The sequence below is a fragment of the Thermoleptolyngbya sp. C42_A2020_037 genome (genome assembly GCF_015272455.1).
GTDB lineage: Bacteria > Cyanobacteriota > Cyanobacteriia > Elainellales > Elainellaceae > Thermoleptolyngbya.
This window is the reverse complement of record NZ_JACYLP010000040.1, coordinates 57,672-105,214: the sequence shown is the minus strand read 5'-3', so window position 1 is coordinate 105,214 and position 47,543 is coordinate 57,672. Positions and strand designations below refer to the sequence as shown.

45 protein-coding genes and 1 pseudogene (1 of these 46 only partly in view) are annotated in these 47,543 nt (G+C 56.6%); 26 read left to right on the top strand and 20 right to left on the bottom strand.

All coding sequences use genetic code 11. From position 1 onward, the window contains the following. Nucleotides 1-177: 177 nt before the first annotated feature. Nucleotides 178-966, bottom strand: a complete 789-nt coding sequence (locus tag IGS16_RS13115) for a TIGR00297 family protein (RefSeq protein WP_297086086.1) — start codon at nucleotides 964-966, stop codon at nucleotides 178-180. 189 nt (nucleotides 967-1,155) lie between these two features. Further along, a complete protein-coding gene (locus IGS16_RS13110) occupies nucleotides 1,156-1,818 on the bottom strand; it encodes a class I SAM-dependent methyltransferase (protein ID WP_297086085.1) in 663 nt (220 codons plus the stop codon). Nucleotides 1,819-2,046: 228 nt separating this feature from the next. On the opposite strand from IGS16_RS13110, the gene IGS16_RS13105 reads away from it, so the two are divergent. Both IGS16_RS13105 and IGS16_RS13100 read left to right on the top strand, forming a co-directional pair. Next, entirely contained in the window at nucleotides 2,047-2,466 is a 420-nt protein-coding gene (locus IGS16_RS13105; protein WP_297086083.1) for a hypothetical protein, read from the top strand. Nucleotides 2,467-2,560: 94 nt separating this feature from the next. Beyond that, nucleotides 2,561-3,910 (top strand): tetratricopeptide repeat protein, encoded by a 1,350-nt coding sequence (locus tag IGS16_RS13100; protein WP_297086082.1) that lies wholly within the window; start codon nucleotides 2,561-2,563, stop codon nucleotides 3,908-3,910. 37 nt (nucleotides 3,911-3,947) lie between these two features. Here the strand turns inward: IGS16_RS13100 and IGS16_RS13095 are convergent, their stop codons facing one another. Continuing rightward, nucleotides 3,948-4,550 carry a hypothetical protein gene (locus tag IGS16_RS13095; protein WP_297086081.1) on the bottom strand — a complete coding sequence of 201 codons (603 nt, stop codon included), beginning with the start codon at nucleotides 4,548-4,550 and terminating at the stop codon, nucleotides 3,948-3,950. A gap of 322 nt (nucleotides 4,551-4,872) precedes the next feature. On the opposite strand from IGS16_RS13095, the gene trxB reads away from it, so the two are divergent. Next, entirely contained in the window at nucleotides 4,873-6,267 is a 1,395-nt protein-coding gene (gene trxB, locus IGS16_RS13090) for a thioredoxin-disulfide reductase (RefSeq protein ID WP_297086080.1), read from the top strand. Between the two features lie 77 nt (nucleotides 6,268-6,344). Here trxB and tadA read toward each other — a convergent pair whose 3' ends face one another. From tadA to IGS16_RS13070, 4 genes are all read right to left on the bottom strand, one after another. Then, the gene (tadA, locus tag IGS16_RS13085; protein WP_297086079.1) at nucleotides 6,345-6,845 is read right to left on the bottom strand and encodes a tRNA adenosine(34) deaminase TadA; all 501 of its coding nucleotides are present in this window, start codon (nucleotides 6,843-6,845) and stop codon (nucleotides 6,345-6,347) included. 5 nt (nucleotides 6,846-6,850) lie between these two features. Further along, the gene (locus IGS16_RS13080) at nucleotides 6,851-9,094 is read right to left on the bottom strand and encodes a GAF domain-containing protein (RefSeq protein WP_297086077.1); all 2,244 of its coding nucleotides are present in this window, start codon (nucleotides 9,092-9,094) and stop codon (nucleotides 6,851-6,853) included. 1,032 nt (nucleotides 9,095-10,126) lie between these two features. After that, entirely contained in the window at nucleotides 10,127-10,615 is a 489-nt protein-coding gene (locus IGS16_RS13075; protein WP_297086075.1) for a response regulator, read from the bottom strand. A 677-nt stretch (nucleotides 10,616-11,292) separates the two neighbouring features. Further along, nucleotides 11,293-13,092 (bottom strand): iron uptake porin, encoded by a 1,800-nt coding sequence (locus IGS16_RS13070; protein ID WP_297086074.1) that lies wholly within the window; start codon nucleotides 13,090-13,092, stop codon nucleotides 11,293-11,295. A 605-nt stretch (nucleotides 13,093-13,697) separates the two neighbouring features. On the opposite strand from IGS16_RS13070, the gene IGS16_RS13065 reads away from it, so the two are divergent. From IGS16_RS13065 to IGS16_RS13050, 4 genes are all read left to right on the top strand, one after another. Continuing rightward, a complete protein-coding gene (locus IGS16_RS13065) occupies nucleotides 13,698-14,969 on the top strand; it encodes a nucleoside transporter C-terminal domain-containing protein (protein ID WP_297086073.1) in 1,272 nt (423 codons plus the stop codon). Nucleotides 14,970-15,081: 112 nt separating this feature from the next. Continuing rightward, entirely contained in the window at nucleotides 15,082-15,621 is a 540-nt protein-coding gene (locus IGS16_RS13060; protein ID WP_297086071.1) for a nucleoside 2-deoxyribosyltransferase, read from the top strand. Between the two features lie 39 nt (nucleotides 15,622-15,660). Continuing rightward, nucleotides 15,661-17,325: a PAS domain S-box protein gene (locus tag IGS16_RS13055; protein WP_297086069.1), complete on the top strand. Its 1,665-nt coding sequence runs from the start codon at nucleotides 15,661-15,663 to the stop codon at nucleotides 17,323-17,325. 180 nt (nucleotides 17,326-17,505) lie between these two features. Next, nucleotides 17,506-18,165, top strand: a complete 660-nt coding sequence (locus IGS16_RS13050) for a hypothetical protein (protein ID WP_297086067.1) — start codon at nucleotides 17,506-17,508, stop codon at nucleotides 18,163-18,165. An 18-nt stretch (nucleotides 18,166-18,183) separates the two neighbouring features. On the opposite strand, the gene IGS16_RS13045 is transcribed toward IGS16_RS13050, so the two are convergent. The 3 genes from IGS16_RS13045 to IGS16_RS13035 all read right to left on the bottom strand — a co-directional run bounded on the left by IGS16_RS13045 (nucleotide 18,184) and on the right by IGS16_RS13035 (nucleotide 20,330). Continuing rightward, the gene (locus IGS16_RS13045; protein ID WP_297086065.1) at nucleotides 18,184-18,780 is read right to left on the bottom strand and encodes a Crp/Fnr family transcriptional regulator; all 597 of its coding nucleotides are present in this window, start codon (nucleotides 18,778-18,780) and stop codon (nucleotides 18,184-18,186) included. A 528-nt stretch (nucleotides 18,781-19,308) separates the two neighbouring features. After that, nucleotides 19,309-19,956 (bottom strand): PD-(D/E)XK nuclease family protein, encoded by a 648-nt coding sequence (locus IGS16_RS13040; RefSeq protein ID WP_297086064.1) that lies wholly within the window; start codon nucleotides 19,954-19,956, stop codon nucleotides 19,309-19,311. Between the two features lie 215 nt (nucleotides 19,957-20,171). Further along, the gene (locus IGS16_RS13035; RefSeq protein WP_297086062.1) at nucleotides 20,172-20,330 is read right to left on the bottom strand and encodes a hypothetical protein; all 159 of its coding nucleotides are present in this window, start codon (nucleotides 20,328-20,330) and stop codon (nucleotides 20,172-20,174) included. A 203-nt stretch (nucleotides 20,331-20,533) separates the two neighbouring features. On the opposite strand from IGS16_RS13035, the gene IGS16_RS13030 reads away from it, so the two are divergent. Together IGS16_RS13030 and IGS16_RS13025 are read left to right on the top strand one after the other, a co-directional pair. Then, nucleotides 20,534-20,776 carry a helix-turn-helix transcriptional regulator gene (locus tag IGS16_RS13030; protein ID WP_068507293.1) on the top strand — a complete coding sequence of 81 codons (243 nt, stop codon included), beginning with the start codon at nucleotides 20,534-20,536 and terminating at the stop codon, nucleotides 20,774-20,776. Between the two features lie 12 nt (nucleotides 20,777-20,788). After that, the gene (locus tag IGS16_RS13025) at nucleotides 20,789-21,031 is read left to right on the top strand and encodes a helix-turn-helix transcriptional regulator (protein WP_068507292.1); all 243 of its coding nucleotides are present in this window, start codon (nucleotides 20,789-20,791) and stop codon (nucleotides 21,029-21,031) included. 109 nt (nucleotides 21,032-21,140) lie between these two features. Here the strand turns inward: IGS16_RS13025 and thrC are convergent, their stop codons facing one another. Then, entirely contained in the window at nucleotides 21,141-22,241 is a 1,101-nt protein-coding gene (gene thrC, locus IGS16_RS13020) for a threonine synthase (RefSeq protein ID WP_068515801.1), read from the bottom strand. Between the two features lie 735 nt (nucleotides 22,242-22,976). On the opposite strand from thrC, the gene IGS16_RS13015 reads away from it, so the two are divergent. Next, complete coding sequence (locus IGS16_RS13015; RefSeq protein ID WP_068507289.1) at nucleotides 22,977-23,165, top strand: hypothetical protein; 189 nt, start codon at nucleotides 22,977-22,979, stop codon at nucleotides 23,163-23,165. Nucleotides 23,166-23,472: 307 nt separating this feature from the next. Here IGS16_RS13015 and IGS16_RS13010 read toward each other — a convergent pair whose 3' ends face one another. The 3 genes from IGS16_RS13010 to IGS16_RS13000 form a co-directional block, all read right to left on the bottom strand. Continuing rightward, complete coding sequence (locus tag IGS16_RS13010; protein ID WP_297086058.1) at nucleotides 23,473-24,792, bottom strand: ABC transporter substrate-binding protein; 1,320 nt, start codon at nucleotides 24,790-24,792, stop codon at nucleotides 23,473-23,475. A gap of 428 nt (nucleotides 24,793-25,220) precedes the next feature. Next, complete coding sequence (locus tag IGS16_RS13005; RefSeq protein ID WP_297086057.1) at nucleotides 25,221-27,788, bottom strand: tetratricopeptide repeat protein; 2,568 nt, start codon at nucleotides 27,786-27,788, stop codon at nucleotides 25,221-25,223. A 190-nt stretch (nucleotides 27,789-27,978) separates the two neighbouring features. Next, nucleotides 27,979-28,161 (bottom strand): hypothetical protein, encoded by a 183-nt coding sequence (locus IGS16_RS13000; RefSeq protein WP_297086055.1) that lies wholly within the window; start codon nucleotides 28,159-28,161, stop codon nucleotides 27,979-27,981. A 284-nt stretch (nucleotides 28,162-28,445) separates the two neighbouring features. Here IGS16_RS13000 and mgtE point away from each other — a divergent pair, with 284 nt between their 5' ends. The 10 genes from mgtE to IGS16_RS12950 all read left to right on the top strand — a co-directional run bounded on the left by mgtE (nucleotide 28,446) and on the right by IGS16_RS12950 (nucleotide 35,014). Further along, on the top strand, nucleotides 28,446-29,846 hold the full coding sequence (gene mgtE / locus IGS16_RS12995) for a magnesium transporter (protein ID WP_297086053.1): 1,401 nt from the start codon (nucleotides 28,446-28,448) through the stop codon (nucleotides 29,844-29,846). 210 nt (nucleotides 29,847-30,056) lie between these two features. Continuing rightward, entirely contained in the window at nucleotides 30,057-31,037 is a 981-nt protein-coding gene (locus tag IGS16_RS12990) for a ribonuclease Z (RefSeq protein ID WP_297086051.1), read from the top strand. 179 nt (nucleotides 31,038-31,216) lie between these two features. Next, complete coding sequence (locus tag IGS16_RS12985) at nucleotides 31,217-31,801, top strand: biotin transporter BioY (RefSeq protein ID WP_367185791.1); 585 nt, start codon at nucleotides 31,217-31,219, stop codon at nucleotides 31,799-31,801. 84 nt (nucleotides 31,802-31,885) lie between these two features. Further along, nucleotides 31,886-32,365, top strand: coding sequence for a signal peptidase II (lspA, locus tag IGS16_RS12980; protein ID WP_297086047.1), 480 nt, complete (start codon nucleotides 31,886-31,888; stop codon nucleotides 32,363-32,365). 274 nt (nucleotides 32,366-32,639) lie between these two features. Continuing rightward, nucleotides 32,640-32,990, top strand: coding sequence for a rubredoxin (locus IGS16_RS12975; RefSeq protein WP_297086045.1), 351 nt, complete (start codon nucleotides 32,640-32,642; stop codon nucleotides 32,988-32,990). A 130-nt stretch (nucleotides 32,991-33,120) separates the two neighbouring features. Continuing rightward, complete coding sequence (locus IGS16_RS12970; RefSeq protein ID WP_297086043.1) at nucleotides 33,121-34,131, top strand: photosynthesis system II assembly factor Ycf48; 1,011 nt, start codon at nucleotides 33,121-33,123, stop codon at nucleotides 34,129-34,131. A gap of 116 nt (nucleotides 34,132-34,247) precedes the next feature. Further along, nucleotides 34,248-34,493, top strand: coding sequence for a cytochrome b559 subunit alpha (gene psbE, locus IGS16_RS12965; protein ID WP_297086041.1), 246 nt, complete (start codon nucleotides 34,248-34,250; stop codon nucleotides 34,491-34,493). 16 nt (nucleotides 34,494-34,509) lie between these two features. Then, nucleotides 34,510-34,644, top strand: a complete 135-nt coding sequence (psbF, locus tag IGS16_RS12960; protein ID WP_068507271.1) for a cytochrome b559 subunit beta — start codon at nucleotides 34,510-34,512, stop codon at nucleotides 34,642-34,644. Nucleotides 34,645-34,653: 9 nt separating this feature from the next. After that, nucleotides 34,654-34,773, top strand: coding sequence for a photosystem II reaction center protein L (locus IGS16_RS12955; RefSeq protein WP_172799618.1), 120 nt, complete (start codon nucleotides 34,654-34,656; stop codon nucleotides 34,771-34,773). Nucleotides 34,774-34,894: 121 nt separating this feature from the next. After that, entirely contained in the window at nucleotides 34,895-35,014 is a 120-nt protein-coding gene (locus IGS16_RS12950; RefSeq protein ID WP_068507269.1) for a photosystem II reaction center protein J, read from the top strand. Between the two features lie 321 nt (nucleotides 35,015-35,335). On the opposite strand, the pseudogene IGS16_RS12945 reads toward IGS16_RS12950, so the two are convergent. Both IGS16_RS12945 and IGS16_RS12940 read right to left on the bottom strand, forming a co-directional pair. Beyond that, nucleotides 35,336-35,555 (bottom strand): annotated as a pseudogene (locus IGS16_RS12945) (transposase); the annotation flags it as partial. A gap of 48 nt (nucleotides 35,556-35,603) precedes the next feature. Then, nucleotides 35,604-37,445 carry a glycosyltransferase family 39 protein gene (locus IGS16_RS12940; protein ID WP_297086038.1) on the bottom strand — a complete coding sequence of 614 codons (1,842 nt, stop codon included), beginning with the start codon at nucleotides 37,443-37,445 and terminating at the stop codon, nucleotides 35,604-35,606. Nucleotides 37,446-37,655: 210 nt separating this feature from the next. On the opposite strand from IGS16_RS12940, the gene IGS16_RS12935 reads away from it, so the two are divergent. After that, nucleotides 37,656-38,501, top strand: a complete 846-nt coding sequence (locus IGS16_RS12935) for a DUF2993 domain-containing protein (RefSeq protein WP_297086036.1) — start codon at nucleotides 37,656-37,658, stop codon at nucleotides 38,499-38,501. Nucleotides 38,502-38,551: 50 nt separating this feature from the next. Here the strand turns inward: IGS16_RS12935 and IGS16_RS12930 are convergent, their stop codons facing one another. Further along, nucleotides 38,552-38,941 carry a DUF1823 family protein gene (locus IGS16_RS12930; protein WP_297080051.1) on the bottom strand — a complete coding sequence of 130 codons (390 nt, stop codon included), beginning with the start codon at nucleotides 38,939-38,941 and terminating at the stop codon, nucleotides 38,552-38,554. Nucleotides 38,942-39,118: 177 nt separating this feature from the next. On the opposite strand from IGS16_RS12930, the gene IGS16_RS12925 reads away from it, so the two are divergent. Together IGS16_RS12925 and aroB are read left to right on the top strand one after the other, a co-directional pair. Then, nucleotides 39,119-40,408: a hypothetical protein gene (locus IGS16_RS12925; RefSeq protein WP_297086034.1), complete on the top strand. Its 1,290-nt coding sequence runs from the start codon at nucleotides 39,119-39,121 to the stop codon at nucleotides 40,406-40,408. Further along, nucleotides 40,408-41,508, top strand: a complete 1,101-nt coding sequence (gene aroB / locus IGS16_RS12920; RefSeq protein ID WP_297086032.1) for a 3-dehydroquinate synthase — start codon at nucleotides 40,408-40,410, stop codon at nucleotides 41,506-41,508. The genes IGS16_RS12925 and aroB overlap by 1 nt, the downstream gene beginning before the upstream one ends. 179 nt (nucleotides 41,509-41,687) lie before the next feature. On the opposite strand, the gene IGS16_RS12915 is transcribed toward aroB, so the two are convergent. Then, on the bottom strand, nucleotides 41,688-42,047 hold the full coding sequence (locus IGS16_RS12915) for a thioredoxin domain-containing protein (protein WP_297086030.1): 360 nt from the start codon (nucleotides 42,045-42,047) through the stop codon (nucleotides 41,688-41,690). 58 nt (nucleotides 42,048-42,105) lie between these two features. Continuing rightward, the gene (locus tag IGS16_RS12910) at nucleotides 42,106-42,780 is read right to left on the bottom strand and encodes an NnrU family protein (RefSeq protein ID WP_297086028.1); all 675 of its coding nucleotides are present in this window, start codon (nucleotides 42,778-42,780) and stop codon (nucleotides 42,106-42,108) included. Nucleotides 42,781-43,237: 457 nt separating this feature from the next. Here IGS16_RS12910 and IGS16_RS12905 point away from each other — a divergent pair, with 457 nt between their 5' ends. The 3 genes from IGS16_RS12905 to IGS16_RS12895 all read left to right on the top strand — a co-directional run bounded on the left by IGS16_RS12905 (nucleotide 43,238) and on the right by IGS16_RS12895 (nucleotide 46,334). Further along, nucleotides 43,238-43,906 (top strand): DUF4129 domain-containing protein, encoded by a 669-nt coding sequence (locus tag IGS16_RS12905; protein WP_297086025.1) that lies wholly within the window; start codon nucleotides 43,238-43,240, stop codon nucleotides 43,904-43,906. Nucleotides 43,907-43,948: 42 nt separating this feature from the next. After that, a complete protein-coding gene (locus IGS16_RS12900) occupies nucleotides 43,949-45,160 on the top strand; it encodes a DUF4350 domain-containing protein (RefSeq protein WP_297086023.1) in 1,212 nt (403 codons plus the stop codon). Between the two features lie 232 nt (nucleotides 45,161-45,392). Beyond that, complete coding sequence (locus tag IGS16_RS12895) at nucleotides 45,393-46,334, top strand: MoxR family ATPase (protein ID WP_297086020.1); 942 nt, start codon at nucleotides 45,393-45,395, stop codon at nucleotides 46,332-46,334. 308 nt (nucleotides 46,335-46,642) lie between these two features. On the opposite strand, the gene IGS16_RS12890 is transcribed toward IGS16_RS12895, so the two are convergent. Beyond that, a protein-coding gene (locus IGS16_RS12890) for a CAAX protease (RefSeq protein WP_297086019.1) crosses the window boundary here: on the bottom strand, nucleotides 46,643-47,543 show its final stretch. It continues 2,876 nt past the right edge of the window; only the last 901 of its 3,777 coding nucleotides appear in the window; its start codon lies beyond the right edge, outside the window; it ends in the stop codon at nucleotides 46,643-46,645.

Sequence of the window (47,543 nt, the reverse complement as noted above, 5' to 3'; positions counted from 1 at the left end):
AGAACGAAGAGGGAAGAACGAAGAGGGAAGAACGAAGAGGGAAGAACGAAGAGGGTTGGATGGGCGGGGACAGGGCTGACTGTAGTCAGTGGTGGGAATGACAGGCTTGGAGATGGTGGGCCGAAAGTGGGCTGACACAATATTTACGCATATTTGCGCTTCAGGTCTGTTTGCGCTTTAGGCAAGCTGGTGGGCAAGGAAGTAGTAGGCTCCAGCGATCGCAATGGCGGCGATCGCCCCCAAAAATGTATTCACAATATTTACCATCTCGTTGGTGAGCCAGCGGTATTTTGATTGCAGCGTTGCGCCGATCAGGCTTTCCAGATTCGTGGCGATAAATGCAGCGGCAATGCACATGGGAATTTCAATCGGGGCAATCAGGCGCACGCCCCAGCCCAGCGTGGCAATCAGCGCTGCCCCCAGTAGCCCCGCTAGCGTTCCCTCCAGGCTCACTGCGCCCTCGGTTCCCGCCGGAACGGGTTGGAAGTTGGTAATTAAAAACGTGCGGCGGCCGTAGGCTTTGCCGATTTCCGTGGCGGTGGTGTCGGCTAGTTTGGTGGCGATGCTGGCCACATAACCCAGTGCCAGCAGCACGATAATCACCTTCGTCGTTGCCGTGCCAGCGCTGCCCAGAGCGTAAATGCCCAGCGCACAGAGCGTCGCCGTCAGCGCCGACCCCCAGACGTTTTCGGGCCCCCGTGCCCCAGAGCGCTTCTCGGCAATGCCTGCTTCTTCTTTGCGCTGCTTGCCGATGCGAGTGACCGCTGACCCCACCAGGAAGTACGCCACCATGACGACATAGCCGCGCCAGCCCAGCGTGCCAAACAGAATCACCCCCAGGGCCCAGGCGTGAAAAATGCCCGCTGGAGTCAGCAGTTTCTTGGGCAAAACCCAGGCGATCGCCGCCAGCAGGCTATTCAGCCCCAACCCCACCAGCCAGGGCATCCATTCGCTAGAGATGGGCATCGCACCTTCCTCCCAGACGCGGTTTTGTAAGGGGACTCTGGTTTTAGGGTAAGCGATGATTTGAGAAGAGTCATGGAAAAAACGAAAAATGAAGAACGAAGAACGAAAAACAGAACATCCTTCCTTCTTCGTTCTTCCTTCTTCCTTCTTCCCTCTTCCTTCTTCGTTCTTCCCTCTTCCCTCTTCCCTCTATCGCTTCCTGGCCAGCGTCAGCCCGTCCGATACGGGAATCATGCTGAGGGAGACGCGGTTGTCCTGGTGAATTTTGTGGTTAAACTCGCGAATGGCGAGGGTGTTGGGGGATTGGTTGTCGGGGTTGATGACCTCGCCGCCCCAGAGGACGTTATCGACGGCGATCAGCCCGCCGGGGCGCAGGAGTTGGAGCGATCGCTCGTAATAGTTCCAGTAGTTGCCCTTGTCTGCGTCGATAAAGGCAAAGTCGAACGTGCCCGCCTGTCCCTCTGTCAGCAGGCGATCGAGCGTTTCCAGCGCAGGCGCAATATGCAGCGTGATCTTGTGGACCACGCCGGCCTGCTGCCAATAGCGACGGGCGATCGCCGTATAGTCTTCGCTCACGTCGCAGGCGATGACTTGCCCCGCATCAGGTAGCGCCAGCGCCACTGCCAGAGAACTGTAGCCCGTAAACACGCCAATTTCCAGTGTTTTCGTTGCGCCAATGAGCTGCACCAGCAGCGCCAAAAACTGCCCCTGATCGGGCGTGGTCTGCATGAGGCGCTCTGGATGGCGGGCCGTTTCCTCTCGAAGCGATCGCAGCACCTCTGGCTCTCGCAGCGACACCGACAGCAGGTAATCGTGCAGCGGTTCCGACAGTCCCAAGCTTTTGCCTGTCATGGTCTTCAACGGTAGAAGGGCAATTGGATCATAAGATGTTCTGAGAAGGGAGGGGGAAGAGGGAAGAACGAAGAGAGAAGAACGAAGAGAGAAGAACGAAGAGAGAAGAGGCTTCGTTTTTCGTTCTTCATTTTTCATTCTTCGTTTTTCATTCTTCGTTCTTCGTTCTTTAACTTCCCCCCGCCTCCTTCCCTCCCGTTGTGCTTTATTCCTTCAATTAACCTAAAAATGCTCCGTCCCCTCCTTGCGCTCTTCCTTACGTTCCTCCTGACTGCCTGTAGCTCTGTCTCTGGGCCGGGTCGAGATGTGGTGGAGCGGGCGATCGCCCTCCAGTTCAGCCAGACGCAGGAAGACCTGATCCAACTGCTGAATCCTCAGGACCCGACCTTTCCCCCGTTTACCATCAGCAATGTCAAAATCACTGATGAGCAGGGATTGCAAATCGGCAACCTGCGGGGGTTTCGGGTGCGGGGAACTTATGATGTGACGCTGGAGTTTCCGGGGCGAACGGTGACGCAAAAGGCTAACCCGTTTGAGATTTATCTCCAGCGGCAAATTGAGGGCAAAACCTGGCGCTTGGCGCGGCGGCAGGCCAATCCCAAAAATCAGACCGATACGGAAAGTTGGGTGACGCAGTTGGTGTTATAAACAGCCCCGGCGGCTGTCAGTGGCGGCCCTGGCGGGTGAAGGATTCGCCTCAGAATACTGCTCCTGTAAACCTTTGCCTTGTGGAGAAGCGCCCGTGGAACAGCCCGCTCTGGAACAGCCCGCTCTGGAACAGTCTCCTCTGGAACAGTCCGCTCTGGAACAGCCCGCTCTGGAACAGCCCGCTCTGGAACAGCCGCCTCTGAGTTCCGCTGCTCCGCTGGGATCGTCTGACCATCCCGTGCTTCAGCGCTATGGAGTGGCTCTGGAAACCCTAGAAGCCCACGCCGAGCGGCCCAGTGAAGATGTGATTTTGCAGGCGTTGACGGCGCGAGACGCGGTGCAAGCTGCGCTGGATAAAGCACCTGCTGATCCGACAATTCGGGCTGAAATCTATCGGCTGGATCAGCGCTTGAGACAGCAGAGCGGGGCGATCGCCCGTCATCTCGATCTGGCGACCTGGCGCGACAGCCTCAATCCGCCTGCAAGCGCCTGGTGGTGGAATTTTCCCAAGCCGCCCGACCCGCGCGATCGCCTCGACTGGCTCTGGGACGCGCTGACGATTACCACGCTGGCGGCCAGCTTCAGCTTGGTGATGGATATTTCCAGCAAGTTTTTGACGGGGGGCACTGACCTCCTTGGCTCCTTTGTCATCGTGGGACAGAGCGTGCTGACGCTGCTGACTGGGAAAACAGCGCTCACCCAGGCAGGGCAAGAAGCCACCGAACGCAGCCTGGAGCGGCTGGGCGTGCCCTCTCACTATCACCACGAGGCAAAGCTGGGACTCTCGACGGGGCTGCTGCTACTGTTGTTGGGGCTGCACGCCAATCTGCCCCGCATCGCCAGCCTCTACGCCGCTTGGGGCAACGACAATCAAGCTCAGGGCGAAATGACCCGCGCTGAGGAAAACCTGCGGCGATCGCTCGCGCTTAATCCCGACAATCCCCAAACGCGCTATGACCTGGGCACGGTGTATGAAGACGGGCAGAATCCCGAAAAGGCGATCGCCCAATATCGCCTTGCGCTCCAGGGTGGCTTGTCTCAGGCCAGCATCCCGCTCTCTCGGCTGTATATTCTCGATGGGCAATACGACATGGCCGCCAGCGTGCTGATGCAGGGCGAACAAACTGCGTCTGCTGGGGCGACCCCAGAAGGGTCAGATGCGCTTCCCAGTCCAGACTTTACCTACGGCTATCACACGAATCTGGGATGGATTGCGTTCAAACAGGGCCGTCTCGATGAAGCGGCTGCCCATCTGCAAGCGGCGACTCAGCTTGACCCCCAGCGGGCCGCTGCTCACTGCCTGCTGGCTCAGGTGTGGACGGCTCAGGGCAAACCTGCGGTGGCAGAATGGCAAGCCTGTGCTAGCACCGCAGACCGCACGATTCCCGAAGAAAACACCTGGTATATGCAGGCCCAGTCCGCCCTACAGCGGCGAGGTTCCTGAGGTTCAAGCAAGTAGAAAACACCAGCTTAGAGCGGTGTTAGAGCGGTTGCTTCATGGCCTCTAGCAGGGCAGAGAGCGCCTGATCCTCTGAGGCGGTAACCCGGCGATCGAGCATCGACAGGCTGACGGCTTTGGGCAGGGCGATCGCCGCCAAGTCAGCATCCAGCCCCTCCGTCAGTACCTCCAGCGATTGTGGAATCTTTAGCGCTGCGCGAATCCCCAACAGCATGTCTTCTTCGTAGCCTAGCCCGCGCAACTGCGGCAGCACATCCTCCCACACCACCTTGCTATCGGGGCTACCCGCCTGAATCACGTAGGCCAAAAGCCGCTGCAACTTGCCCTGCTGCTGGGGAGTCAGCACGATCGGCTCGGCTGGTTCTGCACCACTGGCCCGCTCGCTCTCCTCCAAATTTTTCAAAATTTGCTCCCAGTCGTGGCTATCACAGGCATCGGGCTTGCCCACCACCAGCGACACTTGAATCTTGTCCGAGGCGGCATCAATCTCTGTAACCCGTGCCTCCACGCCCAAAAAGCCCAACCACTGGGCGATCGTATTCACCAGCGTAGCGCGAGTAGACTGGCTGCTGGCCAAAAGCCGCAGTTGCGTGCGAACCATCGGGCGCACAATCTGTGTCAGCATAGCCTCGATCTCTGGGGAATGAAGAATGAGTGTTGTGAGTAGGATAGCGCAGATCCCATCCGGCAAATGGTGGCCAAGATTCCAGTCCGACGGGGAAACCTAATTTAAAGAACGAAAAACGAAAAACGAAAAACGAAAAACGAAAAATGGAAATTTCCAGGTACCTACCCAACCCTGACCAGATTCTCTTCCCTCTTCGTTCTTCCCTCTTCGTTCTTCGTTCTTCGTTCTTCGTTCTTCCCTCTTCCCCTCAACATCTCTTTACACTCCCAGTATCCTGTGATAAGCTAAGCGTAGTCGTTATGAGTTTATCTATTTCCCTATGGCGAACCCAGCGGTAGAAAATGCGGTAGAGAATGTGGTCATTATTGGCTCCGGCCCAGCGGGCTATACGGCTGCGATCTATGCAGCGCGGGCAAATTTGAAGCCGTTTATGTTTGAAGGGTTTCAGGCCGGCGGGCTGCCCGGTGGACAACTCATGACCACCACCGAAGTCGAGAATTTCCCCGGTTTTCCCAACGGCATCACCGGCCCCAACCTGATGGACAACATGAAGGCGCAGGCGGTGCGCTGGGGTGCGGAATTGGTGACTGAAGACGTGACCTCTGTAGATTTTAGCCAGCGTCCTTTTGTGATTCGCTCAGAGGAGCGCGAAGTGCGGGCCCACACGGTCATCATCTGCACGGGCGCAACCGCAAAGCGGCTCAACCTGCCAGGAGAGAAGGAATATTGGTCACGGGGTATTTCGGCCTGCGCGATCTGTGACGGCGCAACGCCGATTTTCCGAAATGCGGAACTGGTGGTGATCGGCGGCGGCGACTCGGCCGCCGAAGAAGCGGTCTATCTGACCAAGTACGGTTCCCACGTTCACCTGCTGGTGCGCGGCGACAAGATGCGGGCCAGCAAGGCTATGCAAGATCGCGTGCTGCGAAATCCCAAGATTACTGTGCATTGGAACACATCGGCGACTGAAGTGTTTGGCGATGGCAATCTGATGACGGGGATTAAGACTATCAACAACCACACGGGCGAAACGGGCGAAATTGCCGCGAAGGGTCTGTTTTATGCCATTGGTCACACGCCAAATACGTCGCTATTTCGGGGGCAGATTGACCTGGATGGCGTGGGCTACATCGTCACCCATGAAGACGTGAAAACGAATGTGGAAGGCGTGTTTGCGGCGGGCGACGTGCAGGATCACGAATATCGTCAGGCGATTACGGCGGCGGGGACGGGCTGTATGGCGGCGCTGCTGGCGGAGCGCTATCTCTCGGCAAACTCGCTGATTCAGGAGTTCCACCAAACGGAAGCGTCGGAGCGTCCCCACGAAGCCCCTGCCCACAAAACCGAAGAGCAACAGGCTTCGGAATTTGACCTGGCAAATACCCGGCACGAGGGCGGCTACGCGCTGCGGAAGCTGTATCACGAGAGCGATCGCCTGATTGTGGTGATCTACACCTCGCCCACTTGCGGCCCCTGCCACACGTTGAAGCCGATTCTCAGCAAGGTGATCGACGAGTTTGCTGACCAGGTTCACTATGTCATCATTGACATCGAGCAAGACCCTGAAATCGCCGCTAACGCAGGCGTAACGGGAACTCCAACGGTACAGTTTTTCAAAGACAAAGCGCTAGTGGGGCAGATGCTCGGCGTGAAGCAAAAGAGCCAGTATCGGGAAATGATCCAAAAGAATCTGGCGGCTGTGCCCGTGGGGTAGAGGAAGAGGGGAAGAACGAAGAGGGAAGAGCGAAAAGGGAAGAGGGAAGGTTGGAGTTAACTAATCCCTCTCCGTGGCTACCCATTTCCCCTCCGCTTGGCAAACCACTGCTGCAATTGTGTCCGACATGCTGCTTCTAAAACTCCTGGCAGTATCTTGGGACGATGGTTTGAAGCAGCGCTGTCGGGAATGTTGAGGACGGTGCGGATGGCTCCGGCTTTGGGGTCGTCTGCGCCGTAGACCAGCATTTCCAGGCGGGAGAGGGCGATCGCCCCAGCACACATGGGGCACGGCTCTAGGGTAACGTAGAGGGTGCAGTCTTCCAGTCGCCAAGTGCCAAGGCGTTGCCCTGCCTGACGCAGCGCCAGAACTTCGGCGTGGGCAGTGGGGTCATGGTCGCGTTCGCGGCGATTTTCACCCGTGGCGATCAGGGTATCGTCTGGGGCGACGACGACCGCGCCGACAGGCACTTCTCCGGCCTGTCCGGCGACGGCGGCTAGGGCGATCGCCTGCTGCATCCAGCGACAGTGGCGATCGTAGATTGACTCAAACGGTTCAGACGGTGCGGATATGCCCATCGTGGCTAGGTGGATGGAATTTGCTCTGGCAGAATCACTGTAAAGCAACTGCCTTTTCCCAGTTCCGACGATACCGTGATCTGGCCGCCGTGCAGTCGAGCCAGCTTGCTCGATAGCACCAGCCCTAGCCCTGTGCCTTCATACCTCCGGTTCAGCCCTCCGTTGAGCTGCTGAAAAGCCTGAAACAGGCGGTTTTGGTCGGACGGGGCAATGCCGATGCCCGTGTCGATTACGGCAAAGTGCAACGCTTTTGCCTGTTGCCATACCTTCAGCGTCACCGAGCCTTCATCGGTAAATTTAACCGCGTTAGCTAGCAGGTTCGACAGGATTTGCTTGAGGCGGCGCTTGTCGGCTGTGCAAACGGTAACATCTTGAGCAATGTCAAGAATTAACTGTAGTCCTCGCTTTTGGGCAACTTCTTGCACCATGCTCATGCAGGCATCGCAGACTTCCTGAACCAGAACGGGTTCAAAAAACAATTCCTCGCGTCCGGCTTCGATTTTAGACAAATCCAGCAGGTCGTTGATTAGCTCCAGCAGATGGTCGCCACAAGAGCGAATGCCCTCCACATATTGCCGCTGGAGGCTGCTGAGGGGGCCGTGGAGTTGGCGACTCAATACGTCAGCAAAGCCCAAAATGCCCGTGAGCGGGGTTCGCAGTTCGTGGCTCATATGAGTCAGGAATTCGCTCTTGGCGCGGTTGGCGGCTTCTGAAATTCGCTTCTCTTGTTCTAATTCCTGCGTGCGCTCTTGAACCAGCTTTTCCAGCCGTTCATAGCTCTGGGCATTGAAAAGGGCGATCGCCGTTGCGTCTGCCAGCCGTTGCACAAGCTGAATCTCCTCGACTGTAAAGGTGCGGCGGGTTTGGGTGCAATCGAGCACCAGTTCACCATAGTGCTGCCCGCGCACGAGAATTGGCGTGCTGAGCATGGACTGGATGTGCTTGCGTTGGCCCCGCAAGCGGGCGCTGGGAATCTTTTGCACCCACGGGTCTTCGAGAAATGCGGGCGCGTGCCAGACCTTCTGCGTCAGGTAGTCTCCATCGGGTCGGAAAAAGTCCTGCCATTCGTGCATGGGCAGCGGCAAATCCAAGCTGGGGATTACTGTATCCGAGGCTCGCCACTCTGTCTGGGGCACAATCCACTCCGCCTCATGCCGCAGCAGCACCACGCGGTCTACGTCGAAATATTCCCCCGCTAGCCGCACCAGTTCTTGCAAGATAAAATCCAGGTCCAGGCTGGAATTGAGGGTTTGCCCCAGTTGGTTGAGAAACTGCTCTCGCTGGGCCTGTTGCTGTACTTGTTCAAAAAGCTGGGCCTGATGAATTGCTAGGGCAAACTGGCCGGCGATCGCCTCTACCAAATCCACCTCTTCACGACTCCAATCCCGCTGACGCTGGCACTGATGCAGCGCAATCGATCCCAAATAGGTCTGCTGACATAGCATCGGCACAATCAGCGTGGACTGAATACTCCAGGATTGAGAAATAGACAGAATATCCACTGGGGAGTCGATCGGAATGGTAGGCAAGACAATCGACTGACCCTGCAACAGGCGATCGCCATAGTAGCGCTGAAACCCGCATTCAAATTTTCTACCCAATAGGCGATCGCGCTCTGGGGTAGCTTGGCTCACGCAGCGGGCAATTACGGTTTGCAACTTCGACTGCTGAGCTACATCCTCTTGCATTAACAGCGCACAGATATCCACATCCAGCACCCGATGCAAGAGATCCATCGTAGACTGCATCAAATCATCCAATACCAGCGTTTCGCGCATTTTGCGTAACACTTGGTTCATGATGGCGACCTGGCGCGTCTGCTGCCGAAGCCGCTGGTCAGCAGCCAGCTTTTGACGGCGCAGGGCATATTCCTGGAGCGATCGCCTCAGCACCATCGGCAGCCGAAACAGCCGATCTTTCATCACATAGTCCGTCATGCCCGCCTTGATGCAGTCCACCGCGGCCTCTTCGCCCAAGCTCCCGGTCACCAAAATCAGCGGCACATCTCGCCCAGCAGACTGCAACGCCGCCAGTGCCTCGTAGGCTGTAAACCCTGGCAGGCGATAGTCAGCCAATATAGCGTCGTAGTCATGCTCTTTCACGCACTGTTGATAGGTCGATAACGAGTCCACAATGTCACAGGTAAACGGCACGCCGTTCTCTTCTAGAGTCAGCGCAACCAGTTCAGCATCCATTGCAGAATCTTCGACCAGCAGCAGTTTGAGCGGCAGTTCGGGGGATGACGGCACTGTAGATGCTCTCTCCGATAGGGTTCAACTTCCAAAATTGCGTGCCCGCCTAAATTCGTAGACGGGATGAAAGCCAAAGGTGCTGCTAAATAAGCCCAGTCTGGCTGAAGCCAACTGATCAAACCCGATCAATCGCACCTGCCAAACGCAGGCAGATCCGGGTTAATAAAAGGCTGAAAAGTTTTGGAAGAATTGAGCCACTCAATCGCACCTTTTCTAAGGCAAGTTGAGCGGGGTTGTGAAATAAAACATCTGAGACACAACCTTAGACAATCACTCCGAGAGACACATTCTCAGGAGAAAAACTCTCTAATTAAAAAAGCATTGAAGTGATTTCAAAACTGATTTGAATTGCAAATCTGTCTGGATTAGCTTTCTAGATTTAGTCTTCCAGAAAAAGCCCTGACAGACAATTCCTGCATCGCTTCTAAATCGGTCACCTCAACGGTTTGCACGCTAGGCTACTCTAGCCAGTCGCGCTGCGCTTGCTTGCAGGTCGCCACCTGCTGCACCCGGCACGATATCCAGCAGTTGATAACCTATCAGTGAGATTTTTACTAAAGCAGCGTACCTGCTAAAGCATCTTCGGCAGAACATTCTAGTAGAAAACTTCTTCAGCCAAAGTCTATCTCGCGCCGGAGATTTTGCCCAAGTGCTGTGCGACGTTCTCGCTTCAATCTGAATTCGATCTGAACTTGACACCCTGAATAGTTCCCTTCCCGGCAACGAGCAATGCAACCGTCGAAGCGGAAGCTTTTGCAAAAACCGGCTCGATCCCATCTCGCTTGCCACCTAGAGTAGCAGACTCAGCAGTATGGCAGCCGCTTTTCGGCAACCCGTTCATCGCTTGAATCCATCGCAAAAATAGGAATCAGATTCAAGCAGAACTCGCCCCTTCAATGGTTTCATCTGGCTGTGCTGGTAAAGCGAATAACTCAGTATATCGGGATTCTAGATTTAATGCATCTCCCTAGACAACCATTGGCGGGATGGGGCGAGATGGTGGGGGTTTGCCCCCCTACTACTGAGAAGTCAAGAGGGCAGAGGAGTGGGTAGCGGCGGATAATTCAACTGCATCCAGTAGTGACTGATGTGCTGAACCACATCTGAAAATTGCTCGAAGTCCTGGGGCTTCACGATGTAACTATTGACACCCAGGTCATAGCAGGCGTTGAGATCTTGGTCTTCTTGGGAAGAGGACATGACTACGATGACCAAGCGACGAGTGCGGGGGTGCGATCGCAGCCTTTGCAAAAGCTGAATCCCGTTGATGCGGGGGAGTTTCAGATCCAGCAGCACAAAGCGGGGCAGCGGACGGGCCGCGGCGGATTGGGAAGCGTCATCTAATGAATTGTCCAGAGCCTCGCCGAGTAAATAGTTCAAGGCTGCTTCTCCATCGTTGACTACATCCATTGGGGCTGCCAGCCCGCCAGTCTCCAGAGCAAGGCGGATCAGTTCAACATCATTGGGATCATCTTCGACTAAAAGTAAACGTGACGATTCGATTTCAGGAGGATTCATACGCGCAGTGCAACGAAATTGATCAACAGAGAAGAGACGCACCCGCGATCGCAGATAAAGCGAGAACACCAACTAGAGCAGATTGAGTCAGTCACCCCGCGTTAGATGCAGCGTTCAGATCTTGACCCTTTCCTAAGTGTAAATCCTTAAATTAAGGTATTAATATTTACACTTGTCAATCCAATTTAATTCAGTATTCATTCCAAAGCACAGACTTTACAGGAACTTTTAATCCCTTCTTTAATAAAAGTTGAAGTTTCAGAAAGCACATGGCTCTGTTGCGATTTTTCTAAATTGGGCTTTGTTGATCAAGGACGATTGATTAGGGCGATTGGCACACCAAACGAATGCCTAATCGACTACTTGGACAAGGGCGATCGCCCCAAAACCCACCTGCTAACTCATCTGTTATTCATTGTTCAAAAATAGTCAAAAATAGACCCAAAAAAAGAACCTTTTCGTGAATCTTGCTGAACAAGATCCTCAAAAAGGCCCTTTATGATACGCACAGATTTTTGCTAACAGCCGATGCTGCAAACGCTCTGAACGAATCGTTGAACGAGTTGTTGAACGAGTTGCCTAGGTCTGCACGAATACAGCAGGAATGAAACTATCACCTCAACTCTGAGCCAGACAATTTGCAGAGTGAGAATCAGAGCGGTCAACTTGCGAACGGACTAGAAATAGAACGTCGTGCGAAGCACACCCAGAAAAGTGTCGCTATTGTCGTTGTTGTTGCCGGGGTCAGCCGTCCAGATGATGCCCGGAGTCAGCGAGATATTGTCGCTAAAGCTAATGCGGTACGAAAGCTCTGCCGAAAACGCAGCATCGTCAATAAACGCGCCGATGCGAGTGCTGCCGATCTCGTAATCAGAAATGCGAGGCGGCACCCCTGCTGCCAGAACAAGCTGGTTATTGGGCCCGCCCAAGTCATTAATCGCCAGATAGCCCGCATAGGCCACCGAGCGATAATCCGCCGTTCCAATCAGGATGCCGTCTTCATAGTTAAACCAAGCTCCGATGTTGAAGGTATCCGACAGCGCGTAGTTGATGGTAATGCCGTATTGGTTGGTCACGGCGGCGGGCAAACCGCTCGACTCCAGGTTGTTATACCCGTTGAGATAGATCAGACCAATCGACAGGGGCCCCGGCCGGAAGGTGAGTTGTCCAAACAGAGAATAGCCCCCATTGAACAGCCCAAAGCCAGGAGACGGATTGCCCTGACCAAAGCCAGTCAGGTAACCCACCCCAATCTGGAAGGTGTCGCTAAAGTCGTAGGTTAAACCAATACCAGAACTGGGCGCACCCGCATCGTAGATGGGGTTATAGGCCAGGAAACTAATGGAGCCGTAGCCACCTGCATCGATGGGGCTAATGCTGGAGACGATATCGGTAATGCCTGTGCCCGTAGCTGCCAGCGTGACGCGCAGGTTCCCCACCAGAAAAGCATAGAACAGGCGGGTTACGTCGAAGTTGTTAGTGCCAAAGAAATAGTAGGGCGAAGTTTGCCGCAAGTAGGGGTTGGGAAACGTCGCCATCGGCACAACATTGCCAGCTGTGAAACTGTCGGGCAGTTCGTTGTCTCCAAGGTTAAAAAACTCCAGGTTGGAGAACTGGAGGCGGGTATTCAGCAGATCCTGACCTGTGAAGCTAGTGTTGAAGTTGAGGCGGACGCGGGCCTGGAAGACAGTGCTATTGGCATCGTCTACGTTGCTGCCAAAAATGTCGGCAATGGAGAAGATGGTTTCACCAAAGAGGGTGGTAGTGGTGGAGAACTGGTTGGCTTGCAGTTCTTCGACAGCGGCTTCGAGGGCATCGACCCGGCCGCGCAGGACAGCGAGTTCAGATGCAAACTCCCGCTGGAGCGCTTCGATGCGGGCCAGGGCTTCGGGATCGAGGCTTTCCAGTCGCCCCACGACTGCATCCAGACAGGAAGCTAGACCTGCGGCGAATTCGTAGCGGGTCATGGCTCGTCCGCCCAGGTAGGTGCCGTTGGGGTAGCCCTCCAGACAGTCCAAACCACCCTGGCTCTCAGAATTTGCGAGATAGGCGAGGGCTTCGTAGGCCCAGTCGCCAGGGCTAACGTCGGAAAACTCGGTGACAGACGTGACCTGGGCCATGTTGCCGTCGCCTCGGTTTTCGCCGCCATATTCCGAAAGCTGGTCGAGTGTGGTCAAGCGGACGGCACCTGCCGGAGTGTCCAGGCTGTATTCGGACAGATTGGTTCCAGCGAGTTCGCTTGCTGGGAGTTCGGAGACTGGAAGTTCGGAGGCGTTGGGGATATTGCTCTGCGAGGCTAGCGCCAACGCCCCCAACCCTTGCCACACTATGCCCCCAGCCATCAGCGCCACACCCAGTATCAGCGCTTGCCAGAGGGACTGAGGTGGCAATGGCTGGATTTGCGACCGATGTCCTCTGGTTTGCTTAACCTTTGCTGCAAAATGATTCAACTTAAACTTTTCAAACTTTGATCTCATGCTCTCCTCACAACCAAACGGAACAACCAGACGTAGAAACGCCCAAAGAAACGCCCAAATCGCAAAATCCGAATGCCTTGCGGCTTGCCGTCGCTAAGCATAACTTCAACAGCAATGCCCAACTCTGGAGCCGCAATAGCACAGGACAGACGGATTTTTAATTCCCTAAAATATTTGGGATATTGCAGGATTATTCAGGGTTCTACCGATGTCCGTCGTAGCGCTCAATACACACACATGGGTAGTTCAGATAACGATAACATTCTGCACGTCTGTCTCCAGCGTGATCCCAATGAATTGGTCCCAATGTATTGATCCCACCGTCGGCCCATGCCGCTATCTGAATGACTTTCCTCTCCGGCACGACTTTCTATAGAAAAGCTTTGGTTTATACACTCCGGGTCCAGTCAACCTGATACTTTTGGGCGTACTCCTCATGCAGACAGCGCCAGGTCATATGCAGCACAAAGCGTCGTGCGTATGCCGCAGAGATGCTATGCAGCATGCACTTAGCACTTGGTTTTTCGTTTAGTAAAGCTCGTTTTTTTGTATTTGCGAGAGGTGCCGCTATTGGTTCTCTCAGAAAAGCTTGATAGGGAGTGTCCATGGAACGCGCGATTTCACTGATTGGGATTCTTATATTTTTTGGTTTAGCGTATCTGTTTTCTGTCAATCGTCGGGCTATTAACTGGCGAACTGTTGCGATTGGTTTTTTGCTTCAGTTTTTGATGGGTTTGTTTGTGCTGAAGCTGCCAATTGGCTATCAAATTTTCAAGTTTATTGGCGATTTGGTTACGGGATTTCTAAACTTTGCAGATGCGGGTGCGGAGTTCGTTTTTGGGGCTGATTTTCGGGAGCATTTCTTTGCCTTTAAGGTGATGCCCACGGTGATCTTTTTCTCTGGGGTGATTGGGCTTTTGTATTACCTGGGTGTCATGCAGAAAGTTGTGGGGGCGATCGCCGGATTGATGCGTCGCACCATGCGAACTTCTGGCCCTGAAACAACGTCTTGCGCTGCCAATATTTTCATCGGGCAAACCGAAGCGCCGCTGATGATTAAGCCCTTTGTGGGGCGCGTCACGCTGTCGGAACTGCACGCTATTATGACGGGCGGCTTTGCGACGGTGGCGGGCGGTGTGCTGGCTGCTTATATTTCGTTTGGTATTAATCCAGAGCAGTTGATTGCTGCTTCGGTGATGAATGCGCCGGGTGCTTTGGCGATGTCAAAGGTGTTTTTTCCACAGACTGGAAAATTTTCCTATGATTCCGTTTTAGATGAGGAGCTAAAGGAAGACGAAATTGCTCGTAAAGAAGCAGGCGAAGAAGAGGTGCTCATTCCGCCCGAAGCTGCTTCTACAGCAAAAGATCCGATTGGGGCGATCGCCGATGGGGCGATTCAGGGCATCCAGTTGGTATTAGCCATTATGGCGATTTTGATTGCGTTTCTAGCGCTGATTGCTGCCATAAATGCCTTCTTGGGCTGGCTCGGTGGGCTGATTGGTGTGCCCCAGCTTTCGATGGAATTTTTGCTGTCTTATCTGCTGTTTCCATTGGCATTTATCATGGGTGTACCGATTGCCGACTGTGCCAATGTCGCCGTGTTTTTGGGCAAGAAAATTATTCTGAATGAATTCATTGCCTACACCGATCTGGCAGAGGCTATCAAAAACAGCGCTATCGGGGCCCGCGCAGCGACAATCGCCACTTTTGCCCTCTGCGGCTTTGCCAACCTGGGGTCTATCGGTCAGCAAATTGGCGTGATTGGCGGTATGGTGCCCAGTCGCCGCGACGACGTGGCCCGTCTGGGCGTTCGCGCCATGGTCGCAGGCTCGTTTACCAACTTTGTCAGCGCGGCGATCGCCGGCCTATTGACCTGATGCTAGCGTGACGGGGCGATGGGGGGATGGACTGACCGAATCTCCTCATCTCATCGCCCGACTTGCATGATGCTTCATGTTCCTTCCACCCCCGAGACCCCAACTCTGTTCTATGAACGTCTACCTCGCTGGGCCCGATGTTTTCTTGCCAGAACCACTGGAAGCAGCGCGAGCCAAGAAAGAAATTTGTGCAAAGTATGGCTTTGTCGGTCAGTTTCCGTTTGACAATGCGCTGGATTTATCGGGGTTGACCCCCGTTGAAGCGGGGCTGGCGATTTACAAAAGCAACATTCAACTGATGGATCGCTGTGACCTGATCGTGGCCAACATGACCCCGTTTCGGGGCCCCAGCATGGACGTGGGCACGGCGTTTGAAATGGGCTATATGGCGGCCCAGGGCAAGCCTGTGTTTGGCTATAGCAATGACGGGCGGCTGTATGGCGATCGCGTGCCTCAGCCCACGCCCGAACGCGACGAAAACAACCTGTTTGTCGAACAGTTTGGAATGCACGACAACCTGATGCTGGAGGGAGCAATCTATACTAGCAATGGGAACTTTCAGGGCAAACTGGTGGATGCAGCGAGCTATTACACCGACCTGAGTGTGTTTGAAGCCGTGATTCAGCTAGCCGCAGCAAAGCTTTTGAGTTAGCTTTGAGGGTATGGGTTTCGCCGATTCTTTGTGGCATCTATGGATCTTGAACATGGCGATCGCCCGCAGGATCGGCCTGCGCCTCATCCCTCTCGGGCCACGCCCGAACAGCAGCTTGGTGCCCTCGAAGCAACGATTTACGGAATTGCCATTTTTCGCCGCAACGGGCACATTCTCTACGCCAATCCTGCCTGCGCTGACCTTTATGGATACCACGACTGCGAAGACTTGATTGGGCAACGCTGGCCCCTCCTCTATACTCCAGAAGACCAGCAGCGGCTTGAGCAAGAGATTTTGCCGCAGTGCCTTCAGGCAGGCAGTTGGATTGGCGAGGCGATCGCCCAGCGGCGAGACAGCACAACCTATCCGCAAGCCCTTGCCCTATCGCAGATGACCGATGGTAATATCGTCTGCATCGCCCAAGACATCACCGAACGCAAGCTTGCGGAAGACTCTCTGCGCCGCAGCGAAGCCGACAAATGGGCTATTCTTCGGGCGATTCCCGATTTTCTGATGCATTTCCGAGGTGATGGCACTCATTTAGACATTGCCAACAGCGATGGCTACTCGGTTCTAGAGCTAGATGCGCTAGTTGCTGGAAATGCCAGCGTTTATGACCTTATGCCCTACGAGCTAGCCGAGCAGCGGATGCACTACATTCGTCAGGCGCTCCAGACGGGACAGATTCAATTCTATGAGCAGGACATCGAAGTTAACGGGCAGCTCCAGTCTGAAGAGGTGCGCCTGATTGCAACCGGGCCGGACGAGGTGCTGGTCATTATTCGCAACATCACCGAGCGCAAACGCTCCGAAGCCGCCCTGCGCCAAAGTGAAGCGAAAAACCGAGCGCTGATTGAGGCAATTCCCGATTTGCTGATCCGGATGCGGGGAGACGGCACCCATCTGGAACTGGCCAATGGCGATCGCTACCCAGTGCTGAACAAAGACAAAATGGTTCCGGGCAAAAGCACTGTGTATGAACTCATGCCCCCTGATTTGGCAGAGTTGCGGATGCGCTACATTCGACTGGCCCTCCAAACGGGTAAGTACCAGTTTTATGAACAGCAGATCGAGATCAATGGGAAGCTAGAGTTTGAAGAAGTGCGGGTAGTGGTAACGGGCCCAGACGAAGTGCTGGTCATTATTCGCAACATCACCGAGCGCAAGCGCCAGGAAGAAGCCCTGCGAATTGCCGAAGAGAACTATCGCAGCATTTTTGAAAACGCGCTAGAAGGCATCTTTCAGTCCACGCCAGAGGGGCGACTCATCAACATCAACCCGGCAATGGCGAGAATTTATGGCTACGATTCGCCCGCTGACATGATCGCTAGCATTACCAACATTGGCGAACAGATGTATGTTGAGCCGTCCCTCCGTCTGCAAGTGAAGGCGGTGCTGGCAACCCAGGGCTTTTTAAAAGGCTTTGAGTTTCGTAGCTATTGCAAAGACGGCAGCATCATCTGGACGGCAATGGATGCTCGTGCCGTTTATGACAGCGGCGGCACCCTGCTCTATTACGAAGGGATCGTGCAAGACGTGACTGAGCGCAAGCGCAAGGAAGAGGAACTGAAACGCCAGCTAGAGCAGCTCGAAATTCAAATCGACCAGTCTAGGCGTGCCCAGGAAGTCGCAGAGATCGTCCAAACCGATTATTTTCAAAAGATTTTGGAAGAGGCTGAGTCTTTGCGCTATTTGGATGATTGATATCACGATTGATCTCACCAAGAAATTGATATAGCGGGACTTTGCGATCGCCCCAGACTTGGTGAAAGTCTAGCCCCAATCCGCTCCTTGACGATGCCCTAAACTTTTTTCGGTTGGGGAACCTCCCCCTGCCAGGACAAGTCAACTCTATCCGACGGACTCGTTTCGAGGAATCGGGCAATGCTTAAGCACTATCAATACCGCTCAAAAGCTGCGCTGCTACTGGCAGTTGGCATGACCGCAACTTCGCTGCTGCCTGTGTGGACTTCGCAGCGTGCGATGGCTCAGCCGATTCAGCTTGCTCAGGTCTTTTCTAATCCAGCGCGGGTGGGGCTGCCTGCGGGCACGGTGCTTCCGGTGGCCTACAGCGGTGCAGAGAGAGTGGTGGTGCTGCCAACGGAAACTGCGCCCTTAACGCTGACCTTGACCAGCGACGTGCGAACCCCTAGCGGCACGGTGATGCTGCGGGCGGGCAGCGAAATTAAGGGCGAACTGCGCCCGGTGGACGGAGGGACTCAGTTCTTTGCTCGCTCAGTCATTCCGGCCGGAAGCACCCGCGAAATCCCGCTAGACGCGACTTCCAACCGAATCACAAAGCGAGAAACCATTACTCGCCGCAATCGCCCTGATGTATTGCGGGGTGCAGCGATTGGTGCAGCGGCGGCGGCGGTGCTGGCGGAAGTGTTTGGCAGTGTGCAGGTCGTAGAGGTGCTGGCAGGCGCAGGCATTGGTGCGGCGGCTGAACTGCTGATTCGCCGGAATCGCCGGGTCGAGGTGCTGGTGGTGGAACCCCGCACAGATCTGAGCCTGACGGTGCAATCTCCGTTTTCTCTGCAATAGCCCTGGGATTCAGTTCCTTTAGGAGTTGGGCGCTAATAGCGTCAAGTTGCGCTGCGATCGCTCGATTTTGCCCTCTTGCTCTAGCTGGCTCAGCAGGCGAGTCACGGTGACGCGGGTGGTGCTGATGGTTTCTGCGAGTTCTTGATGGGTCAGCAGCACATCGAGCGATCGCCCACCGGGTACAGGTTGCCCGAAATGGGTCGCTAGCCACTCCAAGAGCTGCAACAGTCGCATCACCACAGAGGGCTGATGCACAATCGTCAGCAGCTCTTCGCTCTTGCGGGCGCGGCGGATCAGCCCTTCTTGGAGATGCCGACTATCGAGCGACAGTTTCGCCACTTTGACCGGGGTAACACATTCGGCCTGGTAGGGCGAAATCGGCGAGAGTGGCAAACCCAGCACATCCCCTTGTCCCCAAAAACCCAGCCCAATCGTGCGCCCTTCCTCATCCCAAGTCAGCGTTCGCACAATCCCTTGCTCAATCGACCAAACACTATCCGGCTCAAGCGGGAGCAGATCTTTGCGCTGAAACGAGCGAACTGATGAAACAAGCTGGAGCGCGGGTTCCCCTATCGAGGGAGCGTTGTGAGTGGAAACAGTTACATTTTGAATCATTGTTCACCACAGCTATGAGGTCATAAATTTACTTTTTGAAAAGCTTTACCATCGGCTCAAACAATACTACGCTTCAACTCTCAATCGGCAAATGCCCCCCACCCCCTTTTGCATAGATTGACCTCTCTACATGGCTCTGCTCAGTATGCGCTAGAAAAAGTTCGCAAATCGGCACAAAAAAAGGAGAAAATTAAAAAAACATAAGCTTTTGAAGAAAATAGACCTAAAGAGGTCTAATACCAAACCTTTTGGGCGATCGCTCCTCCCTGGAGTATATCCGCAATTTCGCGGATTCGCCATTCTCTTCTAATTGAGAATAGTCTCAATACTGAGCAGAAAAGTGAAATTTGTCTAGCAAAATATCAACTTGAAGTAATCCTGTCTCAAGGTCTTTCCGTAAATTTTCGGTTGGCAGGTGTACACACTGATCTATTCAAGTGTTCAACACTTAAGCAATTAGATAAAGTGCTGGCGAGTACATCATTAATTCATGCTCTTTGCGGAAGGGCGATCGCCGCTATTTTTCGGCTATCTCGACCCCATGCGCCGATAGTATTCCCCTACGCGCCGCTGCCATTGGCCCCAGTATTGGGCGATCGCCCCCGGTTCAAACCGAAACACTTCGGCGGGCTGGTGGGGAATGGCCACCACCAGCATGGCTTCGCGGATGTAAATCTTCTCGGCTTCGCAGTAATGGTTCACCGCGCCGCAGTAGGCCGCCAGTTGCAGCGGCCCGTCATACAGCCGCTCGATACTGCCCTTGGGGCGATCGCCCGTCTTCCAGTCCAGCACGCAGGGCACGCCGCGATAGCTGGCGACGCAGTCCACTTTGCCCGCATAGCCCAGGTCATAGTGAAACACGGGCGCTTCTAGCAGCCGCACGTTCTGGATTTCTGCCACAATCGGCTCCAGGCTTTCCCAGTAGGGGCGCACTGCGTCGGGACAGGTGGGATGTTCGCCTGCCAGATAGCGGCGGATGTGGGCGTGGGTCTGGCTACCCCGGCGGCTGGCGGCGATGGCAATGCGTCCTGCCTCCTCTGCCCCTAGGCGATCGCGCCATTTTGCCAGCGCCTCTCTTGCCTCTGGCGGCTTGGTGGCGTTGAGGATCGTGCTGACACTGGGCAGCGATCGCCCCGCCGCATCGACCAGATAGCCCCGCCTCGTCCGCTTTGCCACGACAGAATTCTTGTAAACGCCGTTCGTCAAATTGCCCGTCGAACCGATCTTAGCCCGTCTAAACCCTGAAGCTGGGCAGGAGCGCGATCGCCCTTAAACCGGAACCTTAACGATTCAGGAGCGGCAAATAGCGGCAAATATCTGGGGCGGCAATTATCCAGGGCGGCAAATATCCGGGGCGATCGCACGGTCTTCCTTTCGCTGCACAGTTGCCTTTAGTCACTCATGCGGCGCAGTCTTTGCAAAAGGCTCATCACTTCACCTGGATGTTGCGTAGGCACTAAACGGCTCCAGTCCTGGACATGGGCAATGCCAGCGCTGTGCAGGCGGGCGATCGTGCCACTCACCCAGTCCGGTGCGCCAACCAAAATCATCCTGTTGTAAAGCGGTTTTGAGGGTTGCGATCCGATGTTTTCGGACTGCTTCAGGGATTCTTCAGCATTAAAAAGCGGTTTGCTTATGCGGTTAGTTCCTTCTCGTGCTTTGCAGAGTGTTTGTAAACACAAATATCATCTTACTCCAAATGTTTGTATTTACAAACATTTACTCCGTCATGTCCCTCTGACACGATGAGGGCATGGGCAAAGCAGGCAAAGCGCTCCGGCAAGTTTTAGAAACCTACAGCATTAGCCAAAATAAGCTGGCGGTGACAATGGGACTGAATCGTTCCACGGTGTATCAGTGGTTCCATGAAGTGACCGATCCTTCAGCAGAGTCCCTGCTAGACATTGTGGCGGCGTTGGACACGCTCAATCCGGCGGCAGCACGGGACTTTTTGCGGCTGTATCTGGACGAATATTGGGCCAAGCGATTGGATTAACCCGCTGAGGGCATGGGTAAAGCAGGCAACGCGCTAAGAACTGTTCTAACCACCTATGGCATTAGCCAAAATCGCCTAGCCGTAACGATGGGCATTAGTCGTGGCACGGTCAACAATTGGTTTAACGAAACGCGAGATCCCACCGCAGAATCAATTCCTGCGATTGTGGCGGCGTTGGACACGCTCAATCCGGCGGCAGCGCAGGACTTTTTGCGGCTATATCTGGACGAATACTGGGCCAAGCGATTGGATTAACCCGCTGAGGGCATGGGTAAACCGTCGAGTTCTCCTGCGTGGTGAGAAGGAGAACAAGCGTCGCTTAAAGTTCCTCACTGCAAATCCAAAATCGCGATCGATTAAATTCCTAAAATCCCATTGCCTGCGCGACGGCCTCCAACTCTGGCGCAATGCCGCCTTTGAACTGGTTTTCGCAGTGTTTAATGGCGGTGTCGGGGTCTTTTAGCCCATTTCCTGTGAGGACGCAGACGACGGTAGCTTCCGCAGGCACGCGATCTTTCACCTTGAGCAGGCCCGCCACAGAAGAGGCGCTGGCGGGTTCGCAGAAAATACCCTCGCGGCTGGCCAGCAGGCGGTACGCAGCCAGAATTTCTTCGTCGGTGACGGCGTTGAACTCGCCCTGGCTGGCATCGCGGACGGCGATCGCCTTTTCCCAGCTTGCGGGGTTGCCAATGCGAATTGCGGTGGCCAGCGTTTCGGGATGGGGAACCGGGGCCCCGCTGACCAGGGGCGACGCGCCCGCCGCCTGAAAGCCCATCATCCGGGGCAGGCGATCGCACTTGCCTTCTTGGTGATATTGGCAAAAGCCCATCCAGTAAGCAGTGATGTTACCCGCGTTGCCAACGGGAATGCAGAGCCAGTCGGGCGCAGTGCCCAGCACGTCCACAATTTCAAAGGCGGCGGTCTTTTGCCCCTCCAGGCGGTAGGGATTGACCGAGTTCACCAGCGTAATCGGGTAATGCTCCGCCATGTCGCGCACAATTTGCAGCGCCCGGTCAAAGTTGCCCTGAATCGCCAGCACCTCTGCGCCATAGAGGAGCGCCTGGGCCAGCTTGCCCACCGCCACATAGCCATCGGGAATTAGCACAAAGGGACGCAGCCCTCCCCGTCTGGCGTAGGCGGCGGCCGCAGCGGAGGTATTGCCTGTGCTGGCACAGATCACCGCTTCTGCTCCGGCTTCCTTGGCTTTGGAAATGGCCATGGTCATGCCCCGGTCTTTGAAACTGCCCGTCGGGTTCAGCCCGTCGTATTTGACAAACACCTGCACGCCGCGACCAATCTCTTGGGCAATCGCTGGCGCGGGGATCAGCGGCGTGTTGCCCTCTAGCAGCGTCACCACGGGCGTTTGCGCCGTCACGGGCAGATAGCGGCGATAGGTTTCGATCAGCCCGCCCCAAGCAGCCGCGCTGCTGGCAGAACTCGCAGGTCGATCAACAGGTTGAACCAGATGAGAATCAGAAGTCAGGGTCACGGCAATATCACTGAGCGTAAGTTTGAAAAGCAATTCTGCTAAAAAATGGCTTTGGTTTCAGGCAACTAATTGGGCAAAACAGGAGTCTCTTAAGTGGAAGGTCGATTTGAAGATTTCAGTTTAAGATTCAGAATTTCAGTCTCAACCCCGCTCCAAAAAGCTCAGACTGCTGAATCTAGACGCTGTGTTCAAAAGGCTATCTCCAAAGGGTGCTATAAAACTCATTTCAAGACTCCCATTTTCGCCTATAGTGGCTGAGGCTTCGTCAGACTCAGACTCGATTTAACTCGATTTATTTAATTCGACTTAAAGTGTGCAGTTTGAGGAAGGCGAGTTCCGCAAGCGGGCGATCGCACAAATGGAGTGAGAATGAGGGACGGAGCGAAATGCAGGGATGGATCTCAAGTCTACCCGCAGAGGGCTTGCCGCGTAACCCGTGAGAACAGGCGCGACTGAGTGCGATCGCGCTGCCGTTTAGTCAGGACGCTGGCCAGTGCCCAAACTGCCACATTCTGCGGTGGGTGCATCAATTATTTGACTAGGATCGATCTTTAGCACTAAGTTAAGATTACTTAATGGTGTGAGTGAGTACAAATGACTAGCGCAACTTTGCATCTGTCTTTAGATCAGGTTTCTACTGGTCAGGCAATGAATGCCCCTGTGAATGCGTCTGTTTCTTCTGTTGTTTTTGGTGACGTTGGTGACCGAGCTATGCTAGATAACCCCGCAGTTGAGAGCGATCGCAGTCTTGTTTCAGCCGCCCCCGCCCCAGAGCTAAACAAGCTTCCCTACGACAAAGCCCATCAGCTTGAGCTGTTGCACCTCCGCGCCGAGGCTGAAGCCCTGCTTCAGCAGCTCCAAATTGAAAAGCAGCGCAAGCTGGTTTCCGCAGGCAGCTAAATTTTAGCCTCCAGGTTTTAACTGGCATTCGAGGATTTCAAAGCATCCCAGACCTGTCAGTGTGTGCGGGTTCGGGTTTGCTGCACCTCTTTTGAGAAAGGCTGCTGGACTTGTTCCACCCTGGATCGACCCTGGCTCTACGTCTTGGGCTAAGGATCTTCAGCCAAGCCTTCAGCATTCCAAATACTGGCAATTGAGGCTTTGCCTGAACCCTCCATGCCTTCTTCTCTGCATTGGGTTCAGGCAAAGTCCTTTTTGGGGTGAAACGAAGTCGTCAGGCGCTACTTGGCGACGCTACCCGCCAATTTTATCCGCCGACGTTAATCGTGGACTTCACCTCAATTTTTCCGGCATCATTAACCGTCCAAACGTCGTAGCTGCCCACCACGTCCCCCTGCTCGTCAAAGTCCAGGCTGCCGCTTGCTCCCTGAAAGTCTATATCCTTGCCTTCCCGAACAAGGGACAGTGCTGTGCAGATGTCAGTCGTTTGTTCACCCGGTGGGTTGGATACACTGCGGATGCTGTCTTTGATGGCGGGGCCGCTGCCACTCTTGGCGGCCTCTGCTGCCAGAACAAGGAGCGCCGCCGCGTCCCAGCTATTGGGGTCATAGACCTGCGGATCGCGGTTGAACTTTTCTCGGTAGCGATCGCGGAAGTCGTTTAGCCCCGGGCCGCCTGCGCTGGGGGCCGTCCCCATCATGCCCGTCACGATGAACTTGCCGTCGGCCGTCTTGCCGACCAGTTCCGCCAGGTTGTCGGTCTTCATGCCGTCGGTGAAAAGCACCTTAGTCGTGCCGTCGAGGAAGCCCTGCTCCTGGGCGGCTTTGAGAATGATGCTGCCCGATTCGGGATAGGCAATGATCAGCACGGCATCCGGTTTGCTGCCAAAGGCGCTGCCCACTTCCGAGTCAAAACTGGTGGCGTTGGGGGCGTATTTGGTGGGGTTGGATTCGTTGACGACCGTGCCGCCCAAGGCTTTGAAGGCAGGCACGAAGGCCTGGACGAGTCCGTTGCCGTAGTCATTGTTGATGGCGAGGATGGCGATCGTTTTGATGCCTTCCTGATTGGCGAGTTGGGCTAGCGCGTCACCCTGAAAGGTGTCGGGGGGCGCAGTCCGCAGCCAAAAGCCGTTAAATTCTCCCTTCTTCGCCCGCTCGGTGAATACAGGACTGGTGCTGGAGGGGGAGATTTGCACCACCTGATTTCGCACTGCAATATCCACAGCAGCGCTGGAGACGGAACTGGCGGCTGCGCCCACCACTGCGCCGACTCGATCCACCTCGGCCAGCTTGGTCATCCCGGATGCACCTGCGGCTGGGTCAGTCTGGTCGTCCTCAGACACTAGTTGCACGGGTTGCCCTATCACGCCTCCACAGGCATTGACGGTTTCCACCAAAAACCCAACGCTATCTTGCATGGGCTGTCCATATTGGGCCAGGTCGCCCGTGACGGGCAAGAGCGTCCCCAGTTTCAGCGCACCCGATCCGCCTGCGGCCGGACTGGCGGCTGGGCTAGACGTGCTACTGGTCGGCGTGGGCGGTTGGCAGGCGGCTGCGGCCAACAGAAGGGCGATCGCCCCACCCCGGCCCAGCCAGCGCAGCCCCAATGTGCCTGAACCATTGGCCAATGCGCCTGGGTGGGTTAGAGTCTTAAATTTTGGAGTGGTCGTTTCAGCAGGGTTCGCAGAATGAGCAGACTGAGACTTGGCAGACTTGGACGATGGGAAGCGTTTCATCATTGCACCATGCTCTCCTATGGTTCTCCTAAAGTCGTCTATGGATTTTAGCTTGAGGAATGCCGCAGCAAAGTCGCTCGATGGGTTTATTCACCCAAGTGATTTGCATCCCTTAACGCTTAGGACTTAAGCAGTTGGGCGATTTCTTGCGGGCTGCGCCCGCGAGAAATCGCCCAAAACCCAGAAAACTTATCGCAAGTGCGTAAGTCCTGACGCTTTCAACGATAGAAGAAAAGGCAGGTGGTGTCTTTGCAGGAAAGTATGGACTCGAAGTATGGTTTTCGCAAGCCGCAAACTACAGACTGCAAACCACAGGAGGACTATAGGCGGGGCAACAGTTCGGGTAGCAAGTGGGCAGGCACGGTTGAGAGCGCCTGATTTTGTCCTGCGGTTCCAAAGAGTTCATAAAAGGCTTTCAGGGTTTGCAATACGCTCTGCATTGCAGCTTGTCGTAGTTCTGGCTGATGCTGCCATCGAGTGGCGGCCTGGAGATGGTGGTGCAGCGCTTTTTGGAGGGGGTCAGACTCTGGCGCTGTGCCTAGGAGCCGGGGAACCTGTGTGGCGATATGGAAATAGGCAAGGCCCAGGTTGTTGTGGGTGGTGGCGGGGTCAAAGCTGAGCATGGGTGGGTTAGGTAGCGTTTCTAGCTTTGCCACGCCCTGTAGGGCAGCTTCGTAGGACTGGATGGCTGCCTGGAGCTTTTGGAGCTGCTCTTGGGGGCGATCGCCCAGACACAGGGCCAGATGCCAGAGGGCCGTGCCCAGGTTGTTTTGTGTGGCGGCAAAGGCCGCCGGGGCCGCGTCCAGGGTACGCTGCTGAAGCGACTGACGATAGGCGGCGATCGCCTTGGGCAGGTAGACCTCTGGCTGCTCGATCTGCGCCAAACTCCACAGCGCCGTGCCTAGGTTATTTTGGATCATGGCGTAGCTTAGCGGCGGCTGGCTATTGGGATATTTCAGCGCTTCCTGATAGGCGGCGATCGCCCGCTTCAGAGACTCTTTGGGCTGGTGGTGCTGTGCCAGATTCCAGTAGGTCGTGCCCAGGTTATTCTGCGTCGAGGCATAGCGGGCAGGATCGCTGCTGGCATCCCGATAGCGCAGCGCCTCTCGGTAAGATTGCGCCGATTTCTGTAAATTCTCAACGGGCTGCTCGTAGCGGGCCAAATCGGCGTAGGCTGCCCCCAGGTTGTTGTGCAGCATGGGATAGCTCTGGGCCTGGGTGTGGGTGTCCAGCTTCTTGAGCGCAAGTTGGTAGGACTGAATCGCCTGCCGCAGGTTGGGCAGCACCTGGTCAGGGGCAGACGAGTTGCGCGACAGCAGCCAGCAGAGATTGCCCACGTCATTCAGCAAATCCGTCCACAATGGGGATTTATCCGGCAGGCGCACCATCACCTGCTCGTAGGCTTGCAGCGCGGCCATCAGGGTGGGCAGACTGGTGTCGCCCTGCTCAATGCGATCGCGATAGGCATCCCCCAGCGTGCGATAAGCATCCTGCAATTGAGCCGCTGAGGCCGACTGTCGATGCAGATGGGCAATTTGCTCCAGCAGTCGGGTGATCTGCGCGTCGGGATCGGTCGGCGGGGCCAGGTTCGCCAGTGGCGGCTGGGGCAGGGTCGGCGGGCTGGCTGACGAGTCCGCCGGAGGCGTTGGCGGTTTCCCGGTGGACGTTGATTTCCCAGTCGCTCCCCCAACGGAAACCGAGGAGGGAGCCGGGGTCTGCGCGGCATCTAGCCGAAATGAGCCAGAAACGGGGCTGGACGGCGGTTTGGCAGCAGCAGACGAGGCAGTCGGCGGAGCGGCAACTGGGGATGCAGGCGGTTTGGCGATCGCCGCAGGGTGGGCTGATGAGGCTGCTGGGGACTTTGTAGAGGAGTTCGCAGGCGAGGCGGGGCGAACCGTTCCAGTTGGGGCCGCAGGTGGAACAGACGGGGCGATCGCCCACGGATTTGCAGGCGGGTTTACACCAGCATCGGCCGGTCGTTTGGACTCTGGCGCTTTGACAGCGGACTGTGTTTCAACTGTTTGGGCTGCTTCTGCCGAGGCAGGTGCTTGTGAAGCAGACGTGGCTTTCTGGGGCGTGGGTCTTGTCACAGCGCGAGCCACAGGTGGAGAAGAGGCGGCGCTATTGGACAACGGACTGGGCGACGGATTGGGCGGGCGTTGGGCCGCGGGCGCTGTGCTGACAATGGGGGTCATCGTTCTGGGTGGGCGCGGGGTCGGCTCCCCAACAAACTCAAACACGCCCGTTCGACAGCGCCAAAACTCCAGCGCCGACTGGGGCAACAGCCGAAACCAGGGCTGCGGCATCCAAAACAGCAGGCTAGAATCCAGCACGGGCAGGCTGCGCTCGATGCCCTGCAAATGGGTGATGAACATGCGCTGAGTGGTCGGAGACTGGCGCGTGAGTTGCTCGATGCCCAAAAACTGAAAGGCGGGCACGGGCGATCGCCGTTTGCCATTCATCGGCGGCGGCGAATCTGCCAGCCATTGTGCTACCTGCACAATCGGATTCGGGTCAGACAAGTTGAGATCGAGCGTCACTAGCCGGGGATAGCGGCGTTCTCCCACTTCCCAAAAAGCGCGATCGCCCTGGTGAATCGGCGACGGGTTGGAGAAATCTGCCTGGAGTTGGGCCGCAAGGCGATCGCGCAGGGGCAGATCATCGCATACGGCGATAAATACCTGTCGGCGCAGATTCAGGCTCAGCGCCAGCTTGAGCCGCAGGTAGCTCTGCTGATTAAAGGTCAAATTCTGACGAGGGGAACTCTGGCTCACGGGAGGGAACGGCAAGAACGGCAGCGGTGAGATGTGGACGGTCGCAGGCTTGTTGCAGGCTTGTTGCAGGCTGGATAGCGAGAACGAGGCGGGTGAGAAACGGGGCGATCGCACTACTCAGTTCTTCGCCTCAGGAAAATTCCTATCGGGACAGGATCGAGACAGGATTGACAATTCAACCCCAAATTCAACCCAATAACGGGCATTTCACTGATTCCAGAAAATGACCGAGACGCATTCAACCGCCCGTCCGTTCCCAGCAAATTTCCCAAAATTCTCTTGAGTAGCAATCTGAATGAAATGCCTAGAAGCCCCACAGATGCTTAATCAGGTCTAATTCCAACAATGAGGAGGGATGAGCAAGCCGTTGGGTCAAAATCTCTCTAGCTTGAGGTAGACAAACGATTGTTTCTGCTTTCAGGCCAGAGACATGGGTTTGTTTTGAACTATCAGCAATCACGTCCAGATCAATCACCAGCAGTTCCATCACCTTTGCCTGGAGACAGAACCGCTTCAACTCACCGCGATAGGGCACATGCCACATCTGCTGGGCAGTCGCCCGATTCTGGCAACAACACCAACCGCCGCAGAAAGTCCGCTAGCAGCCAACAGGTGCAGTTTCAGCCGTTGAGGGCGATCTCCCCACTGCTTGCCACTCGTTCTACCCACTCGTTCTACCCACTCGTTTTACACTGAGGGAGCAAGCGAGAGCTAGCGCGATCGCCCAAGCTCATCTGCCAGTCTTACCCTACTCCGCTTTTTCAAACGCCCTTGACCGCTCTTAAAGACGAGTCTCCATCGGGTTCCCCAAGCCTTTCCCAAACTGAGTTGCGGACCATCGTGCGATCGCAACTCCAGCTATTGCTAGAAACCAACAACCTGCCAGAAGCCAAAGCCCTGCTCGCGCCCGCACAGCCGGCCGACATTGCCGAAGCAATCGAGAATTTGCCCAACCCTCTCCAGGCGATCGCCTTTCGCCTGTTGCCCAAGGACGAAGCCATTGAGGTGTACGAATACCTCGACCTGGAGGTACAGCAATCGCTGATCGAAGAGTTTCGCGGCCAGGATGTACTGGATATCGTGGAGCAGATGTCGCCCGACGACCGCGCCCGCCTGTTCGACGAGCTGCCCGCCAAGGTCGTGACGCGGCTACTGTCGCAGCTCAGTTCCAAGGAGCGTGGCGCAACGGCCCTGCTGCTGGGCTATGAGCCGGGCACCGCTGGGCGCATCATGACTCCCGAATACATTTCCCTAGAGGAAGGGTGGGACGCAACCCAGGCGCTCGCGCACATCCGCAGCCTCGCCCGCGCCAGCGAAATGATCTATTACCTCTACGTCACGGACGGCTCCCGGCGGCTGACGGGCATCCTCTCCCTGCGCGACCTGGTGGTGGCCCAGCCAGAGCAGACTATCGGCGACATCATGGTGCGCGAGGTGGTCAGCGTGCAAACTGACACGGCCCAAGAAGACGTGGCGCGGCTGATCCAGCGGTACGACTTTTTGGCGCTGCCCGTGGTGGATGCCGAGCGACGACTGGTGGGCATCGTCACGGTAGACGACGTGCTGGACGTGCTGGAGGCTGAGGCCACGAAAGAGATCTACCAACTGGGCGGCGTGCAGTCGGGCGATGCCAGCTATTTTCAGACCAATCTGCTGACGGTGGCGCGGCGGCGGGTGGTCTGGCTGCTGGTGCTGCTGATTACCAACACGGGGACGAGTGCCGTGATTCGCAGCCAGCAGGACGTACTGGAGCAGGTGGTGGCCCTGACGGCGTTTATCCCGCTGCTGATTGGCACAGGCGGAAACGTGGGCGCACAGTCGTCTACCGTCATCATTCGCGGGCTGAATACCGACGAACTGCGCTCCACCAAACCCTGGGCGGTGATCGGACGAGAGGCGATCGCCGGGGCGTTTCTGGGCATCATGCTGGGCGCGGTCGTGCTGCTGTGGGCATACCTGTTGCAGGGTAATCTCGTAGTGGCGATCGCTGTCGGCACAAGTCTGGTGAGCATTTCCGTCCTGGCCTCGGTAGCGGGTTCCAGCCTGCCCTTCCTGTTCCAGCGGCTGGGGTTCGACCCTGCCCTCATGTCGGCCCCATTCATCACCACGTTTGTCGATGTCCTGGGCGTGATGATTTACTTAAACGTGGCCCGGCTAATCCTCAAGCTATAGCGGGAGTTGGAGATTAAGGTTTGATTGGATGCCTCCGACTCTTCAAGGCTTTTAGAAGAACGGAATCTAGCATCAGCACAAGACCCAGAAGCCTGTGAGATTAGGGCAATATGAAAGTTGAGAGGGAAGCCTTAGGCAAGTCATACAGCTTGCAACGGACTTGCCCAGCCGGATACAAAACACATTGAGCGTAGGGGATGAAATCGGGCTTTGCAAATTACATTTTTGGGAACCAGTTCGGGGGTGCCAACGCGATCGCGCAATGTGTCGAGCATCGCGCTGCAACTGCCGCAGCGGGCAGAAACCTGGCTGTTTGACTGTGGCGAAGGGACTCAGCACCAGATTTTGCGGAGCGATATCCGCATTAGCCAGATCAGCCGCATTTTCATCACCCACATGCACGGCGACCACATCTACGGGCTGATGGGGCTGTTGTCGAGCATTGGGCTGGCGGGCAACCCCACGCGCATCGATGTCTATGGCCCACCGAAGCTGGATGACTATTTGCGGGCCTGCGGTCGCTATTCCCAGACCCACTTCTCCTATCCCGTCAAGGTTCACACGGTCGAACCGGGCGTGGTGTTTGAAGATGCCGAGTATGTGGTGAGCTGCGAGGCGCTGACGCACCGCGTCCCGGCCTTTGGCTATCGCGTGTCAGAAAAAGACCGACCCGGCCGGTTCAACGTAGAGCAAGCCGAGGCGCTGGGCATTCCCTCTGGCCCGCTCTATGGTCGGCTGAAACGGGGGGAAGTGGTGACGCTGCCCGACGGCCGCCAGATCAATGGCGCAGACCTCTGCGGCGAGGTGCAGATCGGGCGCAAGTTTGTCTATTGCACGGACACGATTTATTGCGACAGTGCGGTGGAACTGGCGCGGGATGCCGATGTGCTGGTTCACGAAGCGACGTTTGCCCATCAAGATGCCGACCTGGCCTATCAGCGGCTCCATTCCACCTCCACGATGGCGGCGCAGGTGGCGCTGAATGCGGGCGTACAGCAGCTAATCATGACCCATTTCAGCCCGCGCTATGCCCCTGGAAATGCGATCGCCCTCGAAGATTTGCTCACCGAGGCCCGCGCTATTTTCCCCAACACCCTCATGGCGCAAGATTTTTACACCCACGAAATTCCGCGCCGTCGCCCTGCCGCCCTCACGGCCAGTCGCCGCCCCCCATCCCCATCCCGACGCTAACCCAGCCACTAAATATCTCAACCATTTGTCTGCCAAACCCAAAATCCAAAAATCCAGATTAATTCTATTTCTCGTTCGGGCTTACTATAGAGTCTGAGGTTTTGGGCAACCGCTTGACACATCTACGAACCCGTCCCCGTCTGCTGCCATTTCCTACCCCCAGGCTGCCTGTGCGTCGCATGATCGCCCCCACCGATTTGCTTTGGGCCCTGATCGGGTTGGTGCTGACGATTGGCGGCACGTTTCTTCGGGCTTCGATTACCAATGCCCCGTGGGAGTGGGGACACAGCGGGCTGCAAACGCACTCGCTGGGAGTCACGTTTCAGCTTGGGGCAGTCCTGCTGGTGGGGTGTCTGGGGGGGCGCAACGCGGCGGCTATGTCTCAGATTGCTTACGTGCTGCTGGGGCTGACGTGGTTCAATATCTTTGCCCAAGGCGGCGGGCTAGAGTATATTCACCGCCCCAGTTTCGGCTATTTGCTGGGGTTCATCCCTGGCGCGTGGATTTGTGGAGCACTGGCGTTTCGCGTGCCGCCTCGCCTAGAATCGCTGGCCTTTAGCTGTCTGTGTGGACTGGTAACGGTGCATCTGGTAGGCATGACCTATTTGGCGATCGCCCATTCCAGCAACTGGCTCCTGGCTCCCACGCTGCCGCTGGGCCAGCTTCTCATCCTGCATTCCCTCCAGCCACTTCTGGGGCAACTGGCAATTTTGTGCGCCGTCACGGTCATCTCCTTTGCCCTGCGACATCTCTTGTTCTACTGATACAAATCTAAATTTCTGCAAACTGCCCCTCTTGCCTGACGACACTCCGCTTCTCTCTGGCTGCGCTTGACTTACTAAATGACCATGCCGATTAAAAACTTTCTCTTTTGGGCAGCAGCCGTGTTGGGGGTCGTCTTTGACCAGCTCACCAAGATGGCGATCGCCCAAAACATGACGCTCACCGATCCACCCCAAACCATCCCGCTCTGGGCCGGCGTGTTTCACATCACCTACGTCACCAACAAAGGCGCGGCCTTTAGTTGGTTTAGCGAAGACGGAAGCTGGCTGCGCTGGCTGTCGCTGGGGGTCAGCCTGGCCCTAGCAGCGCTGGCAATTTGGGGGGCACGGCTGCCTCGCTGGGAGCAGTTGGGCTACGGGCTAATTATGGCAGGCGCAGTCGGCAACGGCATCGATCGCTTCATGCTAGGAGAAGTGATCGATTTCCTGGACTTTCGCCTGATCCGGTTCCCCATCTTCAACTTTGCCGATGTCTTCATCAACCTGGGCATCCTCTGCCTGCTCTTCGTCGCCTTCGGCCCCAGCAGCAGCGACAAAAAATCCTGAACACCCAGCGCATCACCTTCCTTCTTCGGTTTTCCTTCTTCGTCAGGACTTGCGCCCTTGCGATAAGCTCTTTGGGTTTTGGACAATTTCTCGTAGGCACAGCCCGCGAGAAATTGTCCAACTGCGTAAGTCCTATTCATTTTTCCTTCTTCCTTCTTCGTTCTTCCTTTTTCGTTCTTCAATCTTCGTTCTTCGTACCCCCTCCGCCGATCCCCCACTGTGTCATAATCATTTACATAAATTCTCATCTTGGCCAGGGGAGGCCCGTAGTGCGATGAGTAGTGCAGAAAGCAGTGCAGAGGCAATCGATCCAAGGACGCTCGACCGTCACGAGTGCGGCGCTTGTGGCTATATCTATGAGCCAGTCAAAGGCGATAGCCTGGGCAAAATTGCAGCCGGGACACCGTTTGAAGAACTGCCGACCGACTGGCGCTGTCCCGTTTGCGGGGCCCGCACCGCTCGGTTTACAAACATTGGCCCAGCAGGCAGCCCCTCTGGCTTCAAGGAAAACCTGGGCTACGGGCTTGGCGTGAATGCGCTCACACCGGGTCAGAAGAATTTGCTGATTTTTGGTGGGCTGGCGATCGCCGTTCTGTTTTTCCTCAGCCTTTACGGTTTGCAGTAGTCAGGAATTGCTGCCCACCCTTAAGACGCGCCCCCAAGCCTTGCTTCAAGCGCATTCCAGCCCCAAGCGCTCTAACTTTTGTCAACACTTTAGCCAACGTTAACCAACGCGCACAGCGCTCAACTGTTCGATGAATCGACTCTTCCTCTCCTTCCGACGCATTCTCATTTTGCTGGCGGTCTTGCTCCTTTCTACCGGCTGTGCCCGAGGGGGCTACCTGCCGTCGATGAGTTTTAATCCCTGGCAGGTTGTTGAGTTGCCAACTAATGCCACACTCTCAGACATAGCGTTTGTCGGCAATTCGCCTCACGGATGGCTGGTGGGCAAAGCAGCGACGCTGCTGGAAACGCAGGACGGTGGAAAAACCTGGGAACTGCGATCGCTCGATCTGGGCGATGATCTGTCCTACAGCTTCACATCTGTCAGCTTTGCTGGAGAGGAAGGCTGGATCGCGGGGCAACCCTCGATCTTGCTGCACACGACCGATGGCGGCAAGTCCTGGCTGCGGGTGCCGCTGAGCGCCCAGCTACCGGGTTCGCCAAACACGGTAAAAGCGCTTGGCCCCAAGACTGCTGAAATGACCACTGATATCGGAGCCATCTACCAAACAAAAGACGGCGGACGCTCCTGGCAGGCATTGGTGCAGGAAGCAGTCGGCGTGGTTCGCAACATCTCTCGGTCGGACGATGGGCGCTATGTGGCGGTTTCGGCCCGTGGAAACTTCTATTCCACCTGGGAGCCGGGTCAAGATGCTTGGCAGCCCCACAACCGCACTAGTTCCCGTCGCCTGCAAAATATGGGCTTTGCGAAGGATGGTCGGCTGTGGCTGCTGGCGCGGGGCGGGCTGGTACAGTTCAGCGATTCCGAAGATTACGAAGCCTGGGGAGAGCAGACTGCACCAGAGTTTGCCACAAGCTGGGGCTTGCTCGATCTAGCCTATCGGACTCCTAATGAGATTTGGGTTGCGGGCGGCAGTGGCAACTTGCTTTACAGCAACGATGGTGGACAGACTTGGCAGAAGGATCGCGCGGTCGAAGATGTGCCTTCTAACTTCTATAGGATTGTGTTCGATTCACCCGATCGCGGCTTTATCCTTGGACAGGAAGGGACTCTGTTGCGCTACGATGCAGACACAGCTTGAGCTTAGAGAAATTTCACTTCGAGGATGAACAAGAGGGGGTTCATAAGGTTGTGACTCTTCCCCTGCTCTCGTATGATGAAAGTTAGTATTTCGTTGTTTCTTTGGGAGGGATCTGAATGGCTGGTAGCACTGGAGAACGTCCATTTTCAGACATTGTTACAAGCATCCGGTACTGGGTAATTCACAGCATTACCATTCCGGCTTTGTTCATTGCTGGATGGCTGTTTGTCAGCACGGGTTTGGCCTACGACGTGTTCGGTACGCCCCGTCCGAATGAATACTTCACACAAGAACGTCAGGAATTGCCCATTGTTCAAGATCGGTTCACGGCAAAAGAACAAATCCAAGAATTTTTGAAGTAGCAAGTGACAGCTTATTATGACGAGCAATAACCCGAATCAACCAGTTTCTTACCCCATTTTTACCGTTCGCTGGCTGGCGGTTCACACGCTAGCTGTGCCCTCAGTATTCTTCCTGGGGGCGATCGCCGCAATGCAGTTTATCCAGCGATAGGAGAGCATCATGGAGCGCACACCCAATCCAAACAATCAGCCTGTCGAGCTAAACCGCACCTCTTTGTACTTGGGTCTTTTGCTAGTCTTTACGCTCGGCATCCTTTTTTCTAGCTACTTCTTTAACTAGGGCGATCGCTTGTTAGCCGAAATGAGTCTTCATACCTACTAACAAGCTGTTCTAGTACTCAACTTTCAGATTTGATTTAGCTGTGTTTTTGGTCAGGTTAGGAGAGTTTCGGAGAGACATTATGTTGTCAAATGGCAGAATTCCGCTGTGGGTTGTCGGGACGATTGCGGGCCTTGGCGTGATTGCAATCGTGGGTCTGTTTTTCTACGGTGCCTACGCAGGCATTGGTTCTTCGATCTAGAAAAATCGACTGAGAAAAGTTGACGACAGTTGACGATTGAAGCACGCCCTGATGCAGCAGGTTTGCGCTCAGAGTTTGTCTTGAATATTTGTCTTGAATCGTAGGCTCCAGTTGGCGGCATTGCTGCAACCCTGGAGCCTTTTTGTATAAAGTCTCTGGCATGAATCCAGTGTGAAACCTGACTGATTGCGATTTTGAATTTTGGATTGGCAATTTTGGATGGTCGGTTAACGTGAGTTCGATCGCTTGGAAGGCAGCAGGAGGGAGAACAGACAAGCCTTTATCCCCCGGATCAAGGGCAGGTTTTGGGGGCTGGTCGGGATAGGCCGTCAATCCTGCCAACAGGTTCACGAGGAAGTTGAACACGCTACGGTGTTGTGAATGTTCAAGCCAACAAAAGTTCTTGAGTAGTCTTGACGGTTTCAATCAAGGCCCGCTTGTGAAGCAAAATCTTGCCCATCAGCTTCACCAAGCGGTTTTTCATGTTCTCTTTGCTTTTGGCAATCAACTGCAACCCCCGCTCATACGACTCTTCGAACAGCAAGGGCAGATCGGGGCCGCAAGTTCTGAGCGGATTTTGGAGAAGCGTTTAGTTTGACGGGGGCGGCGGCAGCGCCACAGGCAGTTGCAGGCGTACCAAGTCATACTTGCCGGCTTCGGCTAGCAGCGTCATCTGCTCCGGTGGCAGGTTCAGGTCTTCGATTTTGTAGCCCAGCCCCACCAGCAGCATCGACGGCGGATCGCTCTGCTCTCTTGACTGGCGACGAATGTAGGCGATCGCCGTTTCTTGGCGCTGGGCAAAGAAAATCGGTCGATGTCCATAAAACACCAGACTCGGCTTGTGCAAGCCCGCCATCATGATTGGCTCGTCGGGGTGCTGCTGTGCCACGATTTCGGCGGCAAGCTGACGCAGGGGCAACTGGCGATGAATGTCTAGAATATCCATCAGCGGAAACACAAACAGCAGCAGCGTCAGCGCCATTGCCGCCAGGTTTATGCCCCACAGCCAGCGCCCCTGTCGTCGGATTAGCAGGGCGATCGCCCCCAGCAGCGCCAGCCCCCAGATCACTGTGCCCACGATGGGCAGCCCCGACCGGGTGATGGCTTCCTCCAGCCCCCGCACGGCGTTGTCGCTATCCAGCCAGGGGGCGCTGTTGTAGCTGGCGATCGCCAATGCCGCCAGCAGCAGCAGATTTAGCCCGTGGCTCAGCGCCATGCCCCAGCCAGCGCGGGGTCGATGCAGCAGCAGATCACTCCAAAACAGCGCGACTAGAATGGCGATCGCCGGATAGAGCGGCAGCACATAGCTGGGCAACTTAGTGACGGCGATGGTGAAAAAGCCAAAAATCACCGCCGCCCAGATCAGCGCAAATAGCCCAAGCTGGGTGCGGCGGTCTTCTGCCTGCCAGCGCGACCGTCGCCAAAACCGCAACCGGGCGATCGCCGCAGGCAAGTGCGCGGAATAAGGCGCAAACCCCACCAGCAGCACCACGACGTAGAAATACCAGGGCGCACGGTGCTGGTTCACGACGCGGGTAAAGCGCTCGACGTTGTGATAGCCAAAGAAGGCGTTGATGAACTTGTCGCCATTGGCAAGGGTGACGAGGAGATACCAGGGTAGGGCGATCGCCAGAAACACCAGCCCGCCCCGCACAGGGCGCATGTCCCTCAGCACGGTTCGCCCATTGCCCAGATACAGCAAAAACGCCGCCACCGTCGCCCCCGGCAGCACCACGCCCACGGGCCCCTTCGTCAGCACGCCCAGCCCACACAACATAAAAAACGCCAGATACCAACGCTCTTTTGCCCTCAGTGAATCTGGCGACGAGGCATAGCCCCAGAAAAACGCCAGCAGCGCCCCGCCCACGCAGGCACTCAGCAGCATATCCGAAACGCCCGTCCGCGCCCAGGCAATGGTTTGCAGATTCAGCGCCATCAGCCCAGAGCCGAGGAAGGCGGGGAACCAGTGGAATTTGGGGGATGGCGGAGATGGGGCGATCGCCGCTTCACCATCTTGCTCTGCCTTTGCGGACAAGCCGGGTCGAGCATAGCCAAACCGCAGCAGGGTGAAAAAGCCGAAGACCACCAGCGCCGAAGCGGATAGGGCAGAGGGCAGCCGGACGGCCCATTCGTTGACCCCAAGCGTTTTGTAGGCGATCGCCATCAGCCAGTAAACCAGCGGCGGCTTGTCGAAACGCGGCTTTTCATTAAAGTACGGCGTGATCCAGTCGCCCGTTTCCACCATTTGGCGCGTCGCTTCGGCAAACAGCGGCTCGGTTTCATCTACCAGTCCAATGCTGCCCAGTTGCCAAAAGAAGCCCAGCCCACACAGCAGCCCCAGCCACGCCGCCACCAGCCCCCATTTCAGCTTCGGGCGCTTGTCGAGGTGCTGGAGCCAGGGGCAGAGGTGGGGGAACGCGAACGAGGTCATGGGTCAGCGCAGGCGGGGGAGAGGTGGAAAAATTACCGTTCCCATCATCGCATCATCGTCCTCTTTGCCACATCCTCAATCCGTTGTATGGGCTGTAAGACACGGGTTCCTGCATCCAAACCCCAAAGGTGGGGCAATCCCTACTCGGATGCGGCTGGAAGGGGGGGATGACGCGGGCGCTACACTGGAAGAAGCGAATCTGTAGGCCCGATGACCCATTTTCAACCGCAATCCTCTGACCCGACTACGGCCGACTACGAGGCTCCGGCGCTCGACCCGCAGGCTCCGGTAAGTTTGCCCGATCCGGATCGCAACCTGCCCGTGCCGCGCCAGAGCCACATCATCAGCACCATTCTGACTCCGGCGCTGCGGCTATGGCTGCGATCGCAGGTGGAACACGTAGACGACCTGAATTTGCTGATAGAGGGGGGCGATCGCCAACTGCTGACGGGGCTAATTCCCCGCGTCACGATTTCGGCGCGAAACGTGGTCTATCGCGGGCTATACCTGGAGCGCATCACCCTGGTCGGTCGCGGCATCAAGGTCAACTTTCGGCAAATTTTGCGGGGTAAGCCGCTTCAGCTAGAGCGAGCTGTCCCGGTGCAGGCAGAGGTGCGCCTGTCGCAGCAAGACCTGAACGACTCGCTCCAGGGGCCGCTGTTGGCGGGCGTGGTGAACGATCTGCTGCTGAATTTGCTGAAGGCGGGAGCCGCACCAGATTTGGTGACACCCGATGGAAAAACGCCGATTTTGCTGGATGACTTTCGCGCCAAAATTGCCCCAGGACTGTTGACGCTGGGTGCGGCGCTGGTGTCGAGCAATCAGGGCAGTCCGGTTCCCTTCATCATCCGCACTGGACTCCGCACCACGAACGGGCAGCAACTTCATCTGGTGAATCCGGAGTGGCTGCCTACGCCCAAGGCAAAGCGCGGACTGGCGCTGCACGATCTGGACGGGTTTCCGCTGGAGTTGGGCAGCGACGTGGAAATTCAAGACCTAGAGTTGGGCGATCGCCACTTGGTCTGTCGCGGCAAGATCAACGTTGTGCCCGAATAGTTTTGCCCGAATAGTTTTGCCTGAATAATGGCCAACTGCACAGCGGCAGGTTAGCCGGAGGGATGCTGCTCGGTCTGCTGGTCTTTCATGTAGCCCAATAGCCAGTTGGCGATGGTGGCGCGGCGCGTTTTGCGGGGCACGAGTTCACCCACCTTATAGCCGCCAAAGCCGAGTTGCTCTTTCAAAAGCTGCTTGTTTTCGGGCGCGATGGAGCGGGTCAGCTTGACGGTAGCCGGGCGGCTGTCGATAAAGTCGGGCGGCTCTGGATAGGCGCTGCGCCAGTCTTCGGATACGGCGGCGGTGTCCCAGGAGCCGTCTTCGCGCTGGCGATAGCCCAGGCAGTGCCACACCAGTCGATTGGCAGTGGCATCGTCGAGGGTGTCGTTGAGGATGGCCCACACGGTTTCGACCGTGAGGGGCGGTAGATTCGTGGCACTCATGGCGCTGATGGCGAATTGCGTCTGTCGGTGCAGTCGGTCTGCGAAATATGCAAAAATCATGACACGCAGTGAAGCGCATTGCAGCGTTTCGCCGATTGGGATAGAGGGGCGATCGCCCAGCTTCTTTCCCGGCGCAGTGCTTCAGATCTCTTCATTAGATCTCTTCCGAGGTATCCCGTGGAATTGATTAACGGCCCTTACCAGATTCCGCCGCCCAAGGGGTGGTCGCCACCCGTGGAGCCTGTTCCCCCTGCCCAGGCATCTGCACACCAGACCTCTGCGAATCTGCCGCTTTACCCAATCGAATATCGACCCATTTCGCCGCCGATCGGGTCGCATCCCGTTGGGGCAACTGTGCCGCCGCCGATCGGGTCAACCCCTGCGAACCTGCCGATTCAGCCGCCAATTGGATCGCGTCCTGTAAACTTGCCGATTCAGCCGCCAATTGGATCGACTCCTGCGAATTTACCAATTCAGCCGCCGATCGGGTCAAGTCCGGTGAGTGCAATGATTCAGCCGCCGATCGGGTCAACTCCTGCAACTTTACCAATTCAGCCGCCGATCGGGTCGCGTCCGGTGGGCGAAGTGATTCAGCCGCCGATTGGATCGCGTCCCGTAAACTTGCCGATTCAGCCGCCGATCGGGTCAAGTCCGGTGGGCGAAGTGATTCAGCCGCCGATTGGGTCGCGTCCAGTGGATTTGCCCATTGCACCCCCCATTGGGTCACGCCCGGTCGGTTCAACGATTCAGCCGCCGATTGGCTCGACTCCCGCGAATTTACCAATTCAGCCGCCGATTGGGTCGCGTCCAGTGGATTTGCCAATTGCACCCCCTATTGGGTCACGCCCGGTCGGTTCAACGATTCAGCCGCCGATTGGCTCGACTCCTGCGAACTTGCCAATTCAGCCCCCGATTGGGTCGCGCCCGATGGATTTGCCCATTGCACCCCCCATTGGGTCGCGTCCAGTGGATTCTTACATAACACCGCCGATCGGGTCGCGCCCGGTCGGGTCGCCTGTGTCGCCGCCGATAGGAGCTTCGCCAGTGGACTATCACCGGCCGCCCTCGGTGGGGGCGTATCCGTCGGATTATGCGATCGCCCCTCCAGTTGGAGCGCACGGGGCCCAGCCTGCGGGAATGTCTGTGCGTCCCCCAGTCGGTGCTACGCCTGCGGAATACGCGGTTGCGCCGCCGATTGGCTCACGTCCGCCGCAGCCGCACCTGCCGCCGCCGGTAGGCGCATACCCATCGGATTACAGCATCGCGCCGCCAGTGGGTTCCCAGCCGCTACCCCACGCAGTGCCGCCGCCAGTGGGGGGTGGCTCGACCGAAAAGGTGCTGCCACCGCCGATTAGCTGGGTGCCGCCGACCCATGCAGCGGGACAGATCGTGCCGCCGCCTGTGGGGGGGCCGCCCAAGGATGAAACCCTAGGCTATTGGCAGTCCTACGGAGCGAAGCAGGATTGATGAACGCTGTGATTTCGGTGGATCTGCCGCAAAATTCCTACGAGGTGGCGATCGCCCCAGGCAGTTTGGCACAGTTGGGCGACTGGCTGCGTCCGTTGGGACTGGGGCGCAAGCTAATGCTGGTGTCGAATCCGATGATTTTTCGGCGCTATGGCGAAGGGGCGATCGCCTCGCTGGAGGCGGCAGGCTTCGACGTGTGCCACGCGCTAATTCCGGCGGGTGAGCGCTACAAGACGCTGGGTTCGATTCAAAAGCTGTATGACGCAGCGCTGGCCCATCGGCTAGAGCGATCGTCGGCGATTGTGGCGCTGGGCGGCGGCGTGGTGGGCGACATGGCGGGCTTTGCGGCGGCCACCTGGCTGCGGGGCATCCGGTTTGTGCAAGTGCCGACCTCGCTGCTGGCGATGGTGGATGCCTCCATCGGGGGCAAAACCGGAGTAAACCATCCCCACGGCAAAAACCTGATCGGCGCGTTTCACCAGCCCCGTCTAGTGCTGATCGACCCGGAGGTGCTGGCGACACTGCCACCCCGCGAGTTTCGCGCGGGCATGGCGGAGGTGATCAAGTACGGCGTAATCTGGGATGCCGACCTGTTTCAACAGCTAGAGCAGGCCAAGCGACTGGATCAGCAGCGCTATGTCTCGCCAGAACTCATGCAGACGATCTTGACGCGGTCCTGTCAGGCAAAGGCGCACGTCGTTAGCAAGGACGAAAAGGAGGCGGGCCTGCGGGCAATTCTCAACTACGGGCACACGATTGGGCACGCAGTGGAAAGCCTGACGGGTTACAAATTGGTGAATCACGGCGAGGCGGTGGGCATTGGCATGGTGGCGGCAGGGGCGATCGCCCTCCAACTGAACCTATGGGATGCAGACTCTAACCGTCGCCAAACCGCGCTGATTCAAAAAGCAGGTCTGCCCACGCGCCTGCCCGCCGGACTCGACCTAGAAGACATCATCGCTGCCCTGCAAACCGACAAGAAGGTGAAGGCGGGTCAGGTGCGGTTTATCCTGCCGACGCAAATCGGCGCGGTGATTGAGACTGACCAGGCTACGCCAGCGGTGATTCGCAAGGTGCTGCTGGCAATGGCTGAAGCGTAAAAGAGGCTCAGACAGGCTTTACTTAACTACCCTGGGTATAAAGGCTCTCTTGAAGAGACGTAATGGAGGGGCAATGTGAGGGGCGATCGCTGCACAGACTCATCTATGCAGCGACGAAGTGCATCTAGAGTGCATCTATTGAGTTCTAGCAACGAAGTCTAGCAAATTCGCCAAACCTGCTATGCCGTGTAGCTGTAGCTGCCCAGCAGAGAAGCAAGCACCGCATGGAAAGACTCGGAGGCATTGCGGATGTCGTCTCGACTGGCGAAATGATCAAACCGATGCAGCACCCTGTCCCCTTCCACCAGCAGCAGCGTGGGCAGCGTCGTCAGCCGATAGGTATTTGCCAGCTTAAAGTTTTCGTCGGCGTTGATCGTGACCAGCTTGATCTGTCCCCCCCATTCTGCCTGAAGCTGATTCAGCATCGGGTTCATGAGCCGACATAGCCCACACCAAGGGGCCCAGAAGTTGATCAGAACTGGGGTCGAAGATTCCAAAACTTCTTTCGAGAAATTGCTTTCGTTAACAGAGAGTAGCATAGGAGTTTTTAAGAAGAACGGTTAAAAACCAGCAAGGGATCAATCGGGGATCACACTATTACCCTAGATTACCTGTTGCTTGGATGAGTAGCGGGTGGGCAAACCAGAATAACAATACAAAAATCGCCACGCCGACATAGGCGGGGCGAAGAAACTCTTTGAATTCGAGCGTTTGACGACCATCGAGAATTGCCAAAAAGGGAATGACCGATGTGCGGGCTTTGACCACTGAAAACGCTTCGCCATAGCGCTGGGCCAGGCGGCGATCGCCATGCCACACGCCAAACAGGTGATGTAAAATCAGCCCCGCAGACGTGACCAACATAAAGGTCGTCCCCAGCCACAGCGTGTGGGCAATGCACCAGATCACCTGTCCCACCATCTGTGGATGGCGGGTAATCCGAATAATGCCCGTTTCATAGAGATGAACTTGAGGTTTTTGAATAGCCGCAATTTCTAGGAGATTAAACGTAGCCGGATAGAGAAACAGGAACGAAACCGCCGACAGCGCCCACACCAACGGTTCCACTCCTGGCACACCCTGCACATTCCACAATCGCAGCCCGTCATAGCGATGCTGAACAAAGTAAACAATGAGCAGCGTGGCCAGGGGCAGGCTGACTAGCGCAAAAATGACGCGATAGGGACGTGCCCCGATGCGTTTTTCGGCATAGGGCCGCAGGGCCGCAAGGCCACTATGGGCGATCGCAAACCCGATTAAAAGACCAAACATTACAAAATGGCTGGATGCAAGCCAGTCGTCACGCATGAGATTGGGAGTCGATTTGGGAGTTTAGGGGGTACAGTGGCAGCGACTGCGGAGGCAAGTCCGTCAAGCCAGCAAACCGGGGCAGCAAAATCCTCGCTCGTAAGATCAGCATCAAAACCAGCCAGATTTTGAGCCAACCGCAGCAGGGATCAAAACTCCCTTCGTGTTACAGGATACAGGTTCCTGCATATTCAGCCAATGCTAATTTCGCCAAAATGGGAAGATTCTTGATCCCAAATTGATCCTAAAGTTCTATTCCGACAGAAAACGCAGAATTGCGGCTTCCAGCCCGCAACTCATTTTTGACTCATTTTTTGAGCAAAACGACCTGTTTCCCTTCTAGAGAGCATCCATTTATTCGGCAATCGTGTCGATTCCCCTACCTCCTGATACTTTAGGAAGAGAGTGAATAGCCGATGCGATGAGTATTGCAGGGAATCTTACGGTCTATTTAGCAGTCTATTCAGCAGGGGCGATCGCCACCGCAGCGCCAGAGGCAGCAGGCACCTTTGCCAAAACGAGTCTGGATTGGCAGGTGCAGCGATCGCTCCGGCAGGTGGGCGAGTGGATTGAGTGGGTGCTGTTTGGTGAAAGCCCGAACCGCCCCAATTTCTCAGGCTGGATACCGCCAGAATGGGTTTTGCAGGCGCTGTTCTGGGTGATTGTGGGGTTGTTGGGGATTTGGGCTGCATGGTGGCTTGTGCAGTGGCTCCGGCCTTATTGGGAGGCATTTCAGCGGCAGCAGGGCCGGGCGATCGCCCCCGTGCCCCCAGCCCCAGCGCCGGAACTCAGCACTGCGGAATGGCTGGCCCGATCGCAGGCGGCCCAGCGCCAAGGCGACTATCGAGAAGCCTGCCGAGCGCTGTATCATGCCGCGCTGCATCGACTGAGCGATCGCCATCAGATTTCGCCCCTGCCCAGCCGCACCGATGGCGAATATCTCAACTTGCTGAATGCGCTGCCCAATGCTCAGCCCTATGCAGTGCTGATTCGCACCCACGAGCGGCTCTGTTTCAGCCCGACTCCGGTTTCAGCAGCAGCCTTCGAGCAGTGTGAGCGGGCCTACCGGGAAATTTCCGCTTCCCAGTAGCAATCTTGCGAAATCTTGCGGAAACCTTGCAGAAATTTTGCCATGAAGCTGAACCGTCGCGCTTGGATTGCTCTATCAGTTGCACTGGCGATGCTGGTGGTTTTGAGTGCGATCGCTGCTCCCAGCACCCGCCTGCGAACCGGATCGACCTACGGCCGTGCCCCCGACGGCTACGGAGCCTGGTTTGCCTATATGCAGGCGCAGGGAACCCCCGTGCAGCGGTGGCAGCGCCCCTTTGAGGACTTATTGGAGCCGCCCGATTCCAGCCTGCCTGAAGCCATGCCCATTTCAGCCCATGCTCAGAGTCTGGGGAGCGGCGCTAGCAATCCTCCGTCCCCTGGCTCCGGGGAAAATCCGGGGGCAGGCTCCTCCCTCGACAATCGGCCAGCGGAGCCGATGACGCTGGTGGGCATTGCGCCGCTCGTGGAGCAATGGTTGCGCCCCGAGGAGGACTGGCTGCGGCGGGGCAACGTGCTGGTGCTGGTGGGCGTGCGATCGCCCGTCACAGGCGCACCCTTTCGATCGGTCTTGCCTACCCCCCAAGGCGACGTGACCGTGGAAACCACCCGCCGCCAAGCCCCGTTGCCCAAATTCAACGCCCAACTGAGCGATGAGTTTGGGCTGATTGCCTGGGAACAAGCCGTGGGTGCAGGCAAAGTGATCCGCGTTGCCACACCCTACCTCGCCGCCAACGCCTATCAGGACGAGCCGGGAAACTTCCCGTTTCTCGCCAATTTGGTGACAGAGCCGGGGCATCCCGTCTGGGTAGATGAATATATCCACGGCTATCGTGACCCCCAGAGAGAGGCTGCAAGCGGGCGATCGCCCCAATCCGTCTGGGCATACCTGAGCCGCACGCCGATTGCGCTGCTGACCGTGCAAGCGCTGGTGCTGCTGGCGCTGGCGGTGTGGGCTGGCAATCGCCGCATGGGGAAGCCGCTGCCTGACCCACCGCCCAAAGTTGACAACAGCGAAGCCTATATCCAGGCCCTCGGTACAGTCCTCCGCAAAGCCGAATCGACTGAATTTGTAATTGACACTCTCCGCAAAGCCGAGCAGATTCACCTCCAGCGATCGCTCGGTCTGGGCACCACCCCGGCCGACCTGCTCACCCTCTCCCGCGCTTGGGAACAGCATACAGGCCGTCCCGCCGCCGAACTCCGCCGCCTGCTGAACCCAGAGCGAAAGAAACGACTGGGCGATCGCGCTTTGCTGGATTGGGTGAGTCGGGTGCAGCAGTTGAGAGACGAATAATGGAGCATACAGCATTTTCTTGCGGGGTGAGGCGGCGGCTGGCCTGGCGAGGCAAGGGCTTCTTGACCATCCGCGTACCTCACGAGCTTCAAAAACGCTGTAGCGTGACGCAGGCGGCGGATAGAGAGATGATGGGAGGATGAGAGGAAGAGAGTAGAATTCAGATGCCCTGCTTGTCCGAATCTCCTGCAAAGCGTTTTCCCAAACCTGTTACTCCAGCACCCCACGCTCTATGCCCAACCCTTTCCAGACCCTCGCCCAAGCGCTCGATCGCGTCGTTGTTGGACAGGCTGCCCTGTCTCAACAATTGCTAGTAGCGCTGCTGTGTGGCGGGCACGTCATCCTGGAAGGCGTGCCAGGAACGGGCAAAACGCTGATGGTGAAGGTGCTGGCGCGGCTGGTGCAGGGCGACTTTCGGCGGATTCAGCTCACGCCCGACATTCTGCCATCGGATATTTTGGGTACAAATATTTTCGATCTGAATACGCGCAGCTTCAGTCTCAAAAAAGGGCCGATTTTTACCCAAATCCTGCTGGCAGACGAAATCAACCGCACGCCGCCCAAAACTCAGGCCGCGCTGCTGGAGGCAATGGAAGAACAGCAGGTGACGCTGGATGGCGAGAGTCTGCCACTGCCAGACCTGTTTTGGGTGATTGCCACGCAAAACCCGCTGGAGTTTGAAGGAACGTATCCGTTGCCCGAAGCCCAGCTGGATCGTTTTTTGTTCAAGCTGGTGGTGGACTATCCCGACCCCAGGGCAGAGCGGCAAATGCTGGTGAACGCGCAGGCAGGATTGCAAAATCGGCGGCTCGACCTGAGCCGAATCAAGCCCATCATGTCGGTTGAGCAAGTGCTGCAAGCTCGTCAGCAGGTTCGCGCTGTGCAAATGACCGATGCCCTGGTGGATTATCTGCTGGCGCTGGTGCAGCGTAGCCGACAGCATCCCGACTTGGCGCTGGGCGCATCGCCCCGTTCGGCGGTGGCGTGGCTGCAAGCCAGCAAAGCTAGGGCATGGCTGGAGGGGCGCGATTTCGCTACCCCAGACGACGTGAAGGCGATCGCCCGTCCGCTCCTCCGCCATCGCCTTATCCTCCGCCCCGAAGCCCAGCTTGACGGGCAGCAGGTGGATGAGGTGATTACCTCGCTGTTGGGTCAGGTGGCGGTTCCCCGATAGGATGGGAGATAGGAAAAGGATAAGTTATCTGGGCTTATCTGGACTTATTTGGACTCAGATGGACTTATCTGCTAGCCTTTTGCTATTTCAATTTGCTACTTCTTGGCATAAGCTGTTTTTCCAGATCTCGCCGCAGCCGCACTAGCCTTCGAGCCAGTCCCAGTCGGTTTCCTGCGTCGCAGCGGTGGTCTGCTGATACACTTCTACACTAGGCAGAATCAGCCGCCCCACCCATTCTCCTAGCGGACGATATCTGATGTCGCCTCTGACGCCGTTTCTAAGGCCACGTCTTATTCGCTATTCTTGCTCTAGAGCGTCATCGGCGCAATCGGCGCAATATCTGGATCGTATCCACCCACTTGGTTCGTTCGCAGCACCCACACTGATGCGCCATGTTTCAGAAACGCATCGGCGATCGCATCACTGGCTTTGCGCGGCAGAATGGTTCGCCAACTGCCCAACCCCATCCGCAGGTTCCGCAGGGGATAGTCTTCTAGCGTGCTGCCCAGGTTGTATTCATTGCGTTCCCAGTCGCGTCGCGGGCCGCCAAAAGATTGCAGCTTGCCTTCCAGGTCTTTGCCCAATTCTTGAAGCTGCTGAAACTGTCGCGCCTGCTCTGGCTCTTGCAGCAAGAGTTCCAGAATGCGGGGATTTTCGCGCAGGGTGCGCTCTGTGTTGCGAATACTAGCAAATAGCGCCTGATTGGAATCTTGGGAGCAGTTATAGGCAGCGTTAACATAGGTTCCGCCCGTGCCGTCGCCAATTCGATAGCGGGCCGTCATCACCTGCAACTGTCGCTCTAGCAAGTCCAGCGGCGAAACCAGGACGTTGCCAATTTTGTAGGGGTCGGTGTAGGCGGGCAGCTTGATCAGCAGATCGCAGATCGGGCGCGTGCCCAGCCAGCCAAACTGGCGATCGCCCAAGTAGCGCGACCAGTGCAGCGTACCCGCCACCAGCCCGTCGGTGTTCTGCGTATAAACCTGGTAATAGCAAATATCGAACTGGCGCTCGTCCGCCAGCGGCTCGTGGATGACGGTTGCCACGCCGTAGGCAAAGTGCCCAAAGAAAATCGGCGTGGCCGCGGCGGGTTCCTTTTTCTCGCCACCGATGCCGCCATAGGTGTGCAGCACCAGCGCCTCGTCGCCCACGCGCCATTCGTCGATCGCCGCCTGGATTGCCGCATCCGACCCGTTGGACAGGCCGCTGCAC

What these genes read in the sequence shown, in the direction of transcription:
- IGS16_RS13115 (WP_297086086.1), bottom strand. Translation starts at nt 966, where the DNA reads ATGCCCATCTCTAGCGAATGGATGCCCTGGCTGGTGGGGTTGGGGCTG.
- IGS16_RS13110 (WP_297086085.1), bottom strand. Translation starts at nt 1,818, where the DNA reads ATGACAGGCAAAAGCTTGGGACTGTCGGAACCGCTGCACGATTACCTG.
- IGS16_RS13105 (WP_297086083.1), top strand. Translation starts at nt 2,047, where the DNA reads ATGCTCCGTCCCCTCCTTGCGCTCTTCCTTACGTTCCTCCTGACTGCC.
- IGS16_RS13095 (WP_297086081.1), bottom strand. Translation starts at nt 4,550, where the DNA reads ATGCTGACACAGATTGTGCGCCCGATGGTTCGCACGCAACTGCGGCTT.
- trxB (WP_297086080.1), top strand. Translation starts at nt 4,873, where the DNA reads ATGGCGAACCCAGCGGTAGAAAATGCGGTAGAGAATGTGGTCATTATT.
- tadA (WP_297086079.1), bottom strand. Translation starts at nt 6,845, where the DNA reads ATGGGCATATCCGCACCGTCTGAACCGTTTGAGTCAATCTACGATCGC.
- IGS16_RS13075 (WP_297086075.1), bottom strand. Translation starts at nt 10,615, where the DNA reads ATGAATCCTCCTGAAATCGAATCGTCACGTTTACTTTTAGTCGAAGAT.
- IGS16_RS13070 (WP_297086074.1), bottom strand. Translation starts at nt 13,092, where the DNA reads ATGAGATCAAAGTTTGAAAAGTTTAAGTTGAATCATTTTGCAGCAAAG.
- IGS16_RS13065 (WP_297086073.1), top strand. Translation starts at nt 13,698, where the DNA reads ATGGAACGCGCGATTTCACTGATTGGGATTCTTATATTTTTTGGTTTA.
- IGS16_RS13060 (WP_297086071.1), top strand. Translation starts at nt 15,082, where the DNA reads ATGAACGTCTACCTCGCTGGGCCCGATGTTTTCTTGCCAGAACCACTG.
- IGS16_RS13055 (WP_297086069.1), top strand. Translation starts at nt 15,661, where the DNA reads ATGGATCTTGAACATGGCGATCGCCCGCAGGATCGGCCTGCGCCTCAT.
- IGS16_RS13050 (WP_297086067.1), top strand. Translation starts at nt 17,506, where the DNA reads ATGCTTAAGCACTATCAATACCGCTCAAAAGCTGCGCTGCTACTGGCA.
- IGS16_RS13045 (WP_297086065.1), bottom strand. Translation starts at nt 18,780, where the DNA reads ATGATTCAAAATGTAACTGTTTCCACTCACAACGCTCCCTCGATAGGG.
- IGS16_RS13035 (WP_297086062.1), bottom strand. Translation starts at nt 20,330, where the DNA reads ATGATTTTGGTTGGCGCACCGGACTGGGTGAGTGGCACGATCGCCCGC.
- IGS16_RS13030 (WP_068507293.1), top strand. Translation starts at nt 20,534, where the DNA reads ATGGGCAAAGCAGGCAAAGCGCTCCGGCAAGTTTTAGAAACCTACAGC.
- IGS16_RS13025 (WP_068507292.1), top strand. Translation starts at nt 20,789, where the DNA reads ATGGGTAAAGCAGGCAACGCGCTAAGAACTGTTCTAACCACCTATGGC.
- IGS16_RS13015 (WP_068507289.1), top strand. Translation starts at nt 22,977, where the DNA reads ATGCTAGATAACCCCGCAGTTGAGAGCGATCGCAGTCTTGTTTCAGCC.
- IGS16_RS13000 (WP_297086055.1), bottom strand. Translation starts at nt 28,161, where the DNA reads ATGGAACTGCTGGTGATTGATCTGGACGTGATTGCTGATAGTTCAAAA.
- IGS16_RS12985 (WP_367185791.1), top strand. Translation starts at nt 31,217, where the DNA reads ATGATCGCCCCCACCGATTTGCTTTGGGCCCTGATCGGGTTGGTGCTG.
- lspA (WP_297086047.1), top strand. Translation starts at nt 31,886, where the DNA reads ATGCCGATTAAAAACTTTCTCTTTTGGGCAGCAGCCGTGTTGGGGGTC.
- IGS16_RS12975 (WP_297086045.1), top strand. Translation starts at nt 32,640, where the DNA reads ATGAGTAGTGCAGAAAGCAGTGCAGAGGCAATCGATCCAAGGACGCTC.
- IGS16_RS12970 (WP_297086043.1), top strand. Translation starts at nt 33,121, where the DNA reads ATGAATCGACTCTTCCTCTCCTTCCGACGCATTCTCATTTTGCTGGCG.
- psbE (WP_297086041.1), top strand. Translation starts at nt 34,248, where the DNA reads ATGGCTGGTAGCACTGGAGAACGTCCATTTTCAGACATTGTTACAAGC.
- psbF (WP_068507271.1), top strand. Translation starts at nt 34,510, where the DNA reads ATGACGAGCAATAACCCGAATCAACCAGTTTCTTACCCCATTTTTACC.
- IGS16_RS12955 (WP_172799618.1), top strand. Translation starts at nt 34,654, where the DNA reads ATGGAGCGCACACCCAATCCAAACAATCAGCCTGTCGAGCTAAACCGC.
- IGS16_RS12950 (WP_068507269.1), top strand. Translation starts at nt 34,895, where the DNA reads ATGTTGTCAAATGGCAGAATTCCGCTGTGGGTTGTCGGGACGATTGCG.
- IGS16_RS12940 (WP_297086038.1), bottom strand. Translation starts at nt 37,445, where the DNA reads ATGACCTCGTTCGCGTTCCCCCACCTCTGCCCCTGGCTCCAGCACCTC.
- IGS16_RS12935 (WP_297086036.1), top strand. Translation starts at nt 37,656, where the DNA reads ATGACCCATTTTCAACCGCAATCCTCTGACCCGACTACGGCCGACTAC.
- IGS16_RS12930 (WP_297080051.1), bottom strand. Translation starts at nt 38,941, where the DNA reads ATGAGTGCCACGAATCTACCGCCCCTCACGGTCGAAACCGTGTGGGCC.
- aroB (WP_297086032.1), top strand. Translation starts at nt 40,408, where the DNA reads ATGAACGCTGTGATTTCGGTGGATCTGCCGCAAAATTCCTACGAGGTG.
- IGS16_RS12915 (WP_297086030.1), bottom strand. Translation starts at nt 42,047, where the DNA reads ATGCTACTCTCTGTTAACGAAAGCAATTTCTCGAAAGAAGTTTTGGAA.
- IGS16_RS12910 (WP_297086028.1), bottom strand. Translation starts at nt 42,780, where the DNA reads ATGTTTGGTCTTTTAATCGGGTTTGCGATCGCCCATAGTGGCCTTGCG.
- IGS16_RS12905 (WP_297086025.1), top strand. Translation starts at nt 43,238, where the DNA reads ATGAGTATTGCAGGGAATCTTACGGTCTATTTAGCAGTCTATTCAGCA.
- IGS16_RS12900 (WP_297086023.1), top strand. Translation starts at nt 43,949, where the DNA reads ATGAAGCTGAACCGTCGCGCTTGGATTGCTCTATCAGTTGCACTGGCG.
- IGS16_RS12895 (WP_297086020.1), top strand. Translation starts at nt 45,393, where the DNA reads ATGCCCAACCCTTTCCAGACCCTCGCCCAAGCGCTCGATCGCGTCGTT.